Origin of the sequence: Pseudarthrobacter phenanthrenivorans (assembly GCF_000813845.1) — a bacterium.
Classification (GTDB): domain Bacteria; phylum Actinomycetota; class Actinomycetes; order Actinomycetales; family Micrococcaceae; genus Arthrobacter; species Arthrobacter phenanthrenivorans_B.
Genome location: NZ_JWTB01000028.1, coordinates 1 through 41,767, shown reverse-complemented (window position 1 = coordinate 41,767; position 41,767 = coordinate 1). Strand labels below are relative to the sequence as shown.

Genomic DNA, 41,767 nt, shown 5'->3' with positions numbered 1-41,767 from the left:
GTTATGCGGGCAAGGGCCGCTTTTGTGTTCCGGAATGGCGCGCCAGGAATGCGTACAGCCGTTGCCGCAGCTCTCCTGGCCGGTTCAGCTGCTGCCAATTGATCCGGAAGACTGCCCAACCCAGCTCCTGCAATGCGTTCTCCCGGCGCCGCTCCGCGAGCAGCACATCTGCCGCCGGCTTGTAGTCCGTGTACTTGGCGACGCCGTCGAACTCGATAATCACCCGGGCGTCGGGGTCCGCGAAATCCGCCCGGAAAATGCCCTCGCGGGTGGTGATCCCAACCTGCGGTTCGAACATGCGCAGGCCAAGAGAATGCAGCATCAGCCTGGTCCGGGTCTCCCCCGGGGACTCGGACCGGGCATCCAGAACAGCCAGCAGGTCCCAGGCGCGCCTGCCGCCGCGGACCACTGGACTGTCGTTCAGCAGCTGCCGCATGGCCTCGATGGACGCACCCTTGCGCAGCGCGTGGTCACCGATCACAGCGGCCTTTTCCAAGGGCAGGATACGTGCGCAGTCCAGCACGGTCCGCTCGGCACTGGTGGTAAGGACTTCCCGCCCGTCGGGCGTCCACAGTGAAGCCTTCTCAGCTTCCGCGAGCGGCAGCCTGTGAGTCCGGACGTCCCTTCCTGCGCTGGCCTTCGAGTTGGCGTACTGGGTTGTCACGTGCACGGCGGCACCGCCTTCCCAGACAAAAAGCCCCCGCAACAATGCCGCGCTCACGTGGCTGTACCGGGACCGGCCGTGGGTGGACTCGAAACGGGCCATCAGCCGGGCCAGGTCCCGGTCCCATTCTTTGAGTGCATGCCAGTTCCCGCTCCGGACGTAGGCTCCCCGCCGCAACCGAAGTACGGCACCGCTCTTCACGGCCGCCGTCAGCACCCGGTCGTCCAGCCCAGCAGCCGCCAGCTGGTGCGTTGACGCAACCACTCGATCGGGCCACCGACCATCCACCAGGGCCCGCACAGCATTGGAGTTCATCCATCAAGGGTCGGCGCCGGACACCGGCAGCGGCAGCATCGGACCCCGCTATGTGGATGGCCACCACGATGAGCGGCCCGTGCCCGCACAACCGTTGCTGCGCGCCACCGGTTATGCGGGGCTGGGCCGGTTATGTGGGGCTGGAGGCCGCTCAGGCGGCCAGGAACGCCGTGTAGCGCCGGCCGGCCTTGGCCAGGGCGGCCTGCGCCGCAGGACCAAGGGGCCGGGCTCCGTCGAAGAGTTCGGGGACGACGACGGCACCCGGCCCGGTGCCCTTCAGCGCCCAGGTGCCAACCACCTTCCCCGCGGCAACCACCGTCTTCTTGAAGACACCGTTCCCGCCAGGCACGATCAGGTCGGAGTGCTCCGGCGCCAGGACGAGGCTGCGGTCCGTGTATCCCAGGACAAACTCATCAAAACCGGGCAGCAGGTGGACAGACCGCGCCCCAGGCACTCCGGACTCCAGGAGGACTGCCGCCTCCGGGGACAGCCAGTAGCTGGCACCCTGGAACTCCAGCTCCACCAACTCGTTCCTGACAACCTCCACGGCCCTGCGCACGTCGGTCAGCGGAAGCTGGGTCCACCAGGCGAAGTCGCGGAGGGTGGCCGGGCCGTGGCTCCGGACGTAGCGCAGCAGGAATTCCGCCATGGCTTCCTCCCGCTGCAGGACGCGCGAGGACGGGATCCACTCGTCGAACGCCGCGATCAGCTGCTGGTTTCCCGCGAGGGGCCCCAGGACCAGCCAGCCGTGCCGGCAGAGCGAGCCCAGGAGGTGGATGCCCCGCTGTCCCTGCGTAGGCTGCCCGCCATCATCGAACACCTTGAACAACGCAGGCCGGCTGAGGGGTCCATCGGCCAAAATGCGGTCCAGCGCAAGGTCGCGGGCCTTTTCGACATCGGCCCAACTGATCTCCAGCTGCCGGTGGCGCGCCGCAATGCTTTTGGTGAGCCGTTCGGCGGTCAGGTCCAGCATCCACCGCAGGTCCTCGGGGGCCACCAGATGCAGGGTTCCGCGCATCGGCCAGGACCGCACCACTGTGCCGGCATCAATGGCTGCCCGGACGTCGCTGATACCATCCCCGGGCACGCGGGCGCCCACCGCCCACAGTGCAGCCTGCAGGTCCTGCGCCTGCAGGGCAGTCATCCACCGGACCAGCTCCGGCACTGAGGCGTCGCTGTCCCCCGCGAGCCGCTGGGAGGCCAGCCGGAGCCTGCCGATCATCCTGCCGTCGCGCAGGGAACCAGATGCAGCCATGCGCCCATCCTAGGCCGGGGCGCAGCGGCGCGGGTGGCTAGAGTTCGAGGCCGATGAGCAGCGGCTCCGGGTGGAGCCGGATGCCAAAGCGGTGTTCGACGCCGGCACGCACTTCCCGCGCGACAGCCACCATGTCGGCGGCGCTGGCGGAGCCGCGGTTGGTGATGGCCAGGGTGTGCTTGGTGGACAGCGACGCCCGGCCACCGGCCACGCCATCGTCTTCCAGGCCGAAGCCCTTCCCGAAGCCGGCCTGGTCGATCAGCCACGCTGCCGAAAGTTTCACAAGCCCGTCCTGCCCCGCCGGGTAGCGTGGAGCGGATTCCGGCAGCTTGTCCGCCACGTCGGCCGGCACGATCGGGTTGGTGAAGAAGGAGCCGGTGGAGTAAGTGTCCCGGTCAGCTGCGTCCCACACCATCCCCTTGGAAGCGCGCAGGCGGAGGACTTCCCGGCGGACATCGTTCGCGTAGGCGCGCTGGCCCACTTCCACGTTGAGGGCCCGGGCCAGCTCGGCGTACCGGATCGGCGCGCTCATCCGCCCCAGCGGCAGCTGAAACTCGACGGTGAGGACCACGTACCGCGGCGAGCCGTTGACCGTGGTTTGCTTGAGGATGGAGTCCCGGTAGCCGAACTTCAGCTCGGAGTTGGTGAAGGTCTGCACGGCGTTCCGCTCACGGTCCCAGGTGCGGACGGCCGCGATGGTCTGGGAAACATCTGCCCCGTACGCACCCACGTTCTGGACAGGCGTCGCGCCCGTGGAACCCGGAATGCCGGACAACGCCTCGATTCCCGACCAGGCGTGGCGTACCGCGTGCTCCACCAGCCTGTCCCAGTTGTGGCCGGCCTGGACCACCACGGCCACTCCCCCGCATGAGTCCTCGGCGTTGACCGTAAACCCCTCGGAAGCGATCCTGATGACGGTCCCGGGGAACCCGTCGTCGGACACCAGGAGGTTGGAGCCGCCGCTGACGATCAGGACCTGTTCCCCTGCGGCATCCGCCGAGCGGACCGCGTCGATGATCTCAGCCTCGGTACGGGCCTCGATGTACTTGCCGGCAGGGCCTCCGACGGCGGAGGTGGTCAGGGAGGAAAGAAGCGTGGAAGTCACCTGTCCACGTTACTTGAAAAGTTACTGCGGGGGCGCAGTACAACGCAGTAGCTAGGCCAGCTTCCGGGCCACCGGGGAGAGGACAAAGCTCACCGCGAGCATCACCATCACGGCCAGCAGCGAATGCAGGATGCCCACATGCTCGGCCAGCAGCCCCAGCAGCGGCGGCCCGCACAGAAATGCCGCATAACCGATGGTGGACACCACGGACACCCGGGCGGCAGCCATGGCGGGGTCGTCGGCAGCGGCGGACATGCCCACCGGGAAGCCCAGGGATGCTCCCAGGCCCCACAGTGCGAGCCCCGCGTAGGCTAGCCACGGCACCGGCGCAAAGACGAAGATGCCCAGTCCCAGCACAGCCATGGCAGCGCACCAGCGCATCACGGGAACCCTGCCGAATCTGTCCAGCAACAAGGTTCCGGCGAACCGGCCGATGGTCATGAACGTGACGAAGAGGCCGTAGCCGGCGGCACCGGCAGCATCGCTCTGCCCGTGGCCGTCGGCCAGGGCCAGCGCCACCCAGTCCCCTGCGGCGCCCTCGGCCAGGGCGAGGCCCAGCACCAGGACACCGAGCAGCAGGGTCCGGCGGTCCCGCCAGGCCTGGGCGATTTTCCGCTTGTTGTCCAGCGGCGCCTCCCCGGGGCCCGGGGCCGGGATCACCGGGATGGGCCCGGTACTGGGGTCCTCGAAGTTGTCCGGGGAATACGACCGTTCGTCCGGCAGCGGGGTGATGTCCGCGCGGAACCAGGATGCCGCCGTGGCCACCGATACGGACACGACGGCGCCCGCGGCGGCCAGGTGCCAGAACACCGGCATTGCGAGGGCTGCTGCAGCGGCACCGAGTCCCGCTCCGGCCACGGTTCCCAGGCTGAACGCCCCGTGCAGCCGGGGCATGATGTGCCGGCCGACGGCGCGTTCCACGGCCGCACCTTCCACATTCGACGCCGTGTTCCAGCTTCCCGTGCCGAGACCGATGATGGCCAGGCCAAGTGCGGTGGCCACCGGACTTGCCAGCACGGTTGTGCCAAAACCCGCCGTCAGCAAGCCAACACCGACCATGATGCTGCCGGTCCGGATGGTGCGTTTGGATCCCAGCCGCAGCACGATGAGCCCGGAAGCGGAGACGGAGGCGAAGGAGCCCAGGGTCATGCACAGCAGGATGGCGCCGATGGTGCCCGGGCTGAGGTCCAGGGTGTCCCGGATGGCGGGCAGCCGGGACACCCAGGATGCGAAGGCCAGGCCGCTGGCCCCGTAGGCCACCACCACGGCGTTCCGCCAGTGCGTGACCTGCCCGGCCGTTGCGGTGGTTCCTGCAGGAGTGGTCAAAGGTTGCAGCTCAGGACAGCTTGACGAGGGCCTGGGCCTTCATCAGGACCTTCTGGCCCGCCGCCACCACGGTAAGGTCCACGCGGGCGGTGCCCGTATCGGCGTCGAGCTTTCCGACGGTGCCGCTGACCTCGATGGTGGCGCCGGGCCGCTCGGTGCCGGTGGTGTCCTCGACCAGGACGGGCTTGGTGAAGCGGGTCTGGAAATCGACGACGGCGGCGGGGTCGCCCGCCCAGTCGGTCACCAGCTGCACAGCGGAGCCCATGGTGAACATGCCGTGCGCGATCACGCCGGGCAGTTCCACGCTGGTAGCGAAGGCCTCGTTCCAGTGGATGGGGTTGAAGTCACCGGACGCCCCGGCGTACTTGACGAGGTCGGTGCGGGTGACCTCGATGGTGCGGCTGCCGATCTCCTGGCCGGCGCTGAGTTCGTTGAAGCTGGGGCTCATGGTTACTGTCCCTCTCCGCGGACCAGGATGGATGACGTGGTGGTGGCGACCGGCTCCCGGGAGTCCCCGCCGCTGAGGGCGAAGATTTCCGAGCGGGTGGTGATCATGGCGCCGCCGCCCATGGCCCGGACGCCGTCGACGTGCAGCTCGGCTACGAGGCGGTCTCCGGCGACGACGGGCCGGTGATGGGTGAAGCGCTGGTCGGCGTGGACCACGCGGGAGAAGTCGATGCCTGCTTCCGGATCCTCGATGAGCTGGGCGTCGGCCCGCTGGGCGATGATGATCGCGAAGGTGGGAGGCGCCACCAGGTCGGGATGTCCCAGGCCCCTGGCTGCGTCGACATCGAAGTGTGCGGGGTGGGTGGCCTTCACGGCGCGGGCGAACTCGCGGATTTTTTCGCGGCCAACGTCATACACCTCTGCGGCAGGGTAGCTTCGGCCCTGCAGATCCGGATTGATAGTCATGGCTTCCAGCCTATCGCCGGCCTTCGCGGAACAACGCGCGCAACCCACTGATATGATGAAATCATCAATCCATCAATCCGGTTGGAGTTCCTCCCTTGCTGTCTTCCGCCCAAGCGCCGCTGTATGAGATCAAAGCCAATCTGTTCAAGGGCCTGGCGCATCCGGCACGGATCCGGATCCTTGAACTGCTGGCCGCAGCTCCGGGGGAAACCGCCGCCGTCAGTTACCTTTTGGCGGAGACGGGCCTTGAAGCCTCGCACCTCTCCCAGCACCTTGCCACGCTGCGCAGGCACAAGGTTGTGACCTCCGTTCGCACGGCCAACGCCGTGACCTACCAACTGGCGCACCCGGGGGTCTCGCAACTGCTCGCGATCGCGCGGACCTTCCTCCTGGACAGCCTGTCGGAATCGAACGAACAGCTCCGGCTGGCCCAGCAGCTGCCGGCGGAGCACCTTTCCCGCGGGTCAAAGTCGTGATCGCCGGCTCCGTCCCGGCCACCGTCCAGGCCGCCAGGAGGTTTACCCGGTTCCTCCCGTCCCGGCAGGACTACGCCGGCCTCCGCGCCTCGTGGCGCACGGACCTGCTGGCGGGCATCACCGTGGGGATCGTCGCCCTGCCGCTTGCCCTCGCGTTTGGCGTCAGTTCCGGCGTGGGGGCCGAGACGGGGCTCATCACCGCCATCGTGGCGGGGCTGGTGGCAGCGCTCATGGGCGGGTCACCGGTGCAGGTTTCCGGTCCTACCGGTGCCATGGTGGTGGTCCTCGCGCCCGTGGTAGCAGTCCATGGCCCGGGCAGCGTGGCACTGCTCTCACTCATGGCAGGGCTGTTGGTGTGCCTCATGGGATTCAGCGGCCTGGGCAGGGCCGTGGCATTCATCCCCTGGCCTGTGGTGGAGGGCTTCACCCTGGGGATTGCGGCCATCATCTTCCTCCAGCAGATTCCGCTCGCAACGGGCACATCCGGCGTCCCCGGGCACAACACCGTCGTCGCTGCCGTTGAAGCTGCCTCCGCCGCACAGGCTCCCACGGTCCTGCTGACGCTGGCGCTCGTGGTGCTGGTCGCCGTCGTCATGGTCCTGCTGCAAAAGCTCTTTCGGGCTCTTCCCGCCAGCCTGGTCGCGGTCCTCCTGGCCACGGCGTCGGCCGAACTCCTGCAGCTGGACGTCCCGCGGATCGGCCCGCTGCCGCATGCCCTTCCCGCTCCGGCCTTGCCCACCGTGGACCTGGACTCTGTGGGCAGCCTTGCCATGCCCGCGGCAGCAATCGCCGTCCTTGCCGCCATCGAGTCGCTGCTCTCAGCCAGGGTGGCCGCGGGAATGGCCGGACCGGACGGCAGGCCCACCGGACCCTACAGCCCGGATCGTGAATTGACCGGCCAGGGCCTGGCATCCATCGCCGCCGGCCTGTTCGGCGGCATGCCCGCAACGGGTGCCATCGCCAGGACGGCCGTCAACGTCCGTTCCGGGGCACGAACGCGCCTTGCCGCGGCAGTCCATGCGGTTGTGTTGCTGGGCATTACCTACCTGGCGTCCGGAATGGTCAGCCGCATCCCGTTGGCGGCACTGGGTGGGGTCCTGATGGTCACGGCCGTAAGGATGGTTTCCCGGCGCACCGTCGCCGCCATCCTGCGCTCCACGCGGGCAGACGCGGCGGTCTTCGTCCTCACGGCGGTCATCACCGTTGCCTTCGACCTGATCGTTGCCATCCAGATCGGCCTTGCCGCGGCGGCGCTCTTCGCGCTGCGTAAATTCGCCTCGCTCAGCGGCGTACAGCGGGAACCGGTCCCCGGACCATCAGCCGAAGGGGATGAGCACATCGCCGTCCTGCGGCTGGACGGCGCGATGTTCTTTGGCGCCGCCGAACGGATCCTGCAGGAAATCAGCCAGGTCAGGGATGTCCAGGTTGCAATCATCAGGCTTTCGCAACTGCGGATGCTTGATGCTACCGGCGCGCACGCGCTGGTAGAGGTTATCGCCGCACTGGAACTCCGCGGCATCACGGTCCTGCTCAAGGGTGTCCGGCCGGACCACCTGGCCCTGGTGACCAATGTGGGGGTGATCCGTTCCCTGCGCCACCACAAACACCTGTTCGAGCACCTTCCCGATGCCGTGGAGCACGCCCGCAGCCATGTCCTGCGGAACGCAGCAGCTAGCGCTTGAGGGTTTTCCGGATCGCTTGCCCGCGGACCACGAGGCCGACGACGTGCAGCACGAGGCCCAGTCCGATCAGGGGCAGCGAGGCCATGGCAAGTGTTTGGTTGCCGCCGGTGTTGCCGATGAGGTTGAGGATGATGCCGACGCCGATCATTCCCATCGCGCTGAACACCAGGACTTTGTAGCGGGTTGGCGCGGTGGCCCAGAATTCGTTCAGCACCGTCCCAGTCTACCGGGCAGGCTAGAAGAGGGATTCCTGGACTGCCGGCACTTCCGAGGCGTAGTCCCCCAGCACTATGGTCCGGCCGGCCAGCCGCGACAGGTTGACCACGAACCCGGCGTCCGTGCCGTCCAGCCGCGCCAGCGCGTTCTGCCCGCTCAGGGCCGCAACAGCGAAGCCGTGGCGTCCCCGTTCCAGGGGATGCGGATACGCGTGCCGGGAGTCGCTTCCATACAGGCCATCGGCATGGGCGGGCCGGACCCACTGTTCCGTCACGGTGTCAAAGCCCTCCACCGCGGTGCGGGCCAGCAGTTGACGCACCTTGTCGGCGGCGCCGGCGTTGACCGCGGTCAGCTGCGGGGCCGGAAGCGGCCGCAGCAGGCCCTCGGCCTTTGCCGCGGTGCGCACCTGCTGGGTAAGGCCCGCCCCGGCCGTCACCAGGTCCTCGAGGATCCGCACCACCCGGCCCTCGTCAGCCCGGGCAACGTATTGCGCGGCGGCGGCCCCCTGCTCGGCGAGCCGGTTCCATTTCCGCGGCCCGGACGCCGTTCCCACCTTGGTGGCGCCGCCGGCGAACGTGGCCACGTACAGCCAGTGTTCCTGCATCAAGTACTCGCGCAGGCCCGGCGTGACCCGTCCGCCGCGGTGGAAGTCGTGCATCAGGCGGGCTTCGTCCAGCACAAAGCAGCGCTCACACTGCTTGCCCCGTTCCGCCGGGGCGGCCCGCGAGCAGAGAATATGGCTGCGGGAGCTGCCCGGCTGGACCCGGACGTGGCCCAGGCAGAACCGGCCGGGTTCCACCACCTTGAAGCCGAGCCGGCTGCCCGCCCTGAGGCTGAGCTGCCGGAAGCCACCGTCCGGTGACTGCAGGCGCAGGACGGGAGCGCCGGCGTCATCCGCTGGTTTCGAAGCCTGCGGCCCGTCCCAAAAGACCCCGTGGACCAGATAGCGGGCATCGGTCACGGGGTCTCCTGAAGTGATGGGTGGGCGCTACAGCGCGGGCTGCACCCCAAAGGCCACCGCGAGCTTCATGATCTTCTCAGCGCGGCCCAGGCGGGGCAGGTCGGAGCCGTCACGGATGACGCGGCCGTTGGCTTCGAAATCGTTCATGAAGTCGGTGGCCCAGGCGACATCGGACGGCGTGGGGCTGATGACCTCGTTGATGACCGGGGTCTGGTCGATGGCGAGGCAGAGCTTGCCGGTCATGCCCATCATCACCGTGATGCCGGTCTGCTCGCGCAGGATGGGGTGGTTGGTTCCGACCGTGGGGCCGTCAATGGGGCCCGGCAGGTTGCCCACGCGGCTGGCGACGACCAGCTTGGCGCGCGGGTAGGCCATGGCCTCCTGGGTGGCGGCCATGCCGGTATCGCGGCGGAAGTCACCGGAACCGAAGGCCAGGCGGAACGCGCCCTGGGCCTTGGCGATGTGGTTGGCTTCCTCGATGCCGACGGCGGATTCCACCAGCGGAATAACGGGGGTCTTGCCGTCCATTCTGTGGTAGCTTTCCGTGACCTGGTCCGCCGATTCGGTCTTGGCGAGCATGACGCCCAGCAGGCCGGGGGTGCCGCGGAGGCCCGCGAGGTCGTCGGCCCAGAACGGGCTGGTGGCGTCGTTGATCCGGACCCAGGCTTTGCCGCCGGCGGTCAGCCAGTCGATCACGTTGCCGCGGGCCTGGTCCTTCTGCGACGGGTCTACGGCGTCTTCAATATCCAGGATGATCGAGTCGGCGCGCGAGACGGCCGACTGGTCGAAAAGCTCCGTCTTCATGGCATTGACCAGCAGCCAGGAGCGGGCGATCTCTGCGGGGATATTGCGTTCCGGCCTAACGGTTTCGGCGGCGATGGTAGACGTCATGCTTTCTACAGTATCCGGCCTGCAAGCGGCACGGCGAAGAAAACGGCCAGCTTGTGAGGATCAATACGAACTAAACGCGTTGTGACTGCGTTTCCGGGCAGGGCAGGCAGCAGCAAGGACCGCCCTGAGGTCCATAACGGAACTTGCTGCTGCCCGATTGGTGGCTAGGGAATGTTGCTGCCGCGGGCGCTGATCCAGAGCTTGTACCAGTCTGCACGGGTGAGTTCCCCGGCCACCCGGGCGGCATCAGCGCAGGCTCGGATCCGCCCGGGGTTGACCGTTCCGATTACCGGTGCGATTCCCGCTGGATGTTTCATCAGCCACCCCAGGAGGATGCCTTCACCCGAGGTGCCGTACTCCCCCGCAAGATCCGCCACCAGTTCTGCGGTGGCCGCCTCTGCGGGGGTGGGAGTGTCCGGCTCCGCGCCCGTGTAGACGCCCTTGGCCAGCGAGCCGTATGCCTGCAGGGTGACGTTGTTGCGGGTGCAGTACTCCAGGGTGCCGTGCGGGAAGCTGTAGTCCAGGTGCTCCGGGTGGTTGACCAGCACCTGGCTTTCCAGCCACGCCCGCTTGAGCAGGCTCATCTCCAGCTGGTTGGCAACGACGGGCACCTCCAGCCGGTCCTGCAGGACCTCGATCTGGGCGGCGGACATGTTGGAAACGCCCACCTGCCTGATCTTCCCTTCCGCCAGGAGCTGCCTGACGGCCGATGCCACCTCTGCGGGGTCCGCCAAGGGGTCCGGGCGGTGCAGCAGCAGGATATCCACGTAGTCGGTGCGGAGCCGTTTCAGGCTGCCCTCGACCCGTTCAAGGATGGCCTCCCGGCTGAGGTCATAGTGCGTCTGCAGGCCGCGTTCGTTGAGCCGGATGCCGCACTTGGTCTGCAGCCGGATCCGCTCCCGCAGGCCCGGACTGGCCGCGAGGACCTCACCGAACACCGCTTCGGACTTGCCGTTGCGGTAGATGTCCGCATGGTCGAACAGGGTGATGCCCGCATCCAGGGCAGCCTGGACGGCAGCGGCCGCCTGGTCCACATGGCCGGCACCATGCGGCTCCCCAGACCAGCTGCCGCCCAGGCCCATGCATCCGTAGATGACTTCCTGCATCAGGAGGCCCCGTCCGGCCGGACAGCCGGCATCAGCGCAGCCACGCGGTGGTGTTGGCCGGTAGCTTGCCGTTTTCCAGCGGCGCGCTGGAGACCAGCACCCCGCCGGCGGGAAGGTCGACGGCGGTGTTCCCAAAGTTGGTCACGGACTGCCAGCCGTTGGGGCGCTTGAAGTGCAGGACGTCCGGATTGCCGGTGTCCACCCATTCGAGTTCCTCGCCGGTCTGCAGTTCGCGGCGCAGTTTCAGGGCCTTGCGGTAGAGCTCAAGGGTGGAGCCTTCGGTTCCGTCCTGGGCCTCCACTGCGTACTTGCTGAACCAGTCCGGCTGCGGCAGGTGCGACCCTCCATCGCCGAAGCCGAAGGAGGTGCCTTCCACCTTCCACGGCAGCGGAACGCGGCAGCCGTCGCGGCCGATCTCCACGCCCTTGTTGCGGAAGAAGGACGGATCCTGGCGTTCGGATTCCGGGATCTCGGCCACTTCCTGCAGCCCAAGTTCCTCACCCTGGTAGAGGTAGGCGGAGCCCGGTACGGCGAGCATCAGCAGCGTGGCGGCGCGGGCGCGGCGTTCACCGAGTTCCACATCCAGCTGGTCCTTGGGTCCACCGGCGAGCAGCCAGTCCTTGCCGTCCTGGCCCTTCGCGCCGGCCTTCTCCTTCGCCACCTGCGGCAGGCCGTAGCGGGTAGCATGCCGGACGACATCGTGGTTGGAGAACACCCAGGTGGAGGAAGCTCCGGTGGCGGCAGCCTCGGCGAGGTTGCGGGTGATGATCTCCTTGTACTCCGCGGCGTCGAAGTCGGCCTGCAGCAGGTCGAAGTTGAACGCCTGGCCCAGCCCCTGCGGGCTGGCGTACCGGGCACGCCGGGTGGCGTGCACCCAGGCTTCGGCGACGGCAGTGCGGGGCGGGTTGTACTCGTTGAAGACCTCGCGCCACTCGGCATAGATTTCGTGCACTTCGTCGCGGTCCCAGAACGGGTGCGAGCCGTCGTCGAAACCGTCCACGCCGGTGTTCGCAGCGCTCAGCTCGAGCTTGGACAGCAGCGGCTCGGTGAGGTCCTTGGTGAGGGCGTGGGCCACGTCGACGCGGAAGCCGTCCACGCCGCGGTCGGACCAGAAGCGCAGGGTCTTGAGGAAGTCGTCGCGGATTTCCCGGTTGGACCAGTTCAGGTCCGGCTGCTCCTTGGCAAAGATGTGCATGTACCACTGGCCGGGGGTGCCGTCCGGTTCGGTGATGCGCTCCCAGGCGGGTCCGCCGAACACCGAATCCCAGTCCGACGGCGGGAACTCGCCGTTGGGGCCCTTGCCGTCCCGGAAGATGTAGCGGTCCCGGGCCGGGGAGCCCTTGGGTGATGCCAACGCCTCCTGGAACCACTTGTGCCGGTTGGACGAGTGATTGGGCACGATGTCGGCAATCAGCTTGATGCCGGCCTCGTGCAGGGCCTTGGCCATCTCGTCGAAGTCGGCCAGCGTGCCCAGCTTGGGGTCGACGTCGCGGTAGTCGTCCACGTCGTAGCCGCCATCCGCCAGCGCGGAGGGGTAGAACGGGCTCAGCCAGACGGCGTCGATTCCCAGCGACTTCAGGTACGGGACCTTGGCGGTAATGCCCTTCAGGTCGCCGATACCGTCGCCATTGGAGTCCGCGAAGCTGCGGGGATAGATCTGGTAGACGGAGGCCTGGCGCCACCAGGTGGGGTCGGCCAGGCGGTCGGAGTCGGACAGGGTTGCCAGCGTGGCAGTGGTGGACAAGGACTGACCCTTTTCTTCAGTGCGGTTAATACGTGGTGCAGCTATATTGATATTGAATCTAAATTTACTTTCCCAAGTATTATCTGGTGCTTTGTACAGGAAGGTCAACAGCATGGCTGAATCCGTTCCCGCGACTCCCCAGCTGCTGCGGCGGGTCAGCGCCGGTGCAGTGCTGGAGTTCATGCGCGCCTCGGGTGCGGTGACGGTCACGGACGTCATGGCTGCCACCGGGCTGACCCGCGCCACCACCATCGCCGTCTGCGAGGATTTGGTCCGGCGCGGCTGGATCCTGGAGCGGGAGAACCAGCGCGAGTTCGGCGGCTACCAGAAGGGCCGGCCCGCCCGCCGGTTCGAACTCAACGAACGCGCGGGCGTGGTCCTCGGCATGGACATCGGCTACTCCAAGGTCACCGTGGTTGCCTCCGATCTCCGTGGCACTGTCCTGGGGCGGTCCAGCCGGCCCTTCCAGGCCGGGGAGGTGGGCTCCCGTGAACGCATCGCCTTCATCGACGGGGTGGCCATGGCCGCGCTCCACGCCGCCGGAGCGGAGCCCGGACAGGTGCTGGCCGTCTGCGCCGGGGTGGCCGCGCCGGTGGACCGGCACGGGGAGGTGGTGGCCACGCAGAAATTCTGGGGCCTTTTCGACCTGGGGCTGCGCCCGGCGCTCAAGGAAACCCGGGGCTGGGCCGTACTGCTGGAAAACGACGCCAACCTCGCTGCCCTGGGTGACCGCTGGCAGGGCGCAGCCGCAGGGGTGGACGACGTCGTGGTCATCCTGGCCAGCGAACGCCTCGGTTCGGGCATCGTCGAGGGCGGCCGGCTGGTCCACGGCACCCGGGGCAGCGCGGGCGAGCTTGCCTACCTGGACCTGGTGGAAGGTGTGGGCGACACCTACGGCGTCGCCTACCTGGCCAGGACGTGGGCCGCCGAAGCCCTCGCCACGCCAGTGCCCACTGCCCTCCGGAACGGCGGGCACGGGAGGGTGGAGGCTGAGCACGTCTTCGCCGCCGCGGCCGGCGGGGACGCCGTGGCGGTGGGCATCCTGGACAGGCTTGCGGACAGGATGGCCCGGGTGGTGGGGACCGTTGCCACCATGCTGAACCCGGAGCTGGTGGTGATCGGCGGCGGCGTCGCCCAATCGGCGGACGTCCTGCTCGCCTCCATCACTGAGCGCCTGGAGGATTTTACCGCCACTCCCCCGCGGGTGGCCGTGTCCCCGCTGGGCGACTCGATCGTGACGGTGGGCGCGGTGCGCTGCGCGCTGGACTACGTGGAGAAGAACTCCCTGGACCTGGAACTTCCTGCGCCGGTCATCCCCGTATAGGACAGGTCACTCAGGCATCACCATGGTGCGCAGGTCCAGCTGCCGGAGCACCCGGTCCGCCACTTCCGGGTCCATGCCCGGCTCGTTCCGGGCCGCCACCACTTCCTGCCTGGCCGCGTCCAAGGCGATGGTCTGCACGGCGATGGCCAGTTCGCGTCCCCGCTGGCGCTTCTCCGCCAACGGCTCGTCCCGCAGGCTGCCGTCCGTCAGCTCCGCATGCAGGCGGCGCATCCGGTCCTTGACCAGCGACACCTTCTCAGGGGGCAGGTCTTTCATGAGGTCATGTTGCTTCAGGGCTGCGACGGCGGCTTCCTGGGCGCGGGTTGCGAGCAGCCGGACGGCGTCGCGTTCGGCGGTGCCGTCCTCCGTTGCGTTCAGGACTTTCATGAGCCATGGCAGGGTCAGCCCGGGCAGGACCAGAGTTGCCAGCAGTACCGCGCAGGCAATCACCAGCAGGTAGTCCCGCCCGGGGAACGGCGTGCCGTCCGCCAGGGTGAGCGGCAGGGCCAGCGCCAGGGCAAGCGTGGCCAGGCCGCGCATGCCGCACCAGGTAAGGATGAGGACTTCCTTCAGGGATGTGGGCTGGAGGAGGTTCCGGCGTTTCCTCGCGCCCAGGGCCAGCACAGCGAGCCACAGGAACCGGACCGCGAACACCAGGACGCAGATTACGGCCGCCACCCCTGCCATGCCGAACACCGCGGTGCCTTCGTCCCGGACGACATGGCGGATTTCCAGTCCCACCAAACCGAAGGCCAGTCCGGTGACCAGCAGCTCCACCACGTCCCAGAACGCAGTCCGGGTGACCCGTTCGGCGGCGTCCTGCGGGCGTGCGTGGCGCTGCATCTCAAGGGCGGTGACCACCACGGCGATAACGCCGGAGGCGTGGACTTCCTCGGCAAGGATGTAGGCGGCAAACGGCACCACCAGGGTGACCGCGCTGCGGGCCACCATGGAGCTGACCAGCCGGGTGACCAGGGCGATCAGCCAACCCATCGCAACGCCCACCAGGACGGCAAGTGCCGCGCCCATCAGGAACTGCAGGACGACGTCGGGCCGCACCTTGCTGCCGCCCCCTGCGGCAGCCACGGCGGCCTGGAAGATGACGATGGCGGCGGCGTCGTTGAAGAGGCCCTCGCTTTGAAGGACCGTGGTCAGGCGGCGCGGCATATGCACGCGGCCTGCCACGGATTCCACGGCCACAGGATCCGGCGGTGCCACCATGGCGCCCAGGGCGATGGCGGCCGGGACCCCGATGCCCGGGATCATCAGCCATGCCGCCCCGGCCACCACGGCCGTGCTGATGACCACCAGGGCCACCGCCAGCATGATCAGCGTCCGCCACCTGACCCTGAACACGGCCCACGAGCTTCGCTGCGCGGTGGCGAACAACAGCGGTGGCAGGAAGATGGGCAGGATCAGTTCGGGGTCGATCTCCAGCGCAGGGAAGCCCGGGATGAACGTCAGGGCAACCGCCAGGAGGAGCATCAGGACCGGATACGGCAACCGCAGCCTGTCCCCCAGGCCCACGGCCACCACCGTGGCCAGGAGCAATCCAACGATGAGGGCAAGCTGATCCATCAGCCTCTTCCCGGCCCGCCGCTACGGGCGGGGATCCAGTGCCGCCGCCACGGGGAGCCTGCCGTCGCAGAACTCGATGGTCCGGCCCGCGGTGTGCGGCAGGTCCAGCACGGCCGCGGCCACGATCGCCGCGTTGACCCGGGACGTGTCAGCTTCCTCTTCGGGTGAGGGGTCCACATGGATCCGCCCGGTTCCGGGGCCGTCGGTCAGGGCACTTGGGCCAAGGATGGTCCATGCCAGGCCCGAGTTCCGCAGGTGCTCATCCGCGGCTGCCTTCGCTTCGGCGTAGGCAAAGAAGCTGTTGCTTTCTGGAACCCCGTGGTCCTTGCCGGCGCCGAAGTAGGACACCATGACATAGCGGTCCACGCCGGCCTGTTCCGCGGCGTCCATGGAACGGATGGCGGCATCACGGTCCACTGCATAGGTGCGCTCGGGGTTGCCGCCGCCGGCACCGGCAGACCAGACCACGGCGTCGTGGCCCTTCAGCGCTTCGGCGATGTCCGCCGTCGTCGAATGTTCCACGTCCAGGACCGCGGGGACGGCACCGGTGGCAGCGACGTCAGCCGAGTGATCCGGGTTGCGGATGAACGAGGTGACCGAGTGGCCTTCGCCGGTGAGGAGTTCGGACAGGAGGAGGGCCACTTTCCCGTGGCCGCCGATGATGGCGATGCGTGTCATGCCTTCATTCTGCCTGCTGGGTCAACATCTGTAACGCACGTACACCACGCCGGCTGCGCCCTGGGCCCGTTCTTCCCGCAGGCATCACGTCCGGGTGGGCTCCCGGGACACCAGCGATTGCTGTCCCAGGGTCCAGAGGTTGGAAACCGTCCAGTAGACCAGGACGCCGATGGGAAAGAAGATCCCGCCCGCACCGAAGACCAGCGGCAGGACATAGAGGAGGATCCTCTGCTGGCGCACCAGCGGGCTGTCGCTGTCCTGGCCGGCCATGGCCCGGGAGGCTGCCAGCTTCTGCGTCACGAATTGGCAGGCGGTCATCACCAGGATCATGGCGACGGCGAGCACGGCCACCGCGGCGAGGTTGCCGCTGCCATGCAGCAGGGAGGCCGACAACGGCGCCCCGAAGATGCTGGACGAATCGAACTGGACCACTTGGTCCGGGCGCATGGTCCCGATGCCTGTGCCCTGCCGCGCGGCGTTGGAGATCCCGGACAGTACCTGGAAGAGGGCCAGGAAGAACGGTGCCTGGATCAGCAGCGGAAGGCAGGCGGAGAACGGGTTGGTGCCGTGTTTCTTGTACAGGGCCATCTGCTCCTGGGCCATGGCCTGCCGGGACGCCTGGTCCGTCCGGCCCCGGTACTTGTCCTGGAGCTCCTTCAGGTCCGGCTGCAGCAGCCGCATGCGGCGCTGCGCGCGCACCTGGGCCAGGAAGACCGGGATCAGCGCGGCACGGATCACCAGCACCAGGCCAATGATGGACAGCGTCCAGGTCCAGCCACTGCCCGCCGGCATGCCCGCGCCCGCCAGGAAGTCGTGGAATGCGACCATGATGGCGGACACGAGCCACCGGAACGGCTCCATCACCGCTGCCAGAATGTCCACCGAATCCCCCGTCCGCCAGTTGCTGCCAAGCTACTGCGCAATGGTGTGTCTTGTCACGACCCGCAGATTCCGTTCCGCACCCCATGGTCCATGTCGAGGCCCGGATGCGGGCAGCGCCGGTGAATATCCCTGGCGGGAATGGTTCAGCGCGTCGCTTGCGCCTGGATAGGCGGAGGCATCGTGCCCGGGAAACAGGAAAGCCCCCGGAATCTCGGGGGATTCCGGGGGCTTGGCCTGTAGCGGTGGGGAGGCTCGATCTCCCGACCTCACGATTATGAGTCGTGCGCTCTAACCAACTGAGCTACACCGCCACGAATGAGAAAAACCTACGTCAAGCCGGTCAAACCGCCTTGACGCAGGCCCTCATTCAGAGCCCCCCACCGGAATCGATCCGGTGACCTCGTTCTTACCAAGAACGCGCTCTACCACTGAGCTAGGGGGGCAACGAGTAAATACTCTACCGGAAGATTTCCGCACCAACAAATCGGCCCTCCGGGTGCTCCCACGATCCGGAATCGCGCACTTTTCCTGGCGCTTGTCGGTGGAAATTCCGCGGGATTCCGGGCCTGGGGAGGCCATGGAGCGGCGGGCGTACGACGGCGGAAGCCGCCGCCCGGGGCCCCTCACCGGGGTCTTGGGCGCCAAATGTGTCGAGCCCCACACCGGGAGGACCTGGCCCCCGGTTAAATGCCGATGGGCCGGCTCGAAAGCCGGCCCATCGACGTCGTCAATTACTCAACGTGCGGAAGGTTTACCACTTGCCCTTGCGGTTGAAATCGCGGTGGCCGCTGTCACCGGCGCTGCGGGGCTTGCGGGAGCCATCGCCGTGGCCGGCGAAGCGGGAGTCACCACGGTCGCTGAAGGAACGCTCGGAACGGTCGCTGTAGGAACGGCCGCCGCGGTCGGCGGAGGACCGCTCGCCGTCGTTCTTCCGGAATTCCTTCTTGAAGCCGCCGTTGCCCTTGAAGTTGCCGCCGCGGTTGCCCTGGTAGGCGCCACGGTCACCGGAGGGCTTGCGGCCGTTGTCCAGCTCGAGGTGGATCAGCTCACCGCCGATCCGGGTGCGGGACAGTGCACGCAGCTGCTCGGCGCTCAGGTCCGCGGGCAGCTCCACCAGGGAGTGGTCCGAGCGGATGTCGATGCCGCCGATCTGGGCGGAGGAGATGCCGCCCTCGTTGGCGATGGCGCCCACGATCGAGCCGGGCATGACCCGCTGGCGCCGGCCCACCGCGATGCGGTAGGTGGCGTTGCCCTCCGTCAGTGCACGGGTCGGCCCGCGGGAGCCGAAGCCGTCCTTGGAGCGTTCGCGCTTCTGGAACTCGGGAGCAGCAGGCAGTTCCTTGACCAGCAGCGGCTGCCCGCCCTGTGCCATGACGGCCAGTGCCGCAGCGATTTCTGCTGCCGGCACCTTGTGCTCTTCCTCGTAGGAAGCGATCAGGTCGCGGAACATCGAGACGTCCTCGGATTCAAGGGTCTCGGTGATGCGCTCGGCGAACTTGCCCAAGCGCAGCGTGTTCACGGTCTCGGCGGTGGGCAGGTGCATCTGCTCCACCGGCTGGCGGGTGGCCTTTTCGATGGCGCGCAGCAGGTACTTCTCGCGCGGCGTCATGAACAGGATCGCGTCGCCGTTGCGGCCGGCGCGGCCGGTGCGGCCGATCCGGTGCACGTAGGACTCGGTGTCGTGCGGGATGTCGTAGTTGACCACGTGGCTGATGCGCTCCACGTCCAGGCCGCGGGCGGCGACGTCGGTGGCCACCAGGATGTCGATGCGGCCTTCCTTCAGCGCGTCAACGGTGCGCTCGCGCTGCTGCTGCGGGATGTCGCCGTTGATGGCGGCAGCCTGGAAACCGCGGGACTTCAGCTTGTCAGCCAGGTCCTCGGTGGCCATCTTGGTGCGCACGAAGGCGATGACGCCGTCGAATTCCTCAACCTCAAGGATGCGGGTCAGCGCGTCCAGCTTGTGCGGGCCCATGACCTGCAGGTAGCGCTGGCGGATGTTGGTGCCCGTGGAGGTCTTGGTCTTGACCGAGATCTCGGCGGGGTCGTTCAGGTACTGCTTGGACATCCGGCGGATCTGGCTGGGCATGGTGGCCGAGAACAGGGCAACCTGGCGGTCCTCGGGGGTCTGCTGGAAGATCTGCTCCACGTCTTCGGCGAAGCCCATGCGCAGCATCTCGTCGGCCTCGTCGAGCACCAGGTACTGCAGTTCGGACAGGTCAAGGGATCCCTTGGCGATGTGGTCGATCACGCGGCCGGGGGTGCCAACAACCACCTGGGCGCCGCGGCGCAGGCCGGCCAGCTGGGGACCGTAGGCGGAGCCGCCGTAGACGGGCAGCACGGTGAAGTCATCGATGTGCTTGGCGTAGGAGGTGAAGGCCTCGGCAACCTGCAGGGCCAGCTCGCGGGTGGGGGCCAGGACCAGGGCCTGGGTCTTGCGGGACGGGCCGTTGAGGTCGTGGAGTTCGGCCAGGCGGGACAGCGCCGGCACTGCGAATGCTGCAGTCTTGCCGGTACCGGTCTGGGCCAGGCCAACGACGTCGCGGCCTTCGAGCAGCAGCGGGATGGTGGCTGCCTGGATGGGTGAGGGCTTTTCGTAGCCGACATCCTGCAGGGCGGCCAGGACGCGGCCGTCGATGCCGAGGTCGGCGAACTTCACGGTGTTTTCGTCATCCTGCTGGGCCTGCGCGGCTGCGGGAGCTTCAGGGGCTTCACCGGCCGGAGCGGCTGCGGGAGCCTCAGCGGCCGCCACGGGAGCTTCTTCGATGACAGCGGTGGTTTCGTTCAGGTTTTCGGGCATAGGGAGATGTTCCTCATCCATAGGGGGCCAGGCGGCACTACCCGAGGTGAGCGGAGCCGCAGTACACGTGCCGATGGTGCCGGGCAAACGTTGACCGGCCGGTCACAGAAGTCCGGCGCTTTCGCAATCCCATGGCAGGACTTCGCGCTGCATCTCTTGGCTGCTATCCCAGCAGTCTGTACAGCGTTTTCTTTAGCCGGCTCTCCCTATGAAAATGCCCGCATCGCTTGCGCGGGCCCCAACACTTGCCAGTCCTGCCTCAAAAATTGGGCAGGAATAAGGGATTTCCGGAGTGGGGGATGTTTCAAGTGTAAGGCACGCAGGTGCCACGGTGCCAATCGGACGGACGACGGCGGCGGTGAGCTTGCGCACATGCCGCGCCCGGGCGGGGCTGCTACTGCCCCAGCCGGCGCAGCAGCACCCCGAACTTGGTGTGGTATTCGTCCTGCAGCCGGATCTCGCCGTCGGCTTCGGCACCCCGCAGGGCCGCGACCACGTCTGCATCCGGCTCGCTGAACCATCTGCCGATGGTGATGCCGTGGCGCGGGACGAACGTCCGCTCGATGGGATCCCCCGCCTGGATGCTGCCGGTGCGGATCACCCGCAGGTACGCCCCCACCCGGCCTTCCTCGGTGAAGCGCTTCACCCATTGGGGTTCCTTCATTCGCCGCTGGAAGGTGGCGCAGGGAACCCTGGGCGAGGTGACCTCCAGCTCGACGTCGGTCCCCACTTTCCAGCGTTCCCCAATCACGGCGTGGGTGGCTTCGATGCCGGACACCCGCAGGTTCTCCCCGAAAATTCCCGGCGGCAGCTCACGGCCCAGGGCGCCTGCCCAGAAATCGGCGTCGTCCTGGGAATAGGCGTAGACAGCCTGGTCTTCCCCGCCGTGGTGCACCCGGTTGGCCTGGACGTCGCCGCGGAGGCCCAGCTTATGGACCTTGACGGGACCCCTGGCCGGGCGTTTGTCGATGGCCGTGACGCCCACGCTGCCCTGGTCACCGAGGAGCTGGTGGACGCGGCAGACGGCAAGCACAGAACCTGATTCCATGGCATCAGTCTAGGGTTTTCCCGCTGCACCGCCGCCCGGCGCCGGCCATGGGCACCTCTCCCCTGCTGCCGGGGCGGGTTCCTGCTCGCGGGCCGCACCGCCAGGGACTACGCTGATTCGAGACTTGCATGTGGGGGTGCAGTGCTGCGCCCAAACCGTTTAACAACTGAGGGGGACGCCGTGGACTCGAACGGGAAAGACCCGGAAAAGGATCCGGCAAACGGGCCCGAAAACACCGACAGCAGCGGCGGCAGCCCTGCCAAGCCACCGCCCTGGCAGGTCCCCAAGCCGGAGCTGCGGCCGGAACTCCTGAACGGGCCTGTTACCCCCGTGGATCCGTTCGCGCGCGAGCGGGAGAAGCAACTCAACGAGGCGGCAGCGCGGAAGAAACGGTCCCAGCGGCGCACAGTGGTAGTTGGCCTGGGTGTTACCGCCCTCCTGGCCGGCACCATCACGGCAGTGGTTGCCAGCAACGAGGACGATCCCGAGTACGCGCAGGTGTGCTTCAACGACGAAACCGGCGAGCGCGTGGCAGACACCAACTGCGACAGTTCGGCCGGCCGCAGCGGCGGTGTCTACGCCTGGTACTTCTACTCCCGCGGGGCAAGCGTTCCGCCGATCGGGCAGAACCGGTCCACCGCACCGAACTACACCCGGACCATCCCCAGCGGCGCCAAGGCGTCCACCGGCTACAGCAGCAGCGGCGGCACGGTCAGCCGTGGCGGCTTCGGCACCAGCGCCAAGAGCGGGTCAAGCGGTGGCGGCGGCAAGGTCTCAGGGGGTTAACAGGTGAAGCGCATGTCCTCCCAGCCCCGCCCCGGCTGGAAGCAGAAGATCGAAGAACAGGGCCTGGTGTTCTCCACCACCACCATGGACGACGGCCGGAAGATCGAGTACTGGAACGAATCGGCCTACTACGAGTTCACCATGGACGAGGTGGAAACCCTTGAGGAGACCGCCGAAGACATGCACCGGATGTGCCTGGAGGCAGCCAGGTTCCTGGCCACCGGCGCGATGGGCAGCATCGGAATCGGTCCCCAGGCCCTTGAGCTGGCAGCGGCCTCCCTGCAGGCCGGCGACGTGGACGTGTACGGCCGGTTCGACTTCATCTACGACGGGCAGGGCGGCCCGGCCAAGATGCTCGAGTACAACGCCGACACCCCCACCGGGCTCATCGAGGCCGCCGTCGCGCAGTGGTTCTGGCTGCAGGACGTCCACCCGGGGAAGGACCAGTGGAACGGCATCCATGAGGCCCTGATCCGGCAGTGGAAGAAGTTCCAGTACCGCACGGGCATGAGCACCCTGCACGTAGCCCATTCGGAAGTGGAGGAATCCGGCGAGGACTGGATGACGGCCGCCTACATGCGGGACGTGGCCAGCCAGGCCGGCTGGACCACCATCGGCATCAACATGTCCGATATTGGCTGGGACCCCAACCTGAACCGCTTCGTGGACCTGGACAACTTTCTGATCAGCACCATCTTCAAGCTCTATCCCTGGGAGCTGATGATGAAGGAGCCCTTCGGCCACCGGCTGCTGGAGCGCGCCCACAACCCGCGCTGGGTGGAACCGGCCTGGAAGATGCTGCTTTCCAACAAGGCGCTGCTGGCCGCGCTCTGGCATCTGTACCCGGACCACCCGAACCTGCTCCCCGCGTACCTGTCCGATCCGGGTCCGCTCAAGGAATGGGTGGCCAAGCCCCTGCATGGACGCGAAGGCGACAACATCCGGATCCACGCCGACGGCATCCGCCTGGAGCAGCCCGGCGGCTACGGCCGCGAGGGCTGGTGCTACCAGCAGTACCACGCCCTGCCGGACTTTGACGGCAACCATCCTGTCCTGGGCCTCTGGGTGGTGGACGGCGAATCCGTGGGCTGCGGCATCCGCGAGTCGGACGGGCCCGTCACCGACTACTTCTGCCGCTTTGTCCCCAACACCATTGACGCGCCGGCGCCGCTTTCGGCGGCGGCCAATTCCACCAAGGCAGGTACCGCACTATGAACCCGGGAGCAGCATGAGCACGGACATGACGACGGCGGACGGCCCCGGAGGCGCGCCCGGCACCCCGGTGCCCGCAAAGGGGCTGCGGGCCGGGATCCTGGACCTGGGCGACTCCGTGATGCTGGGGCTGGCCTCCACCGCACCGGTGTACTCGCTGGCCGCCACGCTGGGCCTCATTGTTGCCGTCAACGGCGACTACACCCCCCTGGTCCTGGTGCTCGGGTTCATTCCGGTCCTGTTCATTGCCTACGCGTTCCGCGAGCTCAACAGCGCCATGCCGGACTGCGGCACCACCTTCACCTGGTCGCGCCGCGCGTTCGGTCCCTGGGCCGGCTGGCTCGGCGGCTGGGGCGTGGCACTGGCCGGGATCGTGGTCCTCGCCAACCTGGCCCAGGTGGCGGGGAAATATCTCTGGCTCCTGGTGGGTGACGGATCGCTGGCCGGCAACACGCTGCTGGTCACCGGGACCGGGGTCCTGTTCATCGTGCTGATGACGCTGGTGAACTACCGGGGCATCCGGCTGGGTGAGCATGTCCAGCGGGTCCTGACGTATGTGCAGTACATCGCGCTGGGCATCTTTGCCCTGGCCATCGTCTTCCGCATCGTTGGCGGTCCGCCCGAGGGCCAGGCCTTCGACGTGGAGTGGTTCAACCCGGTGGGCGCCTTCGCCGACCCCGGAGCCGTGGTGCACGGGGCTTTGCTGGCCCTGTTCATCTACTGGGGCTGGGACACGTGCCTGGCGGTCAACGAGGAGACGGAAAACCCGGCAACCACCCCGGGCCGCGGCGCCGTCATATCGGCGTTCGTGCTGGTGGCGATCTACGTTTCCGTGGCGCTCCTGGTGATGATGTACGCCACCGTGGGCTCAGAGGGGATCGGCCTGGGCAACGAGGCCAACCAGGACGATGTCTTCCTGGCCATGAAGGACGTGGTGCTCGGCCCCTGGGGCTGGCTGATCGTCGTCGCGGTGCTGGCGTCTGTCCTGTCCTCGACGCAGACCACCATCCTGCCCACGGCCCGCGGGACGCTCTCCATGGGCGTCCACGGCGCGCTGCCGGCCAGGTTCGCCGAGGTGCACCCGCGCAACCAGACGCCCGGCTTTTCCACCCAGGTGATGGGCGGTGCCGCCGCGGCCTACTACGTGGCCATGAGTTTCCTGAGCGAGAACCTGCTGGCGGACTCCATCAGCGCCATCAGCCTCTTCATCGCCTTCTACTACGCCCTGACCGGCTATGCCTGCTTCTGGTACTTCCGGGGAACACTGCGTGCGTCCGCGCGGAACCTGTGGTTCCGCGGCATCCTCCCCCTGTTTGGTGCGGTGCTCCTGACGGCTGCGTTCTTCATCTCGGCCGTGCAGATGTGGGACCCGGCCTACGGCGACACACAGATCTTCGGCATCGGCGGCGCCTTCGTGAGCGGCGTGGTGCTGCTGGCGCTCGGTGCGGTGCTCGCCGTCGTGTGCCGGTTCCTGCCCTCCACCCGCGGATACTTTGAGGTAAAGCCATGACCGCCGGCCCGTCCGACGTCCTGGACCTCGATTCCCTGCTGTCCGCAGAGGAACTGGACCTCCGGCAAAAGGTCCGCGACTTCACCCGGCAGCGGATTAAACCGGACATCGCCCGCTGGTACGACGACGCCGTCTTCCCCCTGGAGCTGGCGCAGGAACTGGGCGAACTCGGCGTCCTGGGCATGCACCTGGACGGCTACGGCTGCCCGGGCCGCTCCGCCGTCGACTACGGCCTGGCCGCAATGGAACTGGAGGCCGGCGACTCAGGCATCCGCACCTTTGTTTCCGTCCAGGGTTCGCTGGCCATGACCGCCATCCACACCTGGGGCTCCGAGGAGCAGAAGCAGGAGTGGCTGCCCCGGATGGCCGCCGGGGAGGTGATCGGGTGCTTCGCCCTGACCGAGCCGACCGCCGGTTCGGACCCTGCCTCCATGGCCACCTCCGCGGTCCGGGACGGCAGCGGGGACGGCGCCGGCTGGGTGCTCAACGGCACCAAGCGCTGGATCGGACTGGCCTCGGTGGCCGGCGTCATGGTGGTGTGGGCCATGACGGACGACGGCGTGCACGGCTTCCTGGTGCCCGCCGGCACGCCGGGCGTGACGGCCACGCCCATCCGGCAGAAGCTGTCCATGCGCGCCTCCATCCAGTGCGACGTGGTATTCGACGACGTCCGGCTGGGTCCCGAGGCCCTGCTCCCGGCTGCGCGCGGGCTCCGCGGCCCGTTCACCTGCCTTAACGAGGCCCGGTACGGGATCGCGTGGGGTGCCATGGGCGCCGCCCGGGATTCCTACGAGGCAGCACTGGATTACTCACTGGAGCGGCTGCAGTTCGGCAAGCCGCTGGCGCGCTACCAGCTCACGCAGCAGAAACTGGTGGACATGCTGCTCGAGATCCAGAAGGGCACCCTGCTGGCCCTGCACCTGGGCCGGCTCAAGGATGCGGGAACACTCCGGCCGGAGCAGATTTCGCTGGCGAAGCTCAACAACGTCCGCGAGGCGATAGCGGTGGCGCGGGAGGCCCGGACCATCCTGGGCGGCAACGGGATCACCGGGGACTATTCCCCCCTGCGGCACGCCGCGAACCTTGAATCCGTGCGGACGTACGAGGGCACCGACGAGGTGCATACCCTGGTCCTGGGCCGGCACATCACAGGCCTCGACGCTTTCCACTGACCCCAGGACCTAGGCCGAGAACCCGCCGTCCGCCTTGATCAGCTGCCCCGAAACCCAGCGGCCGGCCGGGGAGAGCAGGAACGCCACGGTCGCGGCTACGTCAGCCGGGGTACCCAGCCTGCCGGTGGGCTGCTGCGCCGTCAGGGCTGAGCGGACCTCGTCGTCCATCCAGCCGGTATCCACCGGACCAGGGTTCAGGACGTTCGCGGAAATCCCCTGCGGGCCCAGCTCACGCGCGGCGGCAATCACGATCCGGTCCAGCGCGCCTTTCGAAGCGCCGTACGGAAGGTTGAACGCCGTGTGGTCGCTGGTCAGCGCAACGACCGCGCCGCCGTCGTCCGTTGCCTGCCGCGCGAACGCGGCAATCAGCTGCCAGCTGGCGCGGGTGTTCACGGCGAAGTGCCGCTCAAAGGATTCCAGGCTGGTGTCCAGGACGCCCGAGTCGACGGACTCCGCGTGGCTGAGCACCAGGCCCTGCAGCGGCCCGGCCAGCTGCACGGCGTCGGCGACGAGCCTGTCCGGCACCGCGGGGTCCTGCAGGTCAGCGGGCAGCGTATGGACCGTGGCGCCGATGGCTTCGAGCTCGGCGGTCAGGCGGAGGACGTCGTCGGGTTGGCTCCCCCACGGCATGCGGGCGTCGTAGCCGGCCCAGTAGGAAATGACCAGGTCCCAGCCGTCCGCCGCCAGCTGCCGGGCGATGCCGGCGCCGATGTTCTCCAGCCGTCCGGCGCCGGTGACCAGGGCAACGGGGCGGGCAGGGACGGCTGCAACGGGTTCCATCCGACCAGCCTAGCGGCCGCCGGCGTCAGGCCGGCGCGGGCTCCGCTTCCTGCGGAGTGCGGTTCCTGCGGATGGTGGCGCTGATGACCGCGGCGATGGTGCACATGGCCGCGGCGCCAAACCAGGCGTAGGTGTAGTGGCCGGTGGCATCGCGCAGGGCGCCGGCGGCGATGGCGGCCGCGGCGGCGCCCAGCTGGTGGGCGGCGAAGACCCAGCCGAAGACCACGCTGCCGTCCGCTCCGAACGTCTCCCGGCAGATCGCCGCCGTCGGCGGGACGGTGGCCACCCAGTCGAGGCCGTAGATCACCACGAACACGATCATGCTGGGCTGGACCTCGGCGTTCAGCAGCAGCGGAAGCACCAGGAGACCGATGCCGCGGAACTGGTAATAGACCGCGAGCAGGACGCGGGGGTTAAAGCGGTCGGTGAGCCAGCCGGAGGCGATGGTCCCCACGATGTCAAAGATTCCGACGACGGCGAGCAAGCCTGCGGCGGTGGTTTCCGGCATGCCGTGGTCGTGGGCGGAGGGGATGAAGTGGGTGCCGATCAGGCCGTTGGTGGTGGCGCCGCAAATGGCGAAGCCGGCGGCGAGCGCCCAGAACGTGCGGACCCTGCTGGCCCGGCGGAGCACCTGCAGGGCACGGACGGCGGCGTTGGGGCGGTCCCCCGGTGCTGCGGCGGGCTGTTCCACCGCCCCACCCTCCGCGGGAGCGGCTCCATAAGGCAGCACCCCTGCGTCGGCGGCCGAGTTTTTGAGGAACTTCAACACCAGCGGCACCACGGCCAGGGCGCCGGCGGCAATCAGCAGCGATGCCTGCCGCCAGCCGGGGTCCTGCGCCAGGATGGCAATGAAGGGAAGGAAGACCAGCTGGCCCGCGGCGCTGCCGGCCGTAAGGATGCCGATCACCAGCCCGCGGCTCCTGCTGAACCAGGTGTTGGCGATGGTGGCGGCGAAGACCAGCGCCATGGAACCGGTGCCCAACCCGATCAGCAGCCCCCACGTGAGCAGGATCTGCCAGGACTGGTTGACCAGCACGGTCAGCGCGCTGCCCATGCCGATCAGGACCAGTGCCGTGGCGGTAACGGCGCGGATCCCGAAGCGTTCCATCAGCGCGGCGGCAAACGGAGCCGTCAGGCCGAACAGGACCAGGTTGATGCTGACCGCTGCCGAGAGGACTGTAGTTGACCAGCCGAACTCCTGCTGCAGGGGCACCATGAGGACGCCGGGGGCGGCCCGGAAGCCGGCTGCCCCGACCAGGGCGAGGAACGCCACGGCGGCCACGATCCAGGCGGGGTGCAGGCGGCGGCGCGGTCCGCGCGGCTGGAAGGCTTGAGCCGCCGGAATGTCGGCTGCTTCGTCCGGCAGGGTGCTCACTGTACTGCTTCCTTCCCGGCTGCGGTGGACAGCCGGATGGGCTGTTCGGACCGGGACCGGCTGTGCCAGCTGGTGTTGGCCGCCGTGAGCCGCTCGCCGCATTCGGTGCAGGTGTCGGCCGAAGTGGTGGGTTTTCCGCAGCCGGCGTGGATCACGTAAAGGTGGGCCTGGTCCGAGGGCGCAGGCAGGTGCTTTTCCGCCCAAATGGTGACAGCGTTCAGGACCGGGAGCGCATCTTCACCTTTTGGGGTGAGGACGTACTCCTGGCGGGTGCGGCCGCCGTCGTCGTAGGCCCTCTTCGCGAGCAGCCCTGACTCCACCAGGCCGGCCAGGCGTTTGGTGAGCACGGAGTCCGCCACTTCCAGCCGGGCCTTCATGGCGTCGAAACGGCCGTTGCCGAAGAAGACCTCGCGGAGGACCAGGATGGACCAGGGGTCACCCAGGATGTCCAGGCCGCGGGCCATGCTGCAGCTGCGTTGGGACCAGTCGGAACGAAGGGGCATGCCTGAACCCTAGCTGACTTCCCTAAAGAAAGCCAGCCCCCGCGAGATAACGGCAGTCCGGGGCGCGGACACTGCGGTGAAGTGCCATCTCGCGGGGAGGGGTTACGGGATCGCGGAGAACGCCTGGTCCAGGTCTGCGACCAGGTCCTCCACGTCCTCGATGCCGCAGGACAGCCGGAGCAGGTTGACCGGGACAGCGAGTTCGGTGCCCTTGACCGAGGCGTGCGTCATTTCGGACGGGTAGTTCATCAGCGACTCGATGCCGCCCAGCGATTCGGCGAGGGTGAACACCGACGTGGCCTCGGCCACCTTCCGGGCAGCCGCCTCGCCGCCCTTGAACTGGACCGAGACCATGCCCCCGAAGCTGCGCATCTGCCGCTTGGCCAGCTCGTGGCCGGGGTGCGTGGGCAGGCCCGGGTACAGGACCGCCTCGACTTCGGGCCGCTCCAGCAGCCATTCGGCCACGGCCTGGCCGTTGGCGCTGTGCCGGTCCATCCGCACGCCCAGGGTCTTCAGGCCGCGGGTAGTGAGGAAGGCATCCATCGGCCCGGACACGGCGCCGACGGCGAACTGGACGAACCCGATCTTCTCGGCCAGTTCGGCGTCCTTCACCACCACGGCGCCGCCAACAACGTCGGAGTGGCCGCCGATGTATTTGGTGGTGGAGTGGACTACGACGTCGGCGCCCAGGGCAAGCGGGTTCTGCAGGTAGGGGGACGCGAAGGTGTTGTCGACCACCAGGAGGGCCCCGGCGTCGTGCGCTATCCCGGCGAGCGCGGCGACGTCGGTGATCTTCATCAGCGGGTTGGATGGCGTCTCCACCCACACGAAGCGGGTCTTGTTGGCGGCGACGGCGCTGCGGACGGTGTCCAGGTTGGCCATGTCCACCGGGGTGTTGCCGATGCCCCAGTCCCCCAGCACGCGGCTGATCAGCCGGTACGTGCCGCCGTAGGCGTCGTTGCCGAGCACGATGTGGTCTCCGGGGCGGGTCAGTGCCCGGATGAGGGCATCTTCCGCGGCGAGCCCGGAGCTGAAGCTGTAGGCATGGGTGCCGAGCTCCAGGGCGGCGAGCTGTTCCTGCAGGGCATCGCGCGTCGGGTTGCCGCCGCGGCCGTACTCGTAGCCGCTGCGCAGCCCGCCGATCCCGTCCTGGGCGTAGGTGGAGCTGAAGTGCAACGGCGGCACCACCGCTCCGGTGCGGGGTTCGAAAGCCTGTCCGGCGTGGACGGCGCGGGTGTTGAAGCCTTGGTTTTCGGAGGCGGACATGGTGCTCCTTTGCGGGGAAACGTGCAGGGGTTCAGTGGCTGAGGTAGGCCAGCAGGTCGTGCCGGGTCAGGATGCCCACGGGCGCGCCCACGAAGGTGACCATAAGGGTATCCGAGTCAGAGAGCAGTTCCCTGGCGGCGGAGATGGTTTCCAGCGATCCGATCACGGGCAGCTTGGGGCCCATGTGCTCGGAGATCTTGTCCGTCAGCTTTGCTTCGCCGCGGAACAGTTTGGCGGTCAGGGTGCGCTCGTCCACGGCACCCAGGACTTCGCCCATGACCACGGGCGGTTCTTGGGAGAGGACCGGGATATGGCTGACGCCGAACTCGGTCATGATGTTGATGACGTCGCGCACGGACTCGTTGGGGTGGATGTGCACCAGGTCCGGGAGCTCGCCATTCTTGGACTTGATGACCTCGCCCACGGAGGTTTCCTCCCCGCCGGAGAGGAAACCGTAGGACCGCATCCATTGGTCGTTGAAGATCTTGGCCAGGTAGCCGCGGCCGGAGTCGGGCAGGATGACGACGACGACGGCGCTTTCCGGCAGGTCGCGGGCCGCCTGCAGCGCGGCGACCACGGCCATGCCCGAGGAACCGCCCACCAGCAGGCCCTCTTCGCGGGCCAGCCGCCGGGTCATGGTGAAGGAATCGGCGTCGCTGACGGCGATGACCTCGTCCGGGATGGACTTGTCGTAGTTGGCCGGCCACATGTCCTCGCCCACGCCTTCAACGAAGTAGGGCCTTCCGGTGCCGCCTGAGTAGACCGAACCCGCGGGGTCCGCGCCGATGATCCGGACCACGCCGCCGTCGGATTCCGGCCGGTGCGCCGAAACCTCCTTCAGGTAGCGGCCGGTGCCGGTGATGGTGCCACCCGTGCCGGCGCCGATGACGCAGTGGGTCACCCTGCCGTCGGTGTCCCGCCAGATTTCGGGACCGGTGGTCTTGTAGTGGCTGCCCGGCGCGGCCGGGTTGGAAAACTGGTCCGGCTTGTACGCGCCCGGGGTCTCGCGCGTGATCCGGTCCGAGACCCCGTAGTAGCTTTGCGGGCTGTCCGGCGGAACCGAGGTGGGCGTCACCACCACTTCGGCGCCGTAGGCCTGCAGGACGGCGCGCTTGTCCTCGCCCACTTTGTCCGGGACCACGAAGACGCACTTGTAGCCCTTCTGCTGGGCCACGAGGGCCAGGCCTACGCCCGTGTTGCCCGAGGTCGGTTCCACGATGGTGCCGCCGGGCTTCAGCTTGCCCTCGCGTTCGGCGTCGTCGATCATCTGCGCCGCGATGCGGTCCTTGATGGAACCGCCGGGGTTCAGGTACTCCAGTTTGACCAGGACGGTGGCCCTGATGCCCTCGGTGACGTGGTTGAGCTTGATGAGCGGGGTGTTGCCGATGAGGTCCAGGACGGACTGGGCGTACTTCATAGATACAAAGCTACCGCTTCCTGCGGGCCGTTCCCTGCCGGGGGTGCGAGGATAGGCCGGTGAAGCAGTTCGCATGGCTGAAAGCCGCCCGCAGCTATCTGCTGCCCGGCGCTGCCCTGGCCGCAGGGGCAGCCACTTTGGCCGCCGGGGCCCTCCCCCTCCCCGCCTTCGGGGAGCTTGCGTCCCGGACCATCCCCATCCTGGCCTTCGTGCTGGCGATGTCCCTGGTGACCGAACTGGTGGACGAGGCGGGGCTGTTCAAGGTGCTGACGGACCGGCTGGCCGCCTTCGGCCGAGGCCGGGTGTTCTCCCTGTGGCTGCTGGTGGTGGCCGTGGCGGCGGTCTCCACCGTGTTCCTTTCCCTGGATACCACGGCCGTGCTGGTTACTCCCGTGGTGGTGCTCCTGGCTGTCCATGCCCGGATTCCGCCGCTGCCGTTCGCCCTGACCAGTATTTGGCTGGCGAACACCGCATCCCTGCTGCTTCCGGTGTCCAACCTGACCAACCTTCTGGCCCAGGACCGGCTGGGCCTGAACCCGTTGCAGTTCGCGGGCCTGGTGTGGGGTCCGGCGCTGGTGGGCCTGCTGGTTCCGGTCGTGCTGCTCTGGCTGGCTTTCCGGCGGGACCTGCGGGGAACGTACGGGCCGCAGCCTGCGCACCGGGTGGGAGACCGGCTCCTGCTGCGGGCCGCGGCGGCCACCTTGCTGGTACTGCTGCCCGCCCTGGTGTCCGGGGTTCCAGTGCAGTATCCGGCCCTGGCGGCCGCGGCCGTCCTGCTCGCCGTCTTTGCGTGGCGGCGGCCGGCGGTCCTGCGCTGGTCGATGGTGCCGTGGCGCCCGCTGATGCTGACCGTAGGCCTGTTCATGCTGATGGAGGCCCTGCACGCGCATGGGTTGACCGACCTGCTGGCGGGGGTGGCCGGGGCCGGGGACAGCCTGCCTGCCCTGCTGCAGCTGGCCGGGGTGGGAGCGGGGGCGGCAAACGCCGCAAACAACCTGCCGGCCTACCTGGCGCTGGAACCGGTGGCCGGCTCCCCTGCCCGGCTTGCCGCCCTGCTGATCGGAGTCAACCTGGGCCCGCTGGTAAGCCCCTGGGCATCCCTGGCCACGCTGCTCTGGCACGAACGGCTGCGGGTGCTGAATGTTCCGATCCGCTGGGGCGGGTTCGCCCTGGCGGGGCTTGTGGCCGTTGCGCTGACGGTTCCGCTGGCCGTCCTGGCGCTCTGGCTGGCGTCCGGGACGCCCTGAGCGTACCGGTCAGCTGCCCGCGGCCGCGCCCCCTTCGCCGGCGGGAAGGTTCTCCCAAAGACCCAGCACGTTTCCTTCCGGATCCCTGAAATAGGCGGTGTAGCCCATCCCGGGAATCTCATTCCTGGGCACCACCACCTACCCGCCCAGCTCCTCCACGGCCTTGAGGGTGGCGTTGATGTCCGGCACGTCAATGGTGATGACCGGGCTGGTGATCTGCCCTTCCCTGGCCATCATTCCGCCGTTGATGGCCCCTGGAGTTGTTGATTGCCCGGCGTCGTCCATTCCCGTGGTGATGACCATGGTGTAGTCCATGCCGGGCACCGGTTCGATCCGCCAGCCCAGTGCCTCCCGGTAGAACTTCCTGGCCCGGTCCTGGTCGTCGGCGGGGATCTCGAAATGCACTACTCCACCCATGGTGGCCCTCCTTTTTTCGCACCGCTTTCTTTGCACCGCTTTCTTTGCAACGCGGCGATCGTAAACCCGGGTTCCAAGGAGGAGAAGGGACTATGGTCCCGCCGCTGTCGGCGGTCCGTGGGACGATGGGAAACATGACGATCGCAGAGGCACCTCCCCGGCTGGCGGCCGCGGCGGACATGTCCGCGCGGTGGTATCCGGGGGCGCCCTACAGCCTTTCCCGTACCCTCGGACCGCTCCTGCGCGGCAACAGCGATCCCTCGTTCTTCGTGCAGGGCGACGTCATCTGGAACGCGTTGACGACGGCGGCAGGCCCGGCAACACTGCGGCTCGCCCCCGCGGGCGGTGAAGCGGGCGGCCCGCTCGTGGACATCCAGGCCTGGGGCCCCGGCGCCGCGGCAGCCGTGGCAGCAGCGCCGCGCCTCCTCGGGGCCGACGACGACTGGCAGGGTTTCGATGAACCGTCCTTCCACGCCACGCTCCCCCGGATGGTCCGCGAGGCGCGGCGGCGCAGCATGGCCATCCGGCTGCCTGCAAGCGGACGCATGGTGGATCAGCTGGTGCCGATCATCCTGGAACAAAAGGTGACGGTGATCGAGGCGCGGCGTGCCTACCGGTACCTGGTGCATCGATACGGGACTCCGGCTCCCCCCGCCGGGACGTCCACGCCGGGCGGCCTGGTCGTGGCGCCAACGGCCGAACAGTGGCTGCAGGTTCCCAGCTGGGAGTGGCACAAGGCCGGGGTGGGGCCGCAGCGGTCGGCCACCGTGATGCGGGCGCTGCGCTCCGCCGCGGCACTCGAACGCCTCGCCACGCTGCCGGCCGCGCTCGCCGCGGAAAAGATGCAGGTCATCCCGGGCATCGGGGTGTGGACTGCCGCCGAGGTGGTGCAGCGCACGCACGGCTGCCCGGACTCCATCTCCGTGGGCGACTACCACCTCGCTGCCTATGTGGGGGCAGCCCTGACCGGACGCAGGACCGACGACGCCGGCATGCTCCGGCTGCTGGAACCGTGGCGGGGGCACCGGCAACGCGTGGTGAGGATGATCCAGGCCACCGGTTTCCGCAAGCCCACCTTCGGCCCCCGGATGACCATCCAGGACCACCGGGGGCACTGACCGGCGCATCCTTCTTGCGCCTCTTCCGCACATCACTGCTTGATCCGCCCTGCGATGGGTACGGCCACAGGTGACAGCCTCCCGCGGGGGCGGAACGCGGCACCACGACGGAAAGGACTCCAATGGCTTCCCCTTCAGGCAGCTCGGACCCGGCAGCAGATGAAAAGGTGCGGCTCCAGCTAGCCATCTTCGACGTCACCCGGGAGGCTGACGGCAGGAGCCTGGCCGAGATCCGGGAGATGCTGCTCGCCGCCTTTGCGCGTTACGAAGTGGAGCCGCCGCCGGCAACCTGGGTGGAGTCGGTGGCGTCGTCAGCCTTCTACGGCGAGCCGTATATCGTGGATCTTTCCGCGGCAGTGGCGGCGGACGCCTTGGCGCCCGCCCCCGACGGAGACGTGCGCGAACGGCTGGCAGCCCGGCGCGAACTCCAGCAGGAGAAGCTGCCGGCGGATATCTTCCCGGCGCCGTCGGAGTGGAACGTCCCGGTCACCGAAGCCGCGGACGGCAGCACCCGCACGGTCTCGCTGACCAAGTGGGACAGCGGCGTGGTCCTGGCCGTGGCCGCGCTGGCGGCAGCGGTGGTGGCCGTCATTGCAGTCCGGGCAGGCACCTACCGGCGCAGGGCGGCAGCCTAGCCCCGGAGAGTCAGAGCCCCAGCCGGGCCACGGCCTCCTCCCGCATCTGCACCTTGCGGATCTTCCCCGAAACAGTCATGGGGAAACTCTCGCGGACCTCCACATAGCGCGGGATCTTGTAATGCGCCAGCTTCCCGCGGCAGAACTCCGCGAGCGCCGCAGCGTCCAGCGGGTGGGCCCCCGGCTTGAGGATGATGCAGGCCATGAGCTCCTCGCCGTACTTGGGGTCAGGGACGCCGATCACCTGCACGTCCTGGATGGCAGGGTGCGTGTAGAGGAACTCCTCGATTTCCCGGGGGTAGATGTTTTCACCGCCGCGGATCACCATGTCCTTGATCCGGCCCTCCACCACCACGTAGCCGTCCTCATCCATCCGGGCGAGGTCGCCGGTGTGCATCCACCCGTCGGCGTCGATTGCCTCTGCGGTCTTGTCAGGCTGGTTCCAGTACCCGGCCATGACCGCGTAGCCTCGGGTGCAGAGTTCGCCGATCTGGCCGCGTTCCAGTTCCCCGCCGGTGGCGGGGTCCACGATCCGGCTTTCCAGCTGCGGCATGGTGCGGCCCACCGTCTCGGTGCGCTGCTGCAGGGTGTCGCCCTTGCGGGTCATGGTGGACACCGGGGAAGTCTCGGTCATGCCGTAGCAGATGGCCACGTCCACCATGTGCATTTCCGAGATCACCCGGTTCATCACCTCGATGGGGCACAGTGAACCGGCCATGACGCCGGTGCGGAGGGTGGAGAGGTCGTAGGAGGCGAAGTCGGGCAGGGCGAGTTCGGCGATGAACATGGTCGGGACTCCGTACAGCGAGGTGCCGGCAAAGTCCTGGACTGCCTCCAGGGCTGCCGCCGGCGAGAAGCCGCGGCCGGGGATGATGGTGGCGGCGCCATGGCTGAGCGCGTTGAGGTTGCCAATCACCATGCCAAAGCAGTGGTAGAACGGCACCGGAATGACCACGCGGTCCCGCTCGGTGTACCCCAGCAGCTCACCAATGGCATAGCCGTTGTTCAGGATGTTGTGGTGGGTCAGGGTGGCGCCCTTGGGGAACCCGGTGGTGCCGGAGGTGTACTGCAGGTTGATGGGGTCGTGCGGGCTGAGCTCGGCCATGCGGGCTTTCAGGGCAGCATGGCCGACGTCGTCCGCGCGCCTGAGCAGTTCGGTGTACGTGAGTTCGGCGTCGCCTTGGGGGCTGCCGGCGTCCAGCGCGTCCAGCCCGTGGTCCGGGAGGAAGACCAGTTCGTGCAGGTCCGGGCAGGTCAGGAGTGCCTGGCGGGCCATGGCCACATAGTCGCTGTTCTGGTCCGACGGTGCGGTGAACAGCATGCGCATGCCGTTCTGCTTGACCACGAACTCGAGTTCGTGGCTCCGGTAGGCCGGGTTGACGTTGACCAGGATGGCGCCGGCCTTGGCGGTGGCGTACTGCAGCAACGTCCACTCGGCGCAGTTGGGGCTCCAGATGCCCACCCGCTCCCCCTTGGCCACCCCCACGGCCAGGAGCGCCCGTGCCAGCCGGTCGACGTCGTCGTTCATCTTGGTGTAGCTCCAGCGGCGCGCATCCGCGCCCGGCACCGGGGCGGCCTCGATCAGGGCGTCATGCAGCGGGAACTGCGCGGCCACGCGTTCAAAGTTCGCGCCAATGGTTTCCTCCAGGAGCGGGACGTCAGTGTCCCCGGCTGTGTAAGCACGCATGCTGGCACGCTACCAACCCGATGGCGGCAGGAGAAGGAGGACAGGGCCGGAAGCCGGCGCAACACGGCCGGAACGCCCCATGGCGCCCGGTATTGTGAAATCCATGAGTGCACCCATTGACCTTGTAGCAACGTTCATCCCCAACGAGGGCGAGTTCTTCCGCGTGAAGCTGGCCTTGGAAATCGCGATCGATGAGGTGGTGAAGGAGCCCGGCTGCATCCGTTACGAGCTCACCGAAGCAACCGAGGAGAAGCTGGTGCTGACCGAACAGTGGGCGTCCGAGGGGGATCTGGACAAGCACTCGAAGGGCACCGCCGTGCAGGACCTGAACGAGTCGCTCAGCGCGCTGCTGGCCGAACCGGTCACGGTGGAGCGCGTCTGAGGCAGACGCAAAAAGTGCAGGACCTCCGGTGGGAGGTCCTGCACTTTTGCTTTAAGGGGTCTTAGAAATCCGGGATCTGCGTGCCGTCCTGGGGAACACCCTGCGAACCGGCCGGCTTTCCGGCGGAAGCCGCCGCTTCCTCCCGCTGGCGGGCCACATGGGCGTGGACCTCTTCCATGTCCAGCGCCTTCACGGCGTCCACCACCTGTTCCAGCTGCTGGGCGTTCAGCGCGCCGGGCTGCGAGAACACCAGGACCTTCTCGCGGAAGGCCATCAGCGTGGGGATGGAGGTGATGCCTGCCTCTGCCGCGAGCTGCTGCTCCGCTTCGGTGTCCACCTTGGTGAAGAGGACATCCGGGTGCTTCTCGGAAACTGCCGCATAGGTGGGGCCGAACTGCTTGCAGGGGCCGCACCATTCTGCCCAGAAATCGACCAGGACAATGTCTTTGCCTTCGATCGTCGCTGCGAACTGTTCACCTGTGATGTCAAGGGTTGCCATGTGTCCACGGTACGCGTCCCGCCGGTGCGTGTCGCGGTTGTTCGCTCCCCGCGTCATTGGGAATACGGGTAAGGACGACGGCGGCGGGACGGTTCAGGAGACGGCGCCCCAAAGGTGCGGGGCGGGTGTGCGGCTGCCGGGGAGGGCGCTGGAGGCGCGCCAGTCGTGGATCCAATCCGGGAGCACCAGGTCGGCCGGAGGGGCACCGAATTCGGCCATGATGTCCTCCTGGCTGACCGGACCGGCCTTGGTGACCAGCCGGGTGGCGATGTAGGCACGCGCATAGATCTCGCCGTCGGCCACCATGCGTTGTTCGAAGTAGATCGCCTTGGTGTCCAGCCCGATGATCCGGGTTTCGATGGCGTACTCCTGCCAGAGCTGCAGGGACTTGCGGAAGGAAATGGTTTCCGCGGACACCACCGGGCTCCAGCCGCGGCGGCGCATCCGCTTCCAGACGCCGCTGCGGACCATCAGGTCGAACCGGCCCAGGTCCATCAGGGACAGGTACATGCCGTTGTTCACATGCAGGGCGATGTCGATGTCCGTGGGCAGGACGCGCAGCGCCAGGGAAGCCGGGTCCCACACGGACAGCGGCTGGCGGCGGCGGGAGCGGAAGAGCATCAGGAGGGTTCTCAGGAGCAGGTGCATGCGTCAATGTTACCCGCCAGTAACATTTTGCGGCAGGTGCTGCGCGGCCCCTCCCCCGTAGGATTTCCTGCATGACGCAGCAACGCTACCGGGCCTTGGCGGAGTGGCCCCTCATGGCTACGGCGCTGATTTTCCTTGGTGCGTATGCCTGGCAGGTGATCGGCCGGGTGGAGGGCAGCGGGGCAGACTGGCTTGAAGGGCTGATGTGGGCCACCTGGTGCGTCTTCGTCCTGGACTACGCCGCGAACCTGTGGCTGGCGGAGAACCGCAGGCAGTGGTTCGTCCGGAACCTGCATGAGCTGCTGATCGTGGCGCTGCCGTTCTTCCGGCCCCTGCGCCTGCTGCGCCTGGTGACGCTGCTGTCGGTTCTGCACCGGACGGTCGGCGAAACGCTCCGCGGCCGGGTGGTGACGTACGTGGCATCCTCCGCAGCGCTGCTGGTCTTCGTCGGCGCCCTGGCGGTGCTGGATGTGGAGCAGTGGGCGCCGGACGCCAGGATCACCACCTTCGGCGATGCCCTTTGGTGGGCCACGGCCACCATCACCACGGTGGGCTACGGGGACATGTACCCCGTCACGGCCATCGGGCGGCTCGTGGCCACTGCGCTTATGATGAGCGGCATCGCGGTCCTGGGTGTGGTGACCGCGTCCATCGCCTCCTGGCTGGTCCAGCGGGTGGAGGATACGGCTGAGACGGTGGCCGAGGCCGTAGAGGAGCCGTTGCGCATCGAGGTGACCGAACTGGTGGCTGAGATTGCTTCGCTCCGGCGCGAGATCGCGGAACTGCGGGAACGCCGGACACTGTAGCCCGCCGCAGCCCCTGCGTCCGCCCCCCCAACGCGTGCTGCGGTTGCAAGGGCGCGCGGGAGGCAAGTATCCGGGCTTCACGGCCTGAGTAGCGGCGCCGCCCCCGGCGGGTAGCGCAGCCTAAAACTCGGGTAATTCCTACTGGTGCCCGCGCTGCGGCGTCATTCCTAGACTCGGGATTCCTAGGACCAAACATGCACTGGCAGGTCCCCCGGGTGGCTTCCGGGAATGCCCGCCTTCACGCGGAGCTCCGCATTTTCTGGGTATGCGGGTGCCTCCAACCTGTGCCGCCTGCGGCTTCGGCAGATGCCGGGGCCGGCGGCGCATTACATCTCGATCCGTCCGGCGACCTGGCATGCCCCAAAGGCACTGCCTGGCCGGACCGTACCCGGATGGGCCTACCCATGAAACAGAAAGAATTCACCTCACCCGACGGCACGAGCAGAAGCTTCGCCACCGACGAACCAAGGACGGACCTTAACACCGTCCGCCCGGCCATCAGCAACAAGTTGTGGGCCGGCATGGCAACAGCGGCCGTGGTGGCCGCAGTGGGAGTGGGCGCCATGGCAGCGCCTCCCGCCACCTTCAGCGGCGGGGCCACGACGGCGGCCCAGGTGGCAGAGGCCGCTGCAGCGCCGGCAACAAGTACACCCGCCGAGCCCGCACCATCCGGCAGCGGCAGCGAGGGTGACCAGGCTGCCGCACCGGCTGCCGCAGCTCCGGCGGCCGAAGCAGCACCGGCAGCGCCGGACCCGGTTCCCGCCCCCGCCCCGGAACCCGCCCCCGCTCCGGCCCCCGAACCGGCCGGTGACCCCAATCTGTACACCGTGGCGCCGGGCGACACCGTCGGCGCGATCGCCGCCAGCCATGGCGTAGACATGAACGCGATGCTGGCGGCCAACGGACTGAGCGCCTACAGCATCATCTACCCGGGCCAGGCACTCCTGCTGACCGGTCCCCCGGTGGCGGTGGCGGCAACTGCCCCGGCTCCGGCGGCTGCCGCACCCGCACCCGCAGCGGCGCCGGCTCCTGCCGCCGCCCCGGCACCCGCGCCGGCACCCGCAGCGCCCGCCATCCGGACCATCTACGTTGCCGGCTCCGGCGGCCAGGCCATGGTGGACGCCTGCATCGGGCCGATCCACTTCACGCCAAACGACGGCTACTCGCTGTTCATCACCGAGCACGACTTCTGCGGCGGGTGGGCACGGTTCTCCGGCATCGGCGCGGGTGAGACGGTGAGCATCCCCGGCTATGGCACGTACACCGTGACCGGCCGCGGAACAGTCCCCAATCCAGGCACCACCAACGATGTGATTGCGGTCTTCGGCGGCTTCCCCCGGGCCATCCTGCAGACCTGCATCCCGGGCACCAGCCAGATGCTCCTGATCGCACTGAACTGATCCGCCCAGCCAGCACTCCACAAGCTTGTCCGCGGGTCCGGCCCCCATGGGGTGGATCCGCGGACAAGGCCACGATGCGCCGCCGGTGCTACACGCCGTGCCGCTCCGAGATGTGTTCAACCAGTTCGCCCACGCGCTGCTCGGAGTAGTTGCGCGCGATGTCGCCCTGGCTGATGATGCCCACCAGCCTGTGGTCCGAGATCACGGGAAGGCGGCGGACCTGGTGCTTCTCCATCATGTCGATGGCAGCGTCAACATTGGCGTCGGCGTCGATGCAGTACGGCTTGCCCGAGGCGAGGTCGCGGGCCATCATCTGCCCGGGGTCGCGGCCGGCGGCGACGCACTTGAGCACGATGTCGCGGTCGGTGATCATGCCCTTGAGCCTGCCGTCGTCCCCGCAGATCGGCAGGGCGCCGCAGTCGAGGTCCATCATCATCCGGGCCGCGTCCACGAGGGACTCGCTTTCACCGATGCATCGCGCATCCGTGGTCATGAATTCACGTACAGCACTCATTGGCTCCTCCTTCATCGATGGATTATCGACGCAGGGCATCGGGCGCGTGCGCCGATTCTGCCAGACTACGCCCGCACCATCTTGGTGTCGACGGCGATTTGCGGCTCCGCGAAGGCCGGCCGCCACGAGTGCCGGACAACAAAAAACCTCCGGAACCTGATGGTTCCGGAGGTCTTTCCTTGGGTGGCAGATGAGGGATTCGAACCCCCGTAGGCGTTGCCAGCTGATTTACAGTCAGCCCCCTTTGGCCGCTCGGGTAATCTGCCGAACTTCAAAGAAGTACCCGCCGATGCAGTGTTCGGAGCGTCCGTTTCCGGGCCGTTCCGCTTCAGTAACCGCGGGCAAGACAACTTTACAGAACTTCCGCCGAAGAATCGAATCGAGCTCCGGGATGCCCCCGAAAGCCAGCACCGGCGCGGAAAACCCCCGGGTCACGAGCCGCCGAGGATGCGCCCGGCAAGCTTGGCCTCGAAGCTTAGGGCCTGCTCCTCGGTGATCTGGTTCAGCTGCACGGCCCGCTGCAGGTCCGCCCGCACCCCGTCCATCCGGGACGAGGCATCCGCCGCCGGGCTGAAGATAATGGAGGCCGCCACCGCAGCTGCGGCCACGGATGTCGCCGCCGTTGCCACCGCCCCCGCTGCTGCTGTCGTGGTGCGGGTGACGTAACGGGCGGCTTTGCGGTGCATGGTGTTCCCTTCGAACTGCGGTACAACTGCTCCAACTCTGGCCGGCGCTCCTTCGTTCCTTCAGGGTGTCCGCTGAGAGGGAACTGTGAATCCCGCACCCCCACCCGCCCGTGCATCCGTACTAGGCTGGATGGCAGTGATTTAGGCCCTGTTCCCGCGCAGGGCTCCCATCAACAAAGGAGAGTCATGGCAGGCGAGTCAACGTTCGACGTCGTAAGCAAGGTGGACAAGCAGGAAGTCGCCAACGCCCTCAACCAGTCGCAAAAGGAAATTGCCCAGCGCTACGACTTCAAGGGCGTTGGCGCGGAGATCGACTTCAGCGGCGAGAAGATCCTCATGAAGGCCAACTCGGAGGAACGGGTCAAGGCCGTCCTGGACGTCTTCCAGTCCAAGCTGATCAAGCGCGGCATCTCGCTGAAGTCCCTGGACAGCGGCGAGCCCTACGCCTCCGGCAAGGAGTACCGCCTGGAAGCTTCCATCAAGGAAGGCATCGCCCAGGACCTCGCGAAGAAGATCAACAAGCTCATCCGCGACGAAGGGCCCAAGTCGGTCAAGTCCCAGATCCAGGGCGACGAACTGCGGGTCTCCTCCAAGTCCCGCGACGACCTGCAGGCCACCATGGCCCTGTTGAAGGACTTCGACGAAGCCGACCTGCAGTTCGTGAACTTCCGCAGCTGATCTCCGCGCCGCGGTTTTCGACGCGCCTGCAGTTTTCCGATGCAGCTGAAGGCCGGCGCACCCCATATA

40 protein-coding genes, 3 tRNA genes and 1 pseudogene are annotated in these 41,767 nt (G+C 67.9%); 14 read left to right on the top strand and 30 right to left on the bottom strand.

Going from position 1 to position 41,767, the window contains the following annotated elements; genetic code table 11:
* Position 1: 1 nt before the first annotated feature.
* The 6 genes from RM50_RS14690 to RM50_RS14665 form a co-directional block, all read right to left on the bottom strand.
* The gene (locus RM50_RS14690) at positions 2 to 979 is read right to left on the bottom strand and encodes a type IV toxin-antitoxin system AbiEi family antitoxin domain-containing protein (RefSeq protein ID WP_156133891.1); all 978 of its coding nucleotides are present in this window, start codon (positions 977 to 979) and stop codon (positions 2 to 4) included.
* A gap of 151 nt (positions 980 to 1,130) precedes the next feature.
* The gene (locus RM50_RS14685) at positions 1,131 to 2,234 is read right to left on the bottom strand and encodes a winged helix DNA-binding domain-containing protein (protein ID WP_043454111.1); all 1,104 of its coding nucleotides are present in this window, start codon (positions 2,232 to 2,234) and stop codon (positions 1,131 to 1,133) included.
* Between the two features lie 37 nt (positions 2,235 to 2,271).
* Complete coding sequence (locus RM50_RS14680) at positions 2,272 to 3,339, bottom strand: UDP-N-acetylmuramate dehydrogenase (protein ID WP_043454108.1); 1,068 nt, start codon at positions 3,337 to 3,339, stop codon at positions 2,272 to 2,274.
* 51 nt (positions 3,340 to 3,390) lie between these two features.
* The gene (locus tag RM50_RS14675; RefSeq protein ID WP_082007092.1) at positions 3,391 to 4,665 is read right to left on the bottom strand and encodes an MFS transporter; all 1,275 of its coding nucleotides are present in this window, start codon (positions 4,663 to 4,665) and stop codon (positions 3,391 to 3,393) included.
* A gap of 10 nt (positions 4,666 to 4,675) precedes the next feature.
* A complete protein-coding gene (locus RM50_RS14670; protein ID WP_043454102.1) occupies positions 4,676 to 5,113 on the bottom strand; it encodes a MaoC family dehydratase in 438 nt (145 codons plus the stop codon).
* Positions 5,114 to 5,115: 2 nt separating this feature from the next.
* A complete protein-coding gene (locus RM50_RS14665) occupies positions 5,116 to 5,577 on the bottom strand; it encodes an FAS1-like dehydratase domain-containing protein (protein ID WP_043454099.1) in 462 nt (153 codons plus the stop codon).
* A gap of 95 nt (positions 5,578 to 5,672) precedes the next feature.
* On the opposite strand from RM50_RS14665, the gene RM50_RS14660 reads away from it, so the two are divergent.
* Positions 5,673 to 6,053: an ArsR/SmtB family transcription factor gene (locus tag RM50_RS14660; RefSeq protein WP_043454096.1), complete on the top strand. Its 381-nt coding sequence runs from the start codon at positions 5,673 to 5,675 to the stop codon at positions 6,051 to 6,053.
* Entirely contained in the window at positions 6,050 to 7,735 is a 1,686-nt protein-coding gene (locus RM50_RS14655) for a SulP family inorganic anion transporter (protein ID WP_240471964.1), read from the top strand. The genes RM50_RS14660 and RM50_RS14655 overlap by 4 nt, the downstream gene beginning before the upstream one ends.
* On the opposite strand, the gene RM50_RS14650 is transcribed toward RM50_RS14655, so the two are convergent.
* The 5 genes from RM50_RS14650 to RM50_RS14630 form a co-directional block, all read right to left on the bottom strand.
* The gene (locus RM50_RS14650; RefSeq protein ID WP_043454094.1) at positions 7,725 to 7,949 is read right to left on the bottom strand and encodes a DUF3188 domain-containing protein; all 225 of its coding nucleotides are present in this window, start codon (positions 7,947 to 7,949) and stop codon (positions 7,725 to 7,727) included. The two genes, RM50_RS14655 and RM50_RS14650, sit on opposite strands and share 11 nt — an antisense overlap.
* Before the next feature lie 21 nt (positions 7,950 to 7,970).
* A complete protein-coding gene (locus RM50_RS14645) occupies positions 7,971 to 8,912 on the bottom strand; it encodes a DUF2797 domain-containing protein (RefSeq protein ID WP_043454092.1) in 942 nt (313 codons plus the stop codon).
* Between the two features lie 27 nt (positions 8,913 to 8,939).
* Positions 8,940 to 9,803: an HpcH/HpaI aldolase/citrate lyase family protein gene (locus tag RM50_RS14640; protein WP_043454089.1), complete on the bottom strand. Its 864-nt coding sequence runs from the start codon at positions 9,801 to 9,803 to the stop codon at positions 8,940 to 8,942.
* A gap of 164 nt (positions 9,804 to 9,967) precedes the next feature.
* Complete coding sequence (locus RM50_RS14635; protein WP_043454086.1) at positions 9,968 to 10,909, bottom strand: aldo/keto reductase; 942 nt, start codon at positions 10,907 to 10,909, stop codon at positions 9,968 to 9,970.
* Positions 10,910 to 10,940: 31 nt separating this feature from the next.
* Entirely contained in the window at positions 10,941 to 12,653 is a 1,713-nt protein-coding gene (locus tag RM50_RS14630; protein ID WP_043454083.1) for a glycoside hydrolase family 13 protein, read from the bottom strand.
* Between the two features lie 112 nt (positions 12,654 to 12,765).
* On the opposite strand from RM50_RS14630, the gene RM50_RS14625 reads away from it, so the two are divergent.
* Positions 12,766 to 13,977 (top strand): ROK family transcriptional regulator, encoded by a 1,212-nt coding sequence (locus tag RM50_RS14625; RefSeq protein ID WP_043454081.1) that lies wholly within the window; start codon positions 12,766 to 12,768, stop codon positions 13,975 to 13,977.
* Between the two features lie 6 nt (positions 13,978 to 13,983).
* On the opposite strand, the gene RM50_RS14620 is transcribed toward RM50_RS14625, so the two are convergent.
* The 7 genes from RM50_RS14620 to RM50_RS14590 form a co-directional block, all read right to left on the bottom strand.
* The gene (locus tag RM50_RS14620; protein WP_043454078.1) at positions 13,984 to 15,555 is read right to left on the bottom strand and encodes a Na+/H+ antiporter; all 1,572 of its coding nucleotides are present in this window, start codon (positions 15,553 to 15,555) and stop codon (positions 13,984 to 13,986) included.
* 21 nt (positions 15,556 to 15,576) lie between these two features.
* The gene (locus tag RM50_RS14615) at positions 15,577 to 16,233 is read right to left on the bottom strand and encodes an SDR family oxidoreductase (protein ID WP_043454075.1); all 657 of its coding nucleotides are present in this window, start codon (positions 16,231 to 16,233) and stop codon (positions 15,577 to 15,579) included.
* Between the two features lie 84 nt (positions 16,234 to 16,317).
* The gene (gene yidC, locus RM50_RS14610; RefSeq protein ID WP_082007091.1) at positions 16,318 to 17,115 is read right to left on the bottom strand and encodes a membrane protein insertase YidC; all 798 of its coding nucleotides are present in this window, start codon (positions 17,113 to 17,115) and stop codon (positions 16,318 to 16,320) included.
* Between the two features lie 237 nt (positions 17,116 to 17,352).
* Positions 17,353 to 17,426, bottom strand: a tRNA-Met gene (locus RM50_RS14605).
* A gap of 60 nt (positions 17,427 to 17,486) precedes the next feature.
* Positions 17,487 to 17,558 (bottom strand) — tRNA-Thr (locus RM50_RS14600).
* Between the two features lie 308 nt (positions 17,559 to 17,866).
* Positions 17,867 to 19,912, bottom strand: a complete 2,046-nt coding sequence (locus RM50_RS14595; RefSeq protein ID WP_043454073.1) for a DEAD/DEAH box helicase — start codon at positions 19,910 to 19,912, stop codon at positions 17,867 to 17,869.
* 394 nt (positions 19,913 to 20,306) lie between these two features.
* Complete coding sequence (locus RM50_RS14590) at positions 20,307 to 20,960, bottom strand: MOSC domain-containing protein (RefSeq protein ID WP_043454070.1); 654 nt, start codon at positions 20,958 to 20,960, stop codon at positions 20,307 to 20,309.
* Between the two features lie 180 nt (positions 20,961 to 21,140).
* On the opposite strand from RM50_RS14590, the gene RM50_RS14585 reads away from it, so the two are divergent.
* Genes RM50_RS14585 through RM50_RS14570 form a run of 4 tightly spaced genes read left to right on the top strand, consistent with a single transcriptional unit; the run spans position 21,141 to position 25,640 of the window.
* Positions 21,141 to 21,746: a hypothetical protein gene (locus RM50_RS14585; protein WP_043454068.1), complete on the top strand. Its 606-nt coding sequence runs from the start codon at positions 21,141 to 21,143 to the stop codon at positions 21,744 to 21,746.
* A gap of 12 nt (positions 21,747 to 21,758) precedes the next feature.
* The gene (locus tag RM50_RS14580) at positions 21,759 to 22,961 is read left to right on the top strand and encodes a glutathionylspermidine synthase family protein (protein ID WP_430929416.1); all 1,203 of its coding nucleotides are present in this window, start codon (positions 21,759 to 21,761) and stop codon (positions 22,959 to 22,961) included.
* Positions 22,962 to 22,974: 13 nt separating this feature from the next.
* Entirely contained in the window at positions 22,975 to 24,468 is a 1,494-nt protein-coding gene (locus RM50_RS14575) for an APC family permease (RefSeq protein WP_043454065.1), read from the top strand.
* Positions 24,465 to 25,640, top strand: a complete 1,176-nt coding sequence (locus RM50_RS14570; protein ID WP_043454062.1) for an acyl-CoA dehydrogenase family protein — start codon at positions 24,465 to 24,467, stop codon at positions 25,638 to 25,640. The genes RM50_RS14575 and RM50_RS14570 overlap by 4 nt, the downstream gene beginning before the upstream one ends.
* A 9-nt stretch (positions 25,641 to 25,649) precedes the next feature.
* Here RM50_RS14570 and RM50_RS14565 read toward each other — a convergent pair whose 3' ends face one another.
* From RM50_RS14565 to RM50_RS14545, 5 genes are all read right to left on the bottom strand, one after another.
* Positions 25,650 to 26,420 carry an SDR family oxidoreductase gene (locus tag RM50_RS14565; protein ID WP_043454059.1) on the bottom strand — a complete coding sequence of 257 codons (771 nt, stop codon included), beginning with the start codon at positions 26,418 to 26,420 and terminating at the stop codon, positions 25,650 to 25,652.
* A gap of 25 nt (positions 26,421 to 26,445) precedes the next feature.
* Complete coding sequence (locus RM50_RS14560; protein ID WP_052260257.1) at positions 26,446 to 27,795, bottom strand: MFS transporter; 1,350 nt, start codon at positions 27,793 to 27,795, stop codon at positions 26,446 to 26,448.
* Positions 27,792 to 28,298, bottom strand: coding sequence for a winged helix-turn-helix transcriptional regulator (locus RM50_RS14555; RefSeq protein WP_043454057.1), 507 nt, complete (start codon positions 28,296 to 28,298; stop codon positions 27,792 to 27,794). Before RM50_RS14555 ends, RM50_RS14560 begins: the two co-directional genes overlap by 4 nt.
* Before the next feature lie 102 nt (positions 28,299 to 28,400).
* Positions 28,401 to 29,564, bottom strand: a complete 1,164-nt coding sequence (locus RM50_RS14550; protein WP_043454055.1) for a cystathionine gamma-synthase — start codon at positions 29,562 to 29,564, stop codon at positions 28,401 to 28,403.
* Between the two features lie 31 nt (positions 29,565 to 29,595).
* A complete protein-coding gene (locus tag RM50_RS14545) occupies positions 29,596 to 30,981 on the bottom strand; it encodes a cystathionine beta-synthase (protein WP_043454053.1) in 1,386 nt (461 codons plus the stop codon).
* 59 nt (positions 30,982 to 31,040) lie between these two features.
* Between RM50_RS14545 and RM50_RS14540 the strand changes: the two genes are divergently transcribed.
* The gene (locus RM50_RS14540; protein ID WP_052260255.1) at positions 31,041 to 32,228 is read left to right on the top strand and encodes an SLC13 family permease; all 1,188 of its coding nucleotides are present in this window, start codon (positions 31,041 to 31,043) and stop codon (positions 32,226 to 32,228) included.
* A 9-nt stretch (positions 32,229 to 32,237) separates the two neighbouring features.
* Here the strand turns inward: RM50_RS14540 and RM50_RS14535 are convergent.
* Positions 32,238 to 32,645: pseudogene (locus RM50_RS14535) on the bottom strand (VOC family protein).
* A 134-nt stretch (positions 32,646 to 32,779) separates the two neighbouring features.
* Between RM50_RS14535 and RM50_RS14530 the strand changes: the two are divergent.
* A complete protein-coding gene (locus tag RM50_RS14530; protein ID WP_043454119.1) occupies positions 32,780 to 33,763 on the top strand; it encodes a DNA-3-methyladenine glycosylase family protein in 984 nt (327 codons plus the stop codon).
* Between the two features lie 122 nt (positions 33,764 to 33,885).
* Positions 33,886 to 34,398: a hypothetical protein gene (locus RM50_RS14525; RefSeq protein ID WP_052260253.1), complete on the top strand. Its 513-nt coding sequence runs from the start codon at positions 33,886 to 33,888 to the stop codon at positions 34,396 to 34,398.
* A 10-nt stretch (positions 34,399 to 34,408) separates the two neighbouring features.
* Here the strand turns inward: RM50_RS14525 and RM50_RS14520 are convergent, their stop codons facing one another.
* A complete protein-coding gene (locus RM50_RS14520; protein WP_043454051.1) occupies positions 34,409 to 36,085 on the bottom strand; it encodes an AMP-binding protein in 1,677 nt (558 codons plus the stop codon).
* Between the two features lie 103 nt (positions 36,086 to 36,188).
* On the opposite strand from RM50_RS14520, the gene RM50_RS14515 reads away from it, so the two are divergent.
* Positions 36,189 to 36,467, top strand: coding sequence for a putative quinol monooxygenase (locus RM50_RS14515; RefSeq protein ID WP_043454114.1), 279 nt, complete (start codon positions 36,189 to 36,191; stop codon positions 36,465 to 36,467).
* Between the two features lie 61 nt (positions 36,468 to 36,528).
* On the opposite strand, the gene RM50_RS14510 is transcribed toward RM50_RS14515, so the two are convergent.
* Together RM50_RS14510 and RM50_RS14505 are read right to left on the bottom strand one after the other, a co-directional pair.
* On the bottom strand, positions 36,529 to 36,966 hold the full coding sequence (locus tag RM50_RS14510) for a thioredoxin family protein (RefSeq protein WP_043454050.1): 438 nt from the start codon (positions 36,964 to 36,966) through the stop codon (positions 36,529 to 36,531).
* Positions 36,967 to 37,059: 93 nt separating this feature from the next.
* The gene (locus RM50_RS14505) at positions 37,060 to 37,614 is read right to left on the bottom strand and encodes an acyl-CoA thioesterase (RefSeq protein WP_043454048.1); all 555 of its coding nucleotides are present in this window, start codon (positions 37,612 to 37,614) and stop codon (positions 37,060 to 37,062) included.
* A gap of 71 nt (positions 37,615 to 37,685) precedes the next feature.
* Between RM50_RS14505 and RM50_RS14500 the strand changes: the two genes are divergently transcribed.
* Together RM50_RS14500 and RM50_RS14495 are read left to right on the top strand one after the other, a co-directional pair.
* On the top strand, positions 37,686 to 38,420 hold the full coding sequence (locus RM50_RS14500) for a potassium channel family protein (RefSeq protein ID WP_043454046.1): 735 nt from the start codon (positions 37,686 to 37,688) through the stop codon (positions 38,418 to 38,420).
* Between the two features lie 404 nt (positions 38,421 to 38,824).
* Positions 38,825 to 39,820: a LysM peptidoglycan-binding domain-containing protein gene (locus RM50_RS14495; RefSeq protein WP_043454044.1), complete on the top strand. Its 996-nt coding sequence runs from the start codon at positions 38,825 to 38,827 to the stop codon at positions 39,818 to 39,820.
* An 88-nt stretch (positions 39,821 to 39,908) separates the two neighbouring features.
* Here RM50_RS14495 and RM50_RS14490 read toward each other — a convergent pair whose 3' ends face one another.
* The 3 genes from RM50_RS14490 to RM50_RS14480 all read right to left on the bottom strand — a co-directional run bounded on the left by RM50_RS14490 (position 39,909) and on the right by RM50_RS14480 (position 41,020).
* Positions 39,909 to 40,334 carry a CBS domain-containing protein gene (locus RM50_RS14490; protein WP_043454042.1) on the bottom strand — a complete coding sequence of 142 codons (426 nt, stop codon included), beginning with the start codon at positions 40,332 to 40,334 and terminating at the stop codon, positions 39,909 to 39,911.
* A 184-nt stretch (positions 40,335 to 40,518) separates the two neighbouring features.
* Positions 40,519 to 40,600: transfer RNA gene (locus RM50_RS14485), tRNA-Tyr, on the bottom strand.
* A gap of 165 nt (positions 40,601 to 40,765) precedes the next feature.
* Positions 40,766 to 41,020, bottom strand: a complete 255-nt coding sequence (locus RM50_RS14480) for a hypothetical protein (RefSeq protein WP_043454040.1) — start codon at positions 41,018 to 41,020, stop codon at positions 40,766 to 40,768.
* A gap of 186 nt (positions 41,021 to 41,206) precedes the next feature.
* Between RM50_RS14480 and RM50_RS14475 the strand changes: the two genes are divergently transcribed.
* Positions 41,207 to 41,698, top strand: a complete 492-nt coding sequence (locus RM50_RS14475; protein ID WP_009357171.1) for a YajQ family cyclic di-GMP-binding protein — start codon at positions 41,207 to 41,209, stop codon at positions 41,696 to 41,698.
* The last annotated feature ends 69 nt before the right edge of the window (positions 41,699 to 41,767 follow it).

What these genes read in the sequence shown, in the direction of transcription:
- RM50_RS14690 (WP_156133891.1), bottom strand. Translation starts at nt 979, where the DNA reads ATGAACTCCAATGCTGTGCGGGCCCTGGTGGATGGTCGGTGGCCCGAT.
- RM50_RS14685 (WP_043454111.1), bottom strand. Translation starts at nt 2,234, where the DNA reads ATGGCTGCATCTGGTTCCCTGCGCGACGGCAGGATGATCGGCAGGCTC.
- RM50_RS14670 (WP_043454102.1), bottom strand. Translation starts at nt 5,113, where the DNA reads ATGAGCCCCAGCTTCAACGAACTCAGCGCCGGCCAGGAGATCGGCAGC.
- RM50_RS14665 (WP_043454099.1), bottom strand. Translation starts at nt 5,577, where the DNA reads ATGACTATCAATCCGGATCTGCAGGGCCGAAGCTACCCTGCCGCAGAG.
- RM50_RS14640 (WP_043454089.1), bottom strand. Translation starts at nt 9,803, where the DNA reads ATGACGTCTACCATCGCCGCCGAAACCGTTAGGCCGGAACGCAATATC.
- RM50_RS14635 (WP_043454086.1), bottom strand. Translation starts at nt 10,909, where the DNA reads ATGCAGGAAGTCATCTACGGATGCATGGGCCTGGGCGGCAGCTGGTCT.
- RM50_RS14625 (WP_043454081.1), top strand. Translation starts at nt 12,766, where the DNA reads ATGGCTGAATCCGTTCCCGCGACTCCCCAGCTGCTGCGGCGGGTCAGC.
- RM50_RS14620 (WP_043454078.1), bottom strand. Translation starts at nt 15,555, where the DNA reads ATGGATCAGCTTGCCCTCATCGTTGGATTGCTCCTGGCCACGGTGGTG.
- RM50_RS14615 (WP_043454075.1), bottom strand. Translation starts at nt 16,233, where the DNA reads ATGACACGCATCGCCATCATCGGCGGCCACGGGAAAGTGGCCCTCCTC.
- RM50_RS14595 (WP_043454073.1), bottom strand. Translation starts at nt 19,912, where the DNA reads ATGCCCGAAAACCTGAACGAAACCACCGCTGTCATCGAAGAAGCTCCC.
- RM50_RS14590 (WP_043454070.1), bottom strand. Translation starts at nt 20,960, where the DNA reads ATGGAATCAGGTTCTGTGCTTGCCGTCTGCCGCGTCCACCAGCTCCTC.
- RM50_RS14580 (WP_430929416.1), top strand. Translation starts at nt 21,759, where the DNA reads ATGTCCTCCCAGCCCCGCCCCGGCTGGAAGCAGAAGATCGAAGAACAG.
- RM50_RS14575 (WP_043454065.1), top strand. Translation starts at nt 22,975, where the DNA reads ATGAGCACGGACATGACGACGGCGGACGGCCCCGGAGGCGCGCCCGGC.
- RM50_RS14570 (WP_043454062.1), top strand. Translation starts at nt 24,465, where the DNA reads ATGACCGCCGGCCCGTCCGACGTCCTGGACCTCGATTCCCTGCTGTCC.
- RM50_RS14565 (WP_043454059.1), bottom strand. Translation starts at nt 26,420, where the DNA reads ATGGAACCCGTTGCAGCCGTCCCTGCCCGCCCCGTTGCCCTGGTCACC.
- RM50_RS14555 (WP_043454057.1), bottom strand. Translation starts at nt 28,298, where the DNA reads ATGCCCCTTCGTTCCGACTGGTCCCAACGCAGCTGCAGCATGGCCCGC.
- RM50_RS14550 (WP_043454055.1), bottom strand. Translation starts at nt 29,564, where the DNA reads ATGTCCGCCTCCGAAAACCAAGGCTTCAACACCCGCGCCGTCCACGCC.
- RM50_RS14545 (WP_043454053.1), bottom strand. Translation starts at nt 30,981, where the DNA reads ATGAAGTACGCCCAGTCCGTCCTGGACCTCATCGGCAACACCCCGCTC.
- RM50_RS14530 (WP_043454119.1), top strand. Translation starts at nt 32,780, where the DNA reads ATGACGATCGCAGAGGCACCTCCCCGGCTGGCGGCCGCGGCGGACATG.
- RM50_RS14525 (WP_052260253.1), top strand. Translation starts at nt 33,886, where the DNA reads ATGGCTTCCCCTTCAGGCAGCTCGGACCCGGCAGCAGATGAAAAGGTG.
- RM50_RS14520 (WP_043454051.1), bottom strand. Translation starts at nt 36,085, where the DNA reads ATGCGTGCTTACACAGCCGGGGACACTGACGTCCCGCTCCTGGAGGAA.
- RM50_RS14515 (WP_043454114.1), top strand. Translation starts at nt 36,189, where the DNA reads ATGAGTGCACCCATTGACCTTGTAGCAACGTTCATCCCCAACGAGGGC.
- RM50_RS14510 (WP_043454050.1), bottom strand. Translation starts at nt 36,966, where the DNA reads ATGGCAACCCTTGACATCACAGGTGAACAGTTCGCAGCGACGATCGAA.
- RM50_RS14505 (WP_043454048.1), bottom strand. Translation starts at nt 37,614, where the DNA reads ATGCACCTGCTCCTGAGAACCCTCCTGATGCTCTTCCGCTCCCGCCGC.
- RM50_RS14500 (WP_043454046.1), top strand. Translation starts at nt 37,686, where the DNA reads ATGACGCAGCAACGCTACCGGGCCTTGGCGGAGTGGCCCCTCATGGCT.
- RM50_RS14495 (WP_043454044.1), top strand. Translation starts at nt 38,825, where the DNA reads ATGAAACAGAAAGAATTCACCTCACCCGACGGCACGAGCAGAAGCTTC.
- RM50_RS14490 (WP_043454042.1), bottom strand. Translation starts at nt 40,334, where the DNA reads ATGAGTGCTGTACGTGAATTCATGACCACGGATGCGCGATGCATCGGT.
- RM50_RS14480 (WP_043454040.1), bottom strand. Translation starts at nt 41,020, where the DNA reads ATGCACCGCAAAGCCGCCCGTTACGTCACCCGCACCACGACAGCAGCA.
- RM50_RS14475 (WP_009357171.1), top strand. Translation starts at nt 41,207, where the DNA reads ATGGCAGGCGAGTCAACGTTCGACGTCGTAAGCAAGGTGGACAAGCAG.